A 56,401-nucleotide genomic window follows, 5' to 3' on the forward strand; every position below is an offset into this window, starting at 1 on the left:
CCCCCTCGGGGGTGCCGGCGCTCAGCCGTTCGGTACGGCCCGCTCAGGCCTCGCGCGGCGGGTACAGCACGCCGGTCACCGTCGGGTTCAGCAGCGAGCCGATACCGGCCAGGCCCAGCAGGCCCACGGCCACCCCCAGGACCGTCATCGCCCCGCCCGTCTGCCACATGTAGTAGGCCACCGGCAGGCAGATCGAGTTGGTCAGCACGGCCGGGCTGCGGCCCCAGCTACGGGCCTTCAGCAGGGCCCGGGCGGCCAGCAGCGGCAGCACCCCGAGCAGCACGATCACCAGGCCGCCGAACTCGGTCAGCCCGCGGTTGATCGGCTCGCCGGTGAGCCCGGCGATCATGTCGTAGACCCCCCAGGCGACCAGGGCCGCGCCCTCCAGCGCGGTGATCGCCGCACCGACGAGCAGCGAGGTGGGCCGGGCGGGGGTGGCGGGCAGCGGGCTGGCGGTTTCTGCGGTCACTCAAGCAGGGTAGCCGCAGCCCTGCGCGTACCGACCCGTAGGCTGGACCCATGCGCGCTCTCCTGGTCGTTAATCCGAAGGCGACCACCACCAGTGCCCGCACCAGGGACGTCCTGACGCACGCGCTGCGCAGCGACCTCAAGCTGGAGGTCGCCCACACCCAGTACCGCGGCCACGCCCGGGACCTGGCCCGGCAGGCGGCCGAGGAGGGCGCGGTGGACCTGGTGGTCGCCCTGGGCGGCGACGGGACGGTCAACGAGGTCGTGAACGGCCTGCTGGCGCACGGCCCGGGCGAGCGGCTGCCGCGGCTCGCGGTGGTGCCCGGCGGCAGTACGAACGTCTTCGCCCGCGCCCTGGGCCTGCCCAACCACCCGGTGGAGGCCACCGGCGTCCTGCTGGACGCGCTGGAGCACCGCCGGGAGCGCCCGATCGGCCTGGGCAAGGCGATGACCGAGGGCCTGCCGGACCGCTGGTTCACCTTCACCGCCGGCCTCGGATTCGACGCCGGCGTGGTGGGCCGGGTGGAGGAGCAGCGCAGGGCGGGGCGCAAGTCGACCCACGCGCTGTACGTCGGCCAGGCGCTGCGGCACTACGTCACCGAGCGTGAACACCGCCGGGCCGGCCAGGTGACCCTGGAGATCCCGGGCCGCGCCCCGACCCCGGGGCTGGTGCTGACCATAGTCAGCAACACCTCGCCGTGGACGTTCCTGGGGAACCGTCCGGTGTACCCCTCACCGCTCGCCTCCTTCGACACGGACCTGGATGTCTTCGGCATCACCCGGATGACGGCGTTCGGCACGGCTCGAACGGTCCGTCAGATCCTGCGGTCGCACACGCCTTCGGACGATGACGCCGCACCGGCCGCACCGGGCGGAAAGCACGTCGTCTCCTATCACGACGTCCGACACTTCACCTTGGTTTCACAGGAACCGGCCCCGTTTCAGGTGGACGGGGACCACCTTGGAGACAGGAGTCGCGTCAGTTTCACAGGCGTTCGGCGGGCACTGCGTGTGATTGTGTGACTGGAAGGGGGGTTTGCCCTTCTTCTCGAACGCACAAGCCCCCTTCACTCCATAGAAGTACGGGCTGTGAGCTAGGCGACACCGAAGAATCAAAAATTCCTGACCGAAGGGGGTTGTATCCGGGCCCGAGGTTTGCGAACCTCTACATGGCGATCGGGACGCATCGCAGCGGCAACAAAGTCAGAAACTGACGGACGTGGCCGAGGCGCTTCCCCTGAATCACCCGAACCCCACCCCAGCACAGACCACCCGGGCCCCATGGGCCTTTGGTCCCTTTTGCTGTTGCGGGATTCGTGAAAGCGTTCACATTCACAAGCCATCGATTGCGTCGGCCCGGGCCACAGCCTGCCGACAGGAGGAGTTGGACGACCATGGACTGGCGCCACCGCGCTGTCTGCCGCGAAGAGGACCCGGAGCTGTTCTTCCCCATCGGGAACACGGGCCCTGCTCTGCTGCAGATCGAGGAAGCCAAGGCCGTGTGCCGCCGCTGTCCCGTCATGGAGCAGTGCCTGCAGTGGGCGCTCGAGACGGGTCAGGACGCCGGCGTCTGGGGCGGAATGAGCGAGGACGAGCGTCGCGCGATGAAGCGCCGTGCTGCCCGCAACCGCGCCCGCACCGCCTGATCTACATCAGCACCAGCCGTCGGACCTTCCGGCGGCCGCACCACCCGATCAACACATGATCAAGGGCTTCCCTGCCACTTCTGGCGAAGCCTTCCGTATGACGGACCGCACCTCGGTGAGGTTCCGCGACGCCGAGCGGCCCAGGTACTTGATACTGCTCACTCAGAGCAATATTGTGGGCCTAGGGCGCTCACCGTGCGCAATGCGCTGGTGGACGTCGCACCACCCAGAGCCCCCGTTCCGGCCGACTCCCCCCGACGGCCGGAACGGGTTGAGAGGCCCTGTCGACCCACCCCCCCGGTCGACAGGGCCTCGTTTTTGTCTCCGGGCCGACACCCCAGGGGCGCCCGCACCGCTGCGCGCGCCCCCAACTTCCGTCTAGCGCACCGGAATCTCCAGCACCACCTTCGTGCCGCCCTCCGGTGCCGCCACCATGTCGAAGGTGCCGCCCAGCTCACCCGTGGCCAGCGTCCGGACGATCTGCAGACCGAGATTGCCGGCCTGCTGCGGATCGAACCCCTCGGGCATCCCGCGGCCGTCGTCCTGCACGGTGATCAGCAGGTACTCCTCCGGCTTCGCACCGCCGTTCCAGCTGTCCGACCAGCCCATCCCGGTCGCCGGAGCCCGCCCGCGCAGGGCGCTCACCTCAAGGTTCCCGGCGTCCTTGCCGCCGAAGGCGTGCTCCAGCGCGTTCTGCAGCAGCTCGGTCAGCACCATCGCCAGCGGCGTCGCCACCTCGGCGGCCAGGATGCCGAAACTGCCGCTGCGCCGGGTGGCCACCCGGCCGTCCTGCGACAGCTCCATGACCATCGCCAGCACCCGGTCGGCGATCTCGTCGAAGGCCACCCGCTCGTCCAGGGTCTGCGACAGCGTCTCGTGCACGATCGCGATCGACCCGACCCGGCGGACGGCCTCGTCCAGCGCCGCACGCCCGGCGTCCGAGTCCATCCGGCGGGACTGCAGCCGCAGCAGGGCGGCCACCGTCTGCAGGTTGTTCTTCACCCGGTGGTGGATCTCCCGGATGGTCGCGTCCTTGGTCATCAGCTCCCGGTCGCGCCGCCGCAGCTCGGTGACGTCCCGGGCCAGCACGAGCGAGCCGGTCAGCACGCCCTTGGGCTTGAGCGGGATCGCCCGCAGCGTCACCACGCCCCCCTGCGCCTCCACCTCGGTCTGCCGGGGCGCCCAGCCGCTGGCCAGCTTCACCAGCGCCTCGTGCACCGCGCCGCGCGAGGGCGGCGCCAGCTCGGCGGTGCTCCGGCCGAGGTGACTGCCCACCAGATCGGTGGTCAGGCCGAGCCGGTGGTACGCCGAGAGCGCGTTCGGGCTGGCGTAGGTGACGATGCCGTCCGCGTCCAGCCTGATCAGGCCGTCGCCGACGCGGGGCGCCGCGTCCATGTCGGTCTGCTCGACGCCCGGGTAGGGGAACGAGCCCGCGGCGATCATCTGCGCGAGGTCCGACGCGCTCTGCAGGTACGTGAGTTCGAGCCGGCTGGGCGTACGGACCGTCAGCAGGTTGGTGTTCCGCGCGATCACCCCGAGCACCTTGCCCTCGCGCCGGACGGGGATCGACTCGACCCGTACCGGCACCTCCTCGCGCCACTCCGGATCACCCTCGCGGACGATCCGCCCCTCGTCGAAGGCGGCGTCCAGCAGCGGCCGGCGCCCCCGCGGGACGAGGTGGCCCACCATGTCGTCCTGGTACGAGGTGGGGCCCGTGTTGGGCCGCATCTGGGCCACCGAGACGTACCGGATGCCGTCCCAGGTGGGGATCCAGAGCACCAGGTCGGCAAAGGAGAGGTCGGAGAGCAGCTGCCACTCCGAGACCAGCATGTGGAGCCATTCCACGTCGGCACCGGTCAGGGTGGTGTGGCGGCGGACGAGTTCATTCAGCGAGGGCACAGGGGTGAGCGTAGTCGCAGCGCGGCCCGGGAGCCCTGCCCACAGCACCGCCCAGGTTGTCCAGACCAATTCTCCGGAGACCCTGGACAACCCAGATTGGTCTAGTCCACAATGAAGAAGCACCAAGGAGAGGCCCCCGCGCAAACTGCCCTGACCGCGCGCGGCCGCTCCTCGGTCGGACTCCGCCGAACGAGGACCCCGCACAGTTCTCGGTCACACCCGGTGTCCGACGACAGCTCCGGGCTGCGGTGCCGAACGGGCTGAGGGTCCCGTGTCGGCGCCGTGGCCCGTAGTGCTGTCCACAGCCAGGCAGGCCCCGCCCGCGACGACAGCTCCGGGCTGCGGTGCCATGGACCCCTCCTGCCCGATGCCGGGCAAGTAGGGAGGGCTGAGGGTCCCGTGTCGGCGCCGTGGCCCGTAGTGCTGTCCGGGGCCCGCTCCACGACGTGTCGCACGACGAGACCCCCGTCCACAGGCTGTGGACGGGGGTCTCGTCGTCGCGCGGCGGGGCTCAGTGGGTCTCGGTGACCTTCGCCAGGGCGCGGGGGGCGTCCGGGTCCTGGCCGCGGGCGATGGTGACCTCGTAGGCCAGCAGCTGCAGGGGCAGGATCTCCAGGATCGTCTGGACCTCCTCGGGCACCCCGGCCGGCAGGGCGAAGCCGGCCGAGGCCGCGTCGACCTGGCTCTGCTGGCCGATCACCACGAGGTCGGCGCCCCGGCCGCGCAGGCGGTCCAGGACGGGCTGGAGGGCCTCTCCGCCCTTGCCGTCCGGCACGATGGCGATGACCGGGGAGACGTTGTCCACCATGGCCAGCGGGCCGTGCAGCAGGTCGGCGCCGGAGAACGGCGAGGCCGGGATGTAGGTGGTCTCCATCAGCTTGAGCGCCGCCTCGCGGGCGGTCGGGTAGCCGTAGCCGCGCGAGGTGATGACCAGGCGCTGGGCGAAGCGGTACCGCTCCGCCAGGGCCTTGATCTCGCCCTGCCGGGCCAGGATGCCGGACGCCAGCGCGGGCAGCTCCTTGGCCGCCGCGCCGTCGCCACCCCGCAGGCCCTCGATCAGCAGGTACAGCGCGAGGAGCTCGGCGGTGTAGGTCTTGGTCGCGGGGAGGGCCTTCTCCGGCCCGGCCAGCACGTCGATGTGGAACTCGGAGACCTCGGCCAGCGGCGAGGCGGCGTTGTTGGTGACGGCCAGTGTGATGGCACCGGCCTCGCGGGCCGCCTTGGTGGAGGCCACCAGGTCGGGCGAGCCGCCGGACTGGCTGACGGTGATCACCAGGACGTCCGTGAGGTCGGGCTTGGCGCCGTAGGCGGTGGTGGTGGACATCGAGGTCAGGCCGGCCGGCTTGCCGAGCAGGATCTCGATCAGGTACTTGGCGTACAGCGCCGCGTTGTCCGACGTGCCGCGGGCGGTGAGCAGGACGAAGCGCGGGCTGCGGGCGGCGATCTCGGCCGCGATCTCCCGGATCTTCGGGGCGCCCTCGTCGAGGATGCGCTGCAGGACGGCCGGCTGCTCGGCCATCTCCGCCGCCATGATCCGGCCGGGGACGGCTGAGAGGGTCTGCGTGTCGGACATCTGGTGTGCCTCCGATGAGATGGTTCAACCCCGGCCGGGCGGCTGCCCGGCGGGGACCTCTACGGCGGCGAGTCCGCACACTCGCTGCGATGATTCCAGCTGCAATCCTACGGGGGGCACCCTCGCGCGGCACAGCCGAGAGCACCGTCCGTGGCTCCGGACGGTGCTCTCGTCACTCTCCGTGCCGACGGCCCGGCGGCGGGGCCGGGCCGTCGGTGGTGCGGCGGGTCAGGACGGGTTGTTGATCAACGTGTTGATCAGGGCGTCGGTCTCCTTGGTGGCCTGGTCCACCGTCTTGCCCGCGAAGATCGAGTTCAGCATGGTGACGAGGATGTTCTGCTTCTCGATCGCGCCCCAGCCCGGCGCCAGCGGGGTGAACCAGGCGTCCGGCACGGCGTTGGCCGCGGCCGCGGTGGCGGGCTTGGTCTTCAGCGGGTTCAGCTGGGCCAGGTTGTTCGGCAGGATGTCCTTGTCCGCGAGGAACTGCTCGGACTTGGTGCTGGTGAACATCCGGATCCAGTCCGCGGCCAGGGTCTGCACCGGCGACTTCGCGGTGACCGCCAGGTCGGACCCGCCGATGAACGAGGGCAGCGGCTTGCCGTTCGGGCCGGGCATCGTCGCCACCTTGACCACGTCCTTGAGGGTCGGGTCCCCGGTGACGGGCGCGACGGCGCTGCCGGCCTCCCAGCTGTTCCCGTACAGCACGGCGGTGCGCTTGCGGGCCAGGAAGGTGGACTGGCCGGCCTCGTTGACCGTCAGGTCGGCGTGGTTGTACTTCTTCACCAGGTCGGTGAAGTACTGGATGCCCTGCTGCGACTTGGGTTCGCTCAGCGTGCCGTGCCAGGTGCCGGCGCTGTCGAAGCGGGCGACGCTGCCACCGAAGGCGGCCACGTACGACAGGGCCGCGTACCAGTACGGGCCGGGGAGGTAGACCGGCGAGAAGGTCTTGTCGGCCTTGTTCTTCTCCGCCACCTTGTCGAGCACGGCCCTCAGCTCGTCCTCGGTCTGCGGGAAGTCCGCGCTGCCGGTCGCCTGCTGGAACATCGCCGAGTTGTACATCGCGACCCGGGCGCCCGCGTAGTACGGCACGCAGAACAGCTTGTCCTGGTAGGTGCAGGTGTTGACGAGGCCGCGGATCCAGTCGCCGGAGTTGTCGAAGGTGGTCTTCTCGACCGGCGCCAGCGAGCCGTTGAGGATGTACTTCATGGTCTCGGTGTTGCCGAGCTCGACCACGTCGGGGGCGACGCCGGCCGCGAGCGCGCCGTCCAGCTTCTCGACCTTCTGGGTCCACTCCTGGTACGCGAGCTTCAGCGTGACCTTCGGGTACTTGGCCGCGAAGTCGTCGTTGACCTGCTGGACCAGCTCCGGCCAGCTGGTCTGGGCGTCGTTCATCAGCCAGACCGTGACGGTGCCCGTCATCTCCTTGGGGTCCGCCGCGGCGGTGGCCCCGTCCGTGGCGCTCTTGGCGCCGGCGCCACATCCCGCAACCGAGGCGGCCAGGGCCGCGATCCCGAACATCGCCATGAGCTGACGCTTCACGTCATCCTCCCGAGGGGTACCTGAGGGTCTCCAGCGGGGTGGTGCTGGGGCCAGGATTGGTTCAGACCAGATTTCCGGAGCGTGGCCTAGACCAAAACGAGTGTCAACGCAGACCGGTGTGCAAGTGACAGTCGTTGCAGAGCTGTTGTGAGACATGAGCACACTGTCGTCACATGATCACCCCACGTTGTTTTAAGGCTCCGTTCAGGCTGGCTTGAGGCCCCGCTATGGCTGCACGCAGGCAGGCACGAGAATAAGTCCGGTATCACCCGAATTGACTGCCCGCCGGGGCACTTCGGGGCCGCCGGACGGCCCGATGCGGCGAGAAGTGCACGGTCGAGTCAAGCGTTGATAACGGCTTGCGCAGACCGCTCGAGATCCCTTGACGCTCTCCATTGGTCCATGCCAATCTCCAACCGTTGGTCTACACCAATGGTCTACTCCTCCTCTCCTCGCCCGGCATTGAGCCGGGGGATTCCCGGAGAGGGGACATGGCAGGAAGCCGCAGATCCCAGGACCGTTCGCATCCTGCCTTTTCCGGTGACAATCCCCCAGGCACACAACGACGCTTCAGGGCCCTCCAGCCCAACAGCCGGGTGCCACACCTTGCTCATCCCTTGGAGGATGGTTTGAACCGCAAGATCGCCGCCGTGGCCGCCGTCGCCACCGTGCTCGTCGCCTCGGCCTGCTCCTCGTCCAGCTCGTCCGGCGGTGACAGCAAGCAGCCCACCCTCAGCAAGGACGGCAAGGGCAAGACCGTCACGGTCTGGCTGATGGACGACGCCCAGAAGGGCTGGCCGACCGTCGTCGACGCTGCCAAGAAGCAGTTCGAGGAGGAGACCGGCGCCACCCTGAAGATCGAGTGGCAGACCTGGACCAACTACACCACCAAGCTCGACACCGCGCTGCTCTCGGGCAACGCCCCCGACGCGCTCGAGGTCGGCAACACCCAGGCCGCCAAGTACATCGACGCCGGCTCCTTCGTCGACCTCACCTCGGTCAAGGGCCAGTTCGACAACTCGGACAAGTGGCTGGACTCGGTCGCCGCCTCCGGCCAGAGCGGTGACGGCACCAAGACCTACGCCGTCCCCTACTACGCCGGTGCCCGCGTCCTGATCTACCGCAAGGACCTCTTCGCCGCGGCCGGCGTCACCAACCCGCCGACCACCCTCCCGGAGCTGAAGGACGCGCTGGCCAAGGTCAAGGCCGCCAACGCCGCCAAGGAGGGCTTCTCCGCCCTCTACCTCCCGGGCCAGAACTGGTACACCGCCGCCTCCTTCGGCGCCGGCACCTTCGGTGTGAAGAACATCGTCGCCAGCAAGAGCGGCGACAAGTGGACCGGCACGCTGTCGGACCCGAAGTTCGTCGAGGGCATCAAGACCTGGAACGACCTGCAGAAGGAGTTCTCGGTCGGCGGCACCACCGTCGACGAGGCCACCCAGGACGCGCTGATGGCCAAGGGCAACATCGCCGCCATCGTCGGTGCCGGCTGGGAGCTCGGCTCGGTCATCGACCCGAAGGCCGGCGACCCGACCCTCGCCGACAAGCTCGCCACCATCGCCCTCCCGGGCGCGGCGGCCGGCAAGCCCACCCCCGCCTTCCTCGGTGGCTCCGACCTGGCCGTCCCGGCCAAGTCCGCCAACCCGGGCCTGGGTGCGACCTTCCTGCAGATCTACACCAACACCAAGCAGCAGACCGAGCTCGCGAAGTTCGCGATCCCGAACAACAAGACCCTGGTCGCCGCCTACAAGGCCGCGAAGCCGGAGAACAAGGCCGCCGGCGACGCCGCCGAGGGCGAGACCTGGTTCATCCCGAACTCGCCGATGTGGTCCGGTGCCGACGAGACCGCGCTGAAGACCGCCTTCGGCGCGATCGCCGCCGGTGGCGACCCGGCCACCGAGCTCAAGAAGGTCGAGACCACCATCGTCAAGGACCTGAACGGCTGAGCTAGCTGATCCGGCGGGCCCGCACCAACGGGCCCGCCAGCACTGAGCACATGGGGGTGGGCAGTTCGCGAGCACCGCGGACTGCCCACCCGCACGCGCCAGGTACCGACCAGTGTTCCGCGGGCCCGGGAAGGACCCTGATGAGTGTGACAATCAACGACACAGTGGCGAAGGCCGAGCCCGCCGCTCCCGCCCCGAAGCCGGACCAACGCCGCGGCTTCGTGGCCGGTGGCCACTACATCCCGTACGTCATGATCCTTCCGGCCGTGGCCGCTCTGGTCGGCGTCATGGGCTACCCGCTGTTCAAGCTCTTCGACCTGTCGTTCCAGAACATCAACCGGTACGCCATCCTGGTCAACTCCGACCTGGCCGAGTACGTCGGCTTCGAGGGCTACACCAAGGTCCTCGGCGACAGCGAGTTCTGGGAGGTCGTCCTCCGCAGCTTCCTCTTCACCGGTGAACTCGTCGTCCTGTCGATGGCGCTCGGCATGGCCTTCGCGCTGGTCCTCAACCGGGTCTCCGCCTGGGTGAAGATCGTCGTCGTCACCGTGCTGATGTTCGTCTGGGCGGTGCCCGCGCTGGTCTCCGGCATCGTCTTCCGGTGGATCTTCTCCAGCACCGGCGGCGTCGCCGACTACCTGCTCTACCTGGTCGGCTTCGACGGGATGAAGAACTACGACTGGTTCGCCGACCCGACGGTCGGCCTCTACGTGGTGGGCGCCGCCGTCATCGTCTGGGGCGCGCTGCCCTTCCTGGTGATCGGCCTGAACGCCGCACTGACGCAGGTGCCCAAGGAGCTGGTCGAGGCCTCGAAGCTGGACGGCGCCAACGCCTTCCAGAGCTTCCGGCACGTGGTGATCCCGGTGATCAAGCCCTTCCTGCTGCTCTCCGCCTCCCTCAGCTTCATCTGGGACTTCCAGGTCTTCGCGCAGATCTTCTCCCTGCGCAACACCGCCCCCGAGCCGGGTTACTGGACCATCGGCACCTACCTGTACCAGAAGGGCATCGTCGCCTCGCACTACAGCAACAGCGCAGTGATCTCCGTCGCGATGATCCTCCTCATGCTGGTGGTGCTGATCGCCTACATCCGTCAGGTCATCAAGATCGGAGCCCAGGACTGATGGCTGTCATCGACACCACCGACGTCGCCCGCCCGGCCCAGGCCGCAAGCAGCCTCAAGGTGAAGAAGAACGCCAGGGTCGCCGGCCGCAACCCGGTGATGACCGGCGTCTGGAACGCCGTCGCGCTGGCCTTCGCCGTGGTGATGGGCTTCCCGATCTACTGGGCGGTCATCACCACCTTCAAGACCAACAAGGACCTGATCACCAAGCAGCCGACGTTCTGGCCGAGCAGCTTCTCGTTCGAGAGCTACAAGGTCATCTTCGCCGACAACGAATTCCTGCCGTCCCTGCTGAACACGCTCGGGATCACCATCGGCGCGGTCGTCCTCGGCCTGATCGTCGGCTTCCTGGCCGCCGTCGCCGTCGCCCGGTTCAACTTCCGCGGCCGGAACTTCTTCATCGTCACGATGCTGATCATCCAGATGGTGCCGCTGCTGGCGATCATCATCCCGCTCTACATCGTGATGAAGAACGCCAACATGACGGGCACGCTCCTCGGCGTGATCCTGGCCTACCTGGTCTTCACCATCCCGTACGTCATCTGGACGCTGCGCTCCTTCATCGTGAACATCCCGAAGGAGCTGGACGAGGCCGCGATGGTCGACGGGTGCACCAAGTGGGGCGCGTTCTTCCGGATCATCCTGCCGCTCACCCTGCCGGGCCTGATCACCACCGGCGTCTACACCTGGATCCAGGCGTGGAACGAGTTCATCGTCGCGAACGTGCTGCTCAGCACCGGCGGCCAGAAGACCTCGATGATCTGGCTGACGTTCTACTCCACCACCCCGACCCGCGGCGCCGACTACGGCGCCCAGATGGCCGGCGCACTGATGGTCTCGCTGCCCGTGATCGTCCTGTTCGTGATCTTCCAGAAGAAGGTCTCGGCCGGTCTCACCGCCGGTGCGGTCAAGGGCTGACAGCCCCCTCCGTACCCCCTCTGCACCTCCAGCGCATCACCCAGGGAAGGAACCATGGCGACTCCCGGCATGGAAAGCGTCGAACTACTGACAGACGCCGGAGCGGTGCTCCAGCCCGGCTTCATCGGCCTGACGCCTCCGGACTGGCTGCGCCGCAGACTGGGCTCCGGCGAGCTCGGCGGGGTCGCCCTGTTCGGCCGCAACATCCGTACGCCCCAGCAGGTCGCCGAGCTGACCGGGGAGATGTACGCGCTCAACCCGGAGATGCTGATCGCCACCGACGAGGAGGGCGGCGACGTCACCCGCCTCGAAGTCGTCAGCGGCTCCTCGTACCCCGGCAACCTCGCCCTCGGTGAGGTCGACGACCTCGACCTCACCGAACGGGTGGCCCGCTCCATCGGCCTCGACCTCTCCTCGGTCGGGATCAACCTGAACTACGCGCCCGACGCGGACGTCAACTCCAACCCCGACAACCCGGTCATCGGGGTGCGCTCCTTCGGCAGCGACGGGGAGACGGTCGCCCGGCACACCGCCGCGTACGTCCGGGGCCTGCAGTCGGCCGGCGTCGCCGCCTGCGCCAAGCACTTCCCCGGCCACGGCGACACGGCCGGCGACTCGCACCTCGGACTGCCCCGGATCGACCTCGGGCCCGAGCAGTTCACCGAGCACCTCAAGCCGTTCCGGGCCGCCGTCGCGGCCGGTGTGAAGGCCGTCATGACGGCCCACATCCTGTTCTCCGCGTACGACTCCAAGCTGCCCGCCACGATGTCCCAGGCGATCCTGACCGGCCTGCTCCGCCAGGAGCTCGGCTTCGACGGCCTGATCGTCACCGACGGCATCGAGATGGGCGCCATCTCCGGCACCCACGGTGTGGCGGAGGGCTCGGTCAAGGCCATCGCGGCCGGCGCCGACACCATCTGCGTCGGCGGCGGGCTGGACGACGAGGCCTCGTTCCTCTACCTGCGCGACGCCCTGGTCTGGGCCGTGCGCGAGGGCCGGCTCCCCGCCGCCCGCCTGCACGAGGCCGCCGAGCGCAACCGCGCCGTGGCCCGCTGGTCGGCCGCCGTACGGGCCTCCCAGACCGGCAGCCACGGCGAGGCCGGCATCGGCCTCACCGCCGCCCGGCGCGCCCTGCGCGTGCACGGCGAGCTGCGCCCGGTGACCGGCGCTCCGTACGTGGTCGAGTTCTCCCCCGACGCCAACATCGCGGTCGGCGACGAGACCCCGTGGGGGGTGGCCGGCCCGCTCGCCGAGCTGGTCCCCGGCACCACGGTGGACCGGGTCAGTGCGCCGGCGACCAGGCGGGAGGGCTCCGGCCTGCTCCACGTCGAGGTGGCCGACGAGGCCAGCGACGTCGACACGGCTCCGGTGCTCGGCGCCTCGGCCGGCCGGCCGATGGTCATCGTGGTCCGCGACCTGCACCGCCACCAGTGGATGCGGCGGGCGGCGCTGGCCCTCGTCACCGCCCGCCCGGACGCCGTGGTGGTCGAGATCGGCACCGGGTACGGCGTCGCCGAGACCTTCCGGGCCCGCGGCGTGACCGTCCTGGCGACCCACGGCGGCGCCCGGGTCTGCGGCGTCGCCGCCGCCGAGGCGCTGGCCGGTCTCACCCTGAGCAGCGTGCAGGTCGGCTGACCGACCCGCTGGTCCCCCGGTCGGGGCGGTTGCCGAGAACCGCCCCGACCACCGACATTCCCACCAGACTTCGCACATCGCACTGCCTCCCGTCGGCACCCGTTCCATCGCGGCGGGCGCTCACACCTGCGGGCCCGCGCGTGCAACCATGTGCTGATACACGACGGAGGAGCCGGTGACGGCTGCAGGGCGAGGAGTGAGCGCGGCCATGAGCGGCGACAGGGGAACGGCGGCCCTCCCGGGGGGCACCACGGTGCCGGCACAGAGCGGCACGGCTGCGTCGGGCAGCGCCATCGCCCCGGCGGGCGCCCGGGTGCCGAAGTACTACGGCCTCAAGCGCCACCTGCTCCAGCTCACCGAGACCCAGCCGGCCGGTACGCCCGTCCCGCCCGAGCGGGCGCTAGCGGCCCAGTTCGACACCTCGCGCACGACCGTCCGCCAGGCGCTCCAGGAGCTGGTCGTCGAGGGCCGGCTGGAGCGCATCCAGGGCAAGGGCACCTTCGTGGCCAAGCCCAAGGTCGCCCAGGCGCTCCAGCTGACCTCCTACACCGAGGACATGCGCGCGCAGGGCCTGGAGCCCACCTCCCGGCTGATCGAGGTCGGCTACATCACGGCGGACGACCGGCTCGCCCCGCTGCTGGACATCAAGGCCGGCGGCCGGGTGCTGCGGATCGAGCGCCTGCGGCTCGCCAACGGCGACCCGATGGCGATCGAGGTCGCCCATCTCTCCGCCAAGCGCTTCCCCGCGCTGCGCCGCAACCTGGTCAAGCACAACTCCCTCTACACCGCGCTGCGCGAGGTGTACGGGGTGACCGTGGCGGAGGCCGAGGAGACCATCGAGACCACGCTGGCCAACCCGCGCGAGGCCGGCCTGCTCGGCTCCGACCTCGGCCTGCCGATGCTCCAGCTGTCCCGGCACTCGTTCGACGCCGACGGCGCCCCGGTCGAGTGGGTGCGGTCGATCTACCGCGGCGACCGCTACAAGTTCATCACCCGCCTCCAGCGCCCGGCCCAGTAGCCCGGCCAGGGCCGCAGAACCTTCCGAAATGCCCGGCGCGCACGGTGTGCGCCGGGCATTTTCGTGCGCTGCGCACGCCCTCGAACGTGCCCAAGTTGCACGAGTTCCGTCAATTGCGGTGACACGCGTCACCCAGTGCTCTACATTCCGCTGCTGTAAGTGACTGTCGATCACCACTGGTGCTGCTCGGCGGGTCCAGGGGGCGCCGTCCCCGGGGCTGCGGCGCCGACGAGGTGACACCTCTTCAGCCGGAGCCGCTCATGTCGTCAGATGTCGAAGTAAAAGAGTCCACACCCGAACCGCCGCCCGTCCCGGTGCCCGCGGTCACGCCCGAGCGGGTACTCGCGGGCCTGAGCCTGCTGGTGCCGATCGTCGCGCTGCTCTGGGTCTCCTCGTACGCGAAGGCCGGCCCCGAGGCCGGCGGCGTGCCCTTCTTCTACTGGTACCAGCTGCTCTGGGTACCGGTCTCGGCCGTCTTCACGGTCGCCGCCTACCTGCTGATCACCCGCGACGAGAAGGCCCGCAAGGCCGCGAAGACAGGTGGCGCGCGATGAAGCACGGCGTGAACGTCACAGCCCTGACGGTCTTCATCCTCTTCTTCCTCCTGGTCACCGCGATGGGCTTCCTCGCCTCCCGCTGGCGCCGGGCCGACAACGCCCTGCACCTGGACGAGTGGGGGCTCGGCGGCCGCAGCTTCGGCACCTGGGTGACCTGGTTCCTGCTCGGCGGGGACCTCTACACCGCGTACACCTTCGTCGCCGTGCCCGCCGCGGTGTACGCCACCGGCGCGGCCGGGTTCTTCGCGGTGCCGTACACGATCATCGCGTACCCGCTGGTGTTCCTCTTCCTGCCGCGGCTCTGGTCGGTCTCCCGGGTGCACGGGTACGTCACCCCGGCGGACTTCGTGCGCGGGCGGTACGGCTCCAAGGCGCTGTCGCTGGTGGTCGCGCTGACCGGCATCCTCGCCACCATGCCGTACATCGCGCTCCAGCTGGTCGGCATCCAGGCCGTGCTGGACGTGCTGGGGGTCGGCGGCGGGCCGGGCAGCAACTGGTTCGTCAAGGACCTGCCGCTGTTCCTGGCCTTCGGCGTGCTGGCCGCGTACACGTACTCCTCCGGGCTGCGGGCGCCGGCCCTGATCGCCTTCGTGAAGGACACCCTGGTCTACATCGTGATCATCGTCGCGGTGATCTACATCCCGATGCGGCTCGGCGGCTACGGGCAGATCTTCGACTCGGCCGCGCAGAAGTTCAGCGCGCCCAAGTCGCCCGGTTCGCTGGTCATCCCCGAGAACAAGCAGTGGACGTACGCCACGCTGGCACTCGGCTCGGCGATGGCGCTCTTCATGTACCCGCACTCGGTGACGGGTGTGCTGGCCTCCAAGTCGCGCAAGACGGTGCGGCGCAACATGGCGATCATGCCGGCCTACTCGCTGATGCTCGGCCTGCTGGCGCTGCTCGGCTTCATGGCCATCGCGGCCGGCGTCGGCAGCGGGGTGAAGGGGTTCAACGCACAGCTGTCGGTGCCGCAGCTGTTCGAGAACATGTTCCCGGACTGGTTCACCGGCGTCGCGTTCGCGGCGATCGGTATCGGGGCGCTGGTGCCGGCCGCGATCATGTCGATCGCCGCCGCCAACCTGTTCACCCGCAACGTCTACAAGGAGTTCATCAAGCCGGCCGCCACGCCGGCCGACGAGACCAAGGTCGCCAAGATCGCCTCCCTGCTGGTGAAGGTCGGCGCGCTGGCGTTCGTCCTCACCATGGACAAGCAGTCCGCGATCAACCTCCAGCTGCTCGGCGGCCTGTGGATCCTGCAGACCTTCGTCTCGATCGTCGGCGGGCTGTTCACCCGCTGGTTCCACCGCTGGGCGCTGTTCGCCGGCTGGGCGGTCGGCATGGTCTACGGCACCTGGAAGGCCTGGGGCATCGCCAGCCCCGCCACGAAGCACTTCGGCGGCAACGCGGCCGCGATCCCCGGGATCGGGGAGATCGGCTACATCGGCCTGACGGCCTTCGTGCTGAACCTCGTGGTGGCGGTGGTGCTGACGCTCGTCCTGCGGGCCGCCAAGGCCGCCGAGGGCGTCGACGAGACCAGCCCGTCCGACTACAGCGCCGAGGCCGGCGACGAGGCGACGGCGAGCGCGCCGGTACCGGTGGCGGCGCACTGATACACCCTGCGCGCGCCCTGTGATCGCGCCGTCACCTCCGTGAACACTGGAGGAGGCGGCGCGATCATATTTGTATGAGCGGGCCGTCCGAGGCACTCGACGACAACGGGGAGACGCGGCCATGGCAGAGACCGGCACCACCGTCAACGGACAGCACGCCGAGACGCAGCACCGGAGCACACCGGACGTCCGGCAGCCCTCCCTGCTGATCGCCACCCGGCACGGCGAGTCCACCGCCAACGTCGAGTTCCAGCTCGCCGAGGCCGCCGGTGCGCTCAGCGTCCCGATCAGCTGCCGGGACGCCGACATCCCGCTCTCCATGCACGGCCAGCAGCAGGCGCACGCCCTGGGCCGGTGGTGGGCCGCCCTGCCCACCGCCGACCGCCCGCGCAGCGTCTGGTGCTCCCCGTACGTGCGCACCGCCGAGACGGCCCGGATCGCGCTCGCCCAGGCCGCCGGGCTGGGCGCGGTGCCCATCTCGCTGGCCGTCCGCTACGACGAGCGGCTGCGGGACCGCGAACTCGGCGTCCTGGAGATGCTGACGAGAGCGGCGATCGAGGCGAAGCATCCGGAGGAGGCGGCCCGGCGGCGCAGGATGGGCGAGCTGTACTACCGGCCGCCGGGCGGGGAGTCCTGGTCGGACGTCGCGCTGCGGGTCCGCAGCTGCCTGCGCGACCTGGCCGAGCAGGAGGACGGCCGCCCGGTGCTCCTGGTGGCGCACGACTGCACGGTGCTGATGCTGCGCTACGCGCTGGAGCGGCTCACCGAGCAGCAGCTGCTGGAGCTGGAGCAGGTCCGCAACTGTTCGACCAGCATGTGGCGGGCGGCCGGCGGGCGGCTGCGCCGCGAGCAGTGGAACGGGACGGAGCACCTCGCCGCCGGCCGGTGAGCGGGCCGGGCGGTCAGACCCGCAGGCCCGGCTCCCCCGCCCAGGCGCCGCCCGCGAAGGTGCGCCGGTAGGCCAGTGGCGTGGTGCCCAGCCACCGGCCGAAGTGGTGGCGCAGCGCGGCGCCGTTGCCGAAGCCGCAGCGGGCGGCGATGGCGTCCACCGGCTCGGCCGTGCCCTCCAGCAGGCGCTGCGCGAGCAGCAGCCGCTGGCCGGTGAGCCAGCGGTGCGGGGTGGTGCCGGTCTCCTGCTGGAAGCGGCGGGCGAAGGTGCGCGGGGACATGTGGGCGCGGGCGGCGAGCTGGTCGACCGTCCACTCCTGGTCGAGGTGGTGGCGCATCCAGTCGAGCAGCCCGCCGAGTGAGGCGCCGTCGTCCTCGGGGAGCGGGCGGGCGACGAACTGGGCCTGGCCGCCCTCGCGGTGCGGGGCGACGACCATCCGGCGGGCGATCCCGCGGGCGGTCTCGGCGCCCTGCATGCGGCGGACGAGGTGCAGGCAGGCGTCGATGCCGGCGGCCGTGCCGGCCGAGGTGATCACCGGGTCGGCGTCCGTGTAGAGCACGTCGGGCTCGACGGTGGTGCGGGGAAAGCGCCGGGCGAGTTCGGTGGTGTACCGCCAGTGGGTGGTGGCGCGGCGGCCGTCGAGCAGCCCGGCCTGGCCGAGCAGGAAGGCGCCGCTGCAGATGGAGAGGACCTTGGCGCCGCGGTCGACGGCTGCCCGGAGCGCGTCGACCACGGGCAGCGGGTAGGAGTCGCGCAGGCCGGTCGCGGTGACGATCACCAGGTCGGCCGTGGCCAGCCGCTCGGGGCCGTGCGGTACGTCCACGGTGAAGCCCGCGTGGGTGCGGTGCGGGCCCGGGTGGGCGCCGGCGATCGCGAAGTCGTACACCGGCAGGCCCTCCTCGCTGCGGTCCAGGCCGAAGACCTCGCAGGCCACGCCGAGTTCGAAGGGGTGGACCTCTTCCAGGACGACGGCGACGACGTTCTTGAGCATGCCGTCCAGCATGCCGTGCGGGCCGGGCCGGGCGCCAGGGTCGGGGTGGCAGTATTTCGATGCAATCCTGCGTTCCTGCCACTCGTGGCGCCCCGGACGCGCCGTCAGAGTGGAGTCATGGACTCCTCGGCGCTCACAGGCGCGCTCTCCCTGCTCGGTGCCGTCGGCGGCTTCGGCCTGCTCGGCGTGCTGATCGGCCGCGACGTGGACCGCAACAGCCGGCACGGCCGCGACAACTGGCACCGGCCCACCGGCTACCCGGCCGACCCCGGCACCCCCGACCGGCTGCACGGCGCCCCCGGCCCGGCATCCGAGCCCCTCGCCGGCACCCTCCCGGCCGGCACCCTCCCCGCCGCCGGCGACCTGCCCTCCGGCACACTGGCGCCATGCACATCGTCATCCGCCACGCCCGCGAAGAGGACCTCCCGGGTGCGGGTGAGGTCTGCGTCGAGGCCTTCGTCGGGGGCGGCCACACCGCGCCCGACGGCCCCTACGTCGACCTCCTGCGCGACACCGCCCGCCGGGCCCGGGAGGCCGAACTCCTCGTCGCGGTCGACGGCGGGCCAGGAGGACAGGTCCTCGGCTGTGTGACCTTCGCCGCGGGCGGCACCGTCTGGGCCGACGTCGCCGAGCCGCACGAGGGCGAGATCCGGATGCTCGCCACGGGCGCCCCGGCGCGCGGCCGGGGCGTCGGCGAGGCGCTGGTGCGGGCCGCGCTGGCCCGCAGCGGCGCGCTGGGCCTGACCGCGATGGCGTTCTCCACCCGGCCGGACATGCACGCGGCACACCGCCTCTACGAGCGGATCGGCTTCCGCCGCGCGCCCGGGCGGGACTGGTCACCGGCCCCGGGAATTGACCTGCTGGTCTACAGCAAGGCCCTCTGAAGGCACCGGACGGACACCCGCAGCCACCGGCGCGCGGGGGGTGCCCGAACGGCCCGCACGGGCCCCGGAAAGCCACGTCAAGGGCCCCTCCGGGATGACTCCACACCACTCGCCCACTCGAACAAACGATCGGCGCGACACAACATGTGGTGGTAACAAGGATCAGCGGCACTAGATGTATGCTCACTCCTGCTGTCGAACGCAGGGGAACCCGGTGCGAATCCGGGACTGCCCCGCAGCGGTGAGCGGGCTGTTCCCAAGGCCCCGCGAGTCCGAATACCTGCCGACGGCGTGCCACACGGCCTCCCCGCAGAGGCCCTGCAGCACGGCAACACTTCCGGGCCTCGCGGGCGGGCCGGGGAGACACCGTCGCGCGACGCCACCCGGCACACGCGCCGTGCTCCCCTGCCCCCGTACGGCCCGGTGACCTTGAGTCGTCCGCCGATCGCCGCCAGGAGAGAGCGCCTTGACCACCGCTGCCTCAGCCACGCTGCCCGCCCAGGGTTCCAGCACCTCCGCACCGTCCGACCCGACGGTGTCCGACCCGGGCGGAGCGCTCCTGCGGCTGCTGACCGACCGCAGCGCAGACCTGCCCGAGGTCGACCCCGGCCACGTCGCCGCCGCCGCCCTGCGCGGCCGCCACGCCGGCTCCGACTTCGCGGAGCTGCGCGGGCTGGCCGTCGAGGCCGCCGCGTCGATGATCGCCGAGGACCCGCAGTACTCGAAGCTCGCCGCCCGCCTGCTCGCCCTGGAGATCGCCGACGAGGCCGTCGGCCAGGGCGCGGTGTCCTTCTCCGCCTCGATCACGGTCGGCCACGCCGAGGGCCTGATCGGCGACACCACGGCCGCGTTCGTGGCCAAGCACGCCGACACCCTGGACGCCCTGATCGACCAGAGGGGCGACGACCGCTTCGAGTACTTCGGCCTGCGCACCGTCCAGTCGCGCTACCTGCTGCGCCACCCCATCACCCGCAAGGTGATCGAGACCCCGCAGCACTTCCTGCTCCGCGTCGCGTCCGGCCTGGCGGTCGGCGACGACGAGCAGTCGGTGCGCGAGGTGTCCGAGCTGTACGCGCTGATGAGCGCGCTGTCCTACCTGCCGTCCTCGCCGACGCTGTTCAACTCGGGCACCAAGCACCCGCAGATGTCCAGCTGCTACCTGCTGGACTCGCCGCTGGACAACCTGGACTCGATCTACTCGCGCTACGCGCAGATCGCCCGGCTGTCCAAGCACGCCGGCGGCATCGGCCTGTCCTACAGCCGGATCCGCTCGCGCGGCTCGCTGATCCGCGGCACCAACGGCAAGTCGAACGGCATCGTGCCGTTCCTGCGCACGCTGGACTCCTCGGTCGCGGCGGTCAACCAGGGCGGCCGGCGCAAGGGCGCGGCCTGCGTCTACCTGGAGACCTGGCACGCGGACATCGAGGAGTTCCTGGAGCTGCGCGACAGCACCGGCGAGGAGGCGCGGCGCACCCACAACCTGAACCTCGCCCACTGGATCCCGGACGAGTTCATGCGCCGGGTGAACGCCGACGCCGACTGGTCGCTGTTCTCCCCCGCCGACACCCCCGAGCTGGTCGACCTGTGGGGCGCCGACTTCGACGCCGCCTACCTCGCCGCCGAGGCCGCGGGCAAGGCCGTGCGCACCATCCCCGCGCAGACCCTCTACTCGCGGATGATGCGCACCCTGGCGCAGACCGGCAACGGCTGGATGACCTTCAAGGACGCCTCCAACCGCGCCGCCAACCAGACCGCCGTCCCCGGCCGGACCGTCCACTCCTCCAACCTCTGCACCGAGATCATCGAGGTCACGGACGATTCCGAGACCGCCGTCTGCAACCTCGGCTCGGTCAACCTGGGCGCGCACGTCGCCCCCGGCGCCACCCCCGCCGACCTGCTGAACGCGATGGACTGGGACCGGCTGGACACCACCGTCCGCACCGCCGTCACCTTCCTCGACCGCGTGGTGGACATCAACTTCTACCCGACCCCCGAGGCCGGCGCCTCGAACTCCCGCTGGCGCCCGGTCGGCCTCGGCGTGATGGGCCTTCAGGACGTCTTCTTCCAGCTCCGCCTGGACTTCGACTCCGCCGAGGCCAAGCGGCTGTCCACGCTGATCGCCGAGCGCATCATGCTGGTCGCCTACGAGCGCTCCAACGAGCTGGCCGAGGAGCTGGGCCGGCACGAGGCGTACGCGGAGACCCGCGCCGCCCGCGGCCAGCTGCACATCGACCACTTCGAGACGGCCCCGCAGTGGGCGGAGCGCTGGGACGCGCTGCGCGCCAGGATCGCCGCCACCGGCCTGCGCAACTCGCTGCTGCTGGCGATCGCGCCGACCGCCACCATCGCGTCCATCGCGGGCGTGTACGAGTGCATCGAGCCGCAGGTGTCCAACCTGTTCAAGCGCGAGACCCTCTCCGGCGAGTTCCTCCAGGTCAACCCGTACCTGGTCCGCGAGCTCAAGGAGCTGGGCGTCTGGGACGCCCAGACCCGGGACGCGCTGCGCGAGGCCAACGGCTCCGTGCAGGAGCTGAACTGGCTGCCCGTCGAGGTCCGCTCGCTGTACCGCACCGCGTGGGAGCTGCCGCAGCGCGCGCTGATCGACCTGGCCGCCGCCCGGCAGCCGTACATCGACCAGAGCCAGTCGCTGAACCTCTTCATGGCGGCGCCGACCATCGGCAAGCTCAGCTCGATGTACGCGTACGCCTGGAAGGTCGGCCTGAAGACCACGTACTACCTGCGGTCGCGCCCGGCCACCCGGATCGCTCAGGCCGCCTCCGGCGCCGCCCGCGCGGCCGCCCCGGCCCCGGTGTCCGTGCCGACGCCCACCCTCACTCCGGAGGAGGAGGCAGCGCTCGCCTGCTCCCTGGAGAACCCCGAGTCCTGCGAGGCCTGCCAGTGAGTTCCCCCACCCCGGAGACCGACTTCGACGCGCCCGGCCGCGAGAAGATGCTGCTCGACCCCGGTTTCGAGCTGACGCTGCGTCCGATGCGCTACCCGTCGTTCTACGACCGCTACCGGGACGCGATCAAGAACACCTGGACCGTCGAGGAGGTGGACCTGCACTCCGACGTCGCCGACCTCGCCAAGCTCAGCGAGGGCGAGCGGCACATGATCGGCCGGCTGGTCGCCTTCTTCGCGACCGGTGACTCGATCGTGTCCAACAACGTGGTGCTGAGCCTCTACAAGCACATCAACTCCCCCGAGGCCCGGCTCTACCTGTCCCGGCAGCTGTTCGAGGAGGCCGTGCACGTCCAGTTCTACCTGACGCTGCTCGACACCTACCTGCCCGATCCGGACGACCGCGCGGCGGCCTTCGACGCGGTGGAGAGCATCCCCTCCATCCGCCAGAAGGCGCAGTTCTGCTTCAAGTACATGAACGCGGTCGACCACATCGACTCGCTGCAGACCAAGGACGACCGCCGCGCGTTCCTGCTGAACCTGATCTGCTTCGCGGCCTGCGTCGAGGGCCTGTTCTTCTACGGCGCCTTCGCGTACGTGTACTGGTTCCGCAGCCGCGGCCTGCTGCACGGCCTGGCCACCGGCACCAACTGGGTGTTCCGGGACGAGTCCATGCACATGGACTTCGCCTTCTCGGTGGTCGACACCGTCCGCTCCGAGGAGCCGGACCTCTTCGACGACGAGATGGCCAAGCAGGTCACCGAGATGCTGGAGGAGGCCGTCGAGGCCGAGCTCCAGTTCGCCCAGGACCTCTGCGGCGAGGGCCTGCCCGGCATGAACACCGCGTCGATGCGGGAGTACCTGCAGACCGTCGCCGACCAGCGGCTCGCCCGCCTCGGCATGCCGGTCCGCTACGGCTCCAGCAACCCGTTCGGGTTCATGGAGCTGCAGAACGTCCAGGAGCTGACCAACTTCTTCGAGCGCCGGGTGTCCGCCTACCAGGTGGCCGTCGAGGGCTCGGTCGCCTTCGACGACGACTTCTAGGCCCGCAGGCAGGAGGGCCCGGCACCGCGGATCCGCGGTACCGGGCCCTCCTGCCTGTCACGGCGTCAGTCGTTGGGAACCGTGGCGTACTTCGCGGTGCCCTCGGCCATCTGCTTGAGCGCGTCCTTGCGGTCGCGCTTGGAGAGCCGGTCGATGTACAGCTGGCCGTACAGGTGGTCGGTCTCGTGCTGGAGGCAGCGGGCGAAGAAGCCGGTGCCCTCCACCCGGATCGCGTTGCCGTCCTTGTCCTGGCCGGTCACCGCCGCGAAGTCGGGGCGGGCCAGCTCCGCGTAGGCGGTGGGGACGGACAGGCAGCCCTCGTTGCTGTCGTCCAGCACCCGGCGCGCGGCCGGGAGCTCCTCCAGCACCGGGTTGACGACGTGGCCGATGTAGCGCACGCCCTCGTCGTCCGGGCAGTCGTAGACGAAGACCTTGGCGTCCACGCCGATCTGGTTGGCCGCCAGGCCGACGCCCTCCGCCGCGTACATCGAGACGAACATGTCGTCGATCAGCGTCGAGAGGGCGGCGTCGAAGGAGACGACGTCCTTGCACTCGTGGTGCAGGACGGGATTGCCGACCACGGTGATCGGGCGGGCGGTGCCCTTGGAGAGGTCCGGCTCCTCACCGACCACCTTCAGCGGTGCGGCCTGACCGGCCTGCTCCCCGCCGTGCTCGTGGTCGTGCTCGTGGGTGTGGTCGTGCTGCTCCGCCATCGATTCTTCCGCTTCCCATGGGTCTGCCGAGGTGTCCGCTCAAGGGTACGGCCCCCGGCGGGCCCACGTCCCTTACCCGGGGAAGGAGCGGGCCCGCCTCAGCAGACCTCCTCCAGGTCGCGGTAGGCCCGGCTGCCCGGCGCCGCCGCCACCCAGCGGTCGAGCAGCACCCGGACCAGCCCGGCCGGCGCCGCGATGCCGCACTCCCGCTCGGCCAGCCAGGCCAGCCCGCCGGCCCCCTGGCTGAGGTGGCTCAGGTGCCCGGGGTGGGCGGCGTCGCCGTCGTCGTGCGGGTCGTGGTGGGCGGTGCGGCCGTCGTCGGTGGGCATCCGGCTCTCCGAACAGGCGCGGCAGAGCAGCCGGACGGAGGAGGTCCAGTCCTCGGCCGCGTACCCCGCCTCGGCGACCAGGCGCTCCAGGGCGTCCCGGTCGTCGGTGGTGGCGGCGTGCAGCAGCACCACGTACGTGGGCACCGGGGAGGGCGCCCAGAGCTCGATCTCGTCGAAGACGGGGTAGGCCGCGCCGTCGGCGACCCGCTCGCCGTGCGGGGCGCCGTCGTGCAGCACCACCTCGCCCCAGCGGCGGCCCGAGGACGGCAGCGGGATGGAGAGCACCTCGATCCGGGCCGGGTCGAGCCGGCGGCCCCAGACCACCTCGGACTCGCCCTCCGGGGAGAGCCGCACCGGGGTGGTGCCGAGGTCCAGGCTGACCGGGCTGTTCAGCGGCGCACCGGTGCGCCCGGGCAGCTTCAGCCCGTACGCCTGCCAGGCCCGGTGGGCCAGCGGCCAGTCCTGCAGCGCGGTGGCGGTGATGCCGAGGTTCCACCAGTCGGCGGCGCCGTGCTCGCGGTCCAGCAGGGCGACGGCGCGCAGGCCGGCGGCTCTGGCCTGCTCCCAGTCGCGGCGGAACTTGTGCAGCAGCGCCAGGTTGAACCAGGAGTCGGAGAGCCAGGGCTCCAGGTCCGCGGCCATCACGAGCAGTGCGCCGGCGTCCTCGTAGCGGCCGTCGCCGATCAGCGTGAAGGCCCGGTCGGTCGTCTGCCGCCAGGTGGCGGACGGCCGGTGCCGTGTCCGGTGGAAGATCCTCACGTTCGTCCCTGCCGTTGTCGTCCGCTTGGTCCCGCTCGTAGGTCCTGCTGGTCTGCCCTGCTGCTCTGCTGCCCTGCCTGCCTGCTCTGCCCACTGCCGATCGCCGGGCCACGGGCCGGCCTGCCCCGCACCGCCGGCCCCGCTACGCCAGTCCCGCACCGCGGGCCCCGGACCGCAAGCCCACGGCAGCGGACGACCGGGCCCGAAGTGCTGAACCCGCGCCCCGGATCGGGTGTTCCACGCTACGACCGCATCCAACCACGGTCACCGCCGGCGGCGCTCCCCGCGCCCGGAGGCCGGACGGGGGCCCGGGGCGGGCTCGCGCGCCCGGCTGCCCATCCTGGCCAGCGCCTCGACCACCCGGGGGTCGTACGACCGGCCGCGTTCCAGCCGGAGCGCCTCCAGCGCCTCCAGCCGCCCCGCCGGGCAGGGCACGCCCCGGCCGCGGGCGGCGGTGAGCAGGTCGTCGTGGGCGTTGGCGACCCGGATGATCCGGGCGGCCAGCGGCAGCGAGCGGTCGTAGCCGCCGTCCGGGCCGTGGCAGGGGTCGGCGAGCCGGGCGACCTGCTCGGCGACCTGGCGGGGCACTCCCGTCCGGCTGATCACCTCGCTGCCGAGCCGGGCGATCCGCTGCTGCTCCGCCGCGGGCAGCAGCGCGGTGGCGCCGTCCGGGACCGGCTCGACGAGCGAGAGCTGGCCGATGTCGTGCATCAGCGCGGCGTACTCCAGCAGAGCGAGTTCCCGGGTGCCCAGGCCCAGCTCACGGCCGAGCGCGCAGGCGGTGTCGGCGACCCGCCGCGCGTGGCCGGGCGGGGTGTAGCCGGCCACCTCGGTGGCGCGGGACAGCGTGGCGATGGTCTGGCCGGTGGTGGCCCGGATGGCCGCCGCCCGGCGGAAGGAGAGCTGGGCGAGCAGCAGCGGCGCGCAGAACAGCGGCAGCGCCCACAGGCCGACCTCGCCGGCGGCCAGGCTGACCAGCATCCCGGTGGCCACGATGGCCGAGCCGATGCCGGGCAGCGCGCGCAGCTCGTCCTCCAGCGCGGCGGGGAACCGCAGGCCCGTCCTGGCCCCGTGCAGGGCGGCGGCGAGGGTCGCGTCGCAGAGCGCGGCAAGGGCGGCCACCAGGGTCAGGAACACCCCGTAGGCGGGGCCGGCCAGGGGCAGCCGGTCGAGCAGCCCGCCGTTGTAGAGCGGCTGGAAGACGGCCGCGGCGAAGCCGACGGTGAGCAGCCGGCGGGCGGCGGTGTCCCGCCGGGCGGGATCGGCCCAGGGCCGCCTGCGGTGCCGGCGCAACGGCCCGGGGAGGAGCTGCGGGAGGGCCTGCGGGAGGGCGGCGAGCAGGCTGCCGGCCCCGGCGACGGCGACCACCTGCATCACGCCGTGCGTGGTCGGCAGCCCGCGCAGCGGGCCCAGCAGCGCGTACGCGAGGGCGGCGGCGGCGCCGATCGGGGCCTGCTCGCGGTCCCCGGGAAGGGTGATCCGGACGCATTCGCCGACCGCGATCAGCAGCGCGAAGGCGAGCGCCACCCCGGGCTGCGGGACACCGCGGGCCAGCACCGAGGCGAAGGCCGCGGCCAGCAGCGCCCCGGCGGCGGCGTGCACGACGGCGACCCGCTGCGGCCCGTGCGGCAGCCGGTGCGCGGCGCTCACGCCGGCCCGCCCAGCGGCACGGCGTCCCCCTGGGCGGGGATCCGCGGCGGTGCGCCGCGGGCGGGCTCGGGGACGCCGAGCGGGATGTCCGGCACCTCGCCCGCCCAGCCGCCGGGCGGGGGCAGTGCGGGCTGCCAGCCGTGCTCGCCGACGGCGGCGACCAGCGCCCGGACCATCACCGGGTCGAACTGGCTGCCCGCGCAGCGCTCCAGCTCGGCGACGGCCTCGGTGACCGGCCGGCCGCGCCGGTACGAGCGGGTGGAGGTCATCGAGTCGAAGGCGTCCGCGACCGAGATGATCCGGGCGAACTCCGGGATCCGCTCCCCCGCCAGCCCGCTCGGGTAGCCCCGGCCGTCCATCCGCTCGTGGTGGTGCAGGATGCCGGCGTGCGCCTCGCCGAGGAAGGCGATCCCGCACACGAGGTCGTGGCCGTACACCGGGTGGAACTCGACCGCCCGGCGCTCGTCCTCGGTCAGCGGGCCGTTGCGGCGCAGCAGCTCGGTGGCGACGCCGAGTTTGCCGACGTCGTGCAGGATGCCCGCGAAGCGCAGGGTCCGCAGCCGGCCCGCCTCCATCCCGAGCTGGCGGGCGATCAGCACCGAGGCCCGGCCGACGCGTTCGCTGTGCCCGCGGGTGTACGCGTCCTTGATCTCGACGGCCTGGACGAGGGCTCCGACGGTCGCCTGGTGGGCGTCCCGCTCGCGGTGGCCCTGGGCCAGCACCCAGGCCGAGATGGACAGCGGCAGCAGGGCGAGCAGCGCCGCGAAGGCGCCGTACGGGCCCTGCCAGAGGACGGCGACCATCAGCCCGCCGGCCGCGTGCACCAGGACGGGCAGGCCGAGCGGGGACACCGCGCCGCGGAGCACCGCGGCCGGCGGGCGGCGCTCGGCGAGCGCGAGCATGGCGCCCACCAGGAGGCCGTTGACGAGGCAGAACACCGCGACGGCCGCGAACGCGGGCAGCAGCGCCCCGGGGAAGCGCACGCCGAGCAGCAGTCGCGGGCCGCCCAGCAGGTGGAAGGCGCAGGCGGCGGTGAACGCGGCCAGCGCGAGCTGCGCGCCGTTCCACAGCCTGCGCGCGGTGCCCGGCGGTTCGGCGGGCACCGCGAGCGCGGCCGGGACGGCGACGAGCGCGGCGGCGGCGGGCGGGAGCATCAGCAGCCCGGCGAACAGCACCGGGAAGAAGGTGCCGCCGCACGGCCGGGCGGCGGACTGGAGCGGGGCGGGCGGGCGGCCGTGCAGCCGTTCCCGCAGCCGGCGCAGCAGTCGCAGGCAGGGCGTGGGAAGCCCCCGGGCGAGGGACTCCCAGCAGGCGTGCATCACGGCGAGCAGGGCGGCCCTGGGCCAGTCGGCGGGTGCGCCGAGCCAGCCGGGCAGGCCGGCCCGGGCGGCGGCGGGCAGCAGCGGCAGCGCGCAGCAGTACGCGAGGAGCGCCAGGGTGAGGACGGGCAGCAGGACGAGGTAGCGCACGGCTGCGGCCGGCAGCTCCGGGTCCTCGTTGTCGGTTGCGATCTCGACCTCCCCCGCCGTCCTGGTCCACGCCGCCCTCGACGCGTCGGATGGCGCGGCGGCGGGTGTCCGTCAGGAGGATAGGCCTCCGCCCCGGCGTGGCGGCGCATGATCGCGCAACGGGCCTGCTGGCGCACCATCAACTCACCCGAACGAGTGAAACGCGTGCCAGGGGCGGGCGTTCGCGGGCCTGGCCGCGGACGGACGCGCGGGAACGGCGGAGGGCCCCGGGACGTCGTCCCGGGGCCCTCGTGTGCCCTGTGGTCGTGCGGATGGCACGCCCGGTGTCACTCCACCGAGGTGCGGGCCTCGGCGGCCGCGTACGGGGCGGAGCCGCCGGGCTCCTCGGCCGGGGGGCCGACGGCCTGCGCGGCCGTGACGGTCGTCGTGGTCTCGACGGTCACCACGATCGCCTCGCCGATCCGCTGCCCGGCCCGGATCGAGTCGATCCGGGCGAGCACCTTGCCGCGGAGGTCGGCCGGGGTGTCGTCGCAGCCGCAGGAGCGCTTGATCAGCGCCTTTATGGCCTGCTCCAGCCCGTACTTCTCCAGGCAGGGCGAGCACTCGTCGAAGTGCACGCGCAGCTTGGCGCAGTCGCCCTCGGCCATCTCGTTGTCGAGGAATTCGTAGAGGTGGTCGAGGACCTCGCCACACTCCGTGTCGTGCGGATCGCCGCAGCTCATGAGCCCGAGCCCTTCGCTTCCTGCCCTGCCCCGGTGCCGGCCGGGACGAGCCCGCGGTCACGGGCGTAGTCCTCCAGCATGCCGCGCAGCTGGCGGCGGCCGCGGTGCAGACGGGACATCACCGTACCGATGGGTGTACCCATGATGTCCGCGATCTCCTTGTACGCAAACCCCTCGACGTCCGCGAGATAGACGGCGATCCGGAACTCCTCGGGGATGGCCTGGAGGGCGTCCTTCACGTCGCTGTCGGGCAGGTGGTCGAGCGCCTGGGTCTCGGCGGAGCGCAGGCCGGTCGACATGTGCGACTCGGCGCGCGCCAGCTGCCAGTCCTCGATCTCCTCGGCGGCCGTCCGCTGGGGTTCGCGCTGCTTCTTGCGGTACGAGTTGATGAACGTGTTGGTGAGGATGCGGTACAGCCAGGCCTTGAGGTTGGTGCCCTCACGGAACTGGTGGAACGACGCGTACGCCTTCGCGAACGCCTCCTGGAGCAGGTCCTCGGCGTCGGCCGGGTTGCGGGTCATCCGCAGGGCCGCCGAGTACATCGGGTCCAGGAAGCCCAGGGCGTCACGCTCGAAGCGGTCCCGCCGGGCTTCTTCGCTCTCCTCCGCGGACACCCTGAAGGTGTCCTCGCCGATCGCCTCGGCCAGCTCCTCGCCGGTGAGCGCCTCGCCCGCGGGCAGGCCGCTCTCACCCGGGTCCCTGCCCGGGTCGGCCTCGTGCTCGGTCCCGACGACCGGACCCACCTCCTCGGCGTTACGGGCCCGGCCCACGGCGGGCCGTCCCGAAATGGAGGATATCGGGCTGACGGGCTTCTCGCCCGCGACAAGCCATTCCGACCAGGACGGCACCAGGCCGTTTCCGGCCGCGCGCTCGTCAGGCCGCTCGGGGCACGCGATCGAACCCATCTGCACTGCCTTTCCACCGGGTCTGAAGCTGACGACCTTGTCAACCACGACGCCCCCGCAGGCATTCCCCGGCGGGTGCCGCTACCGGGCGGCGGCGGGCCCGACCAGCGCGAGGACCCAGGCGCCCACCGCGTCCGTGATCATCTCCAGCACCTCGGCCTGCCCCACCGGCGCCCGCTTCGGCACCTCGAAACCGTGGCTTCCGTACGGGATCGCCGCCAGCGTCTGCCCCTCCGGCAGTGCCGGGAACTCGTCGGGGCCGCCGAAGGGGTCGGCCGCGCTCTGCACGACCAGGGCCGGCAGGCCGCAGCCGAGCAGTTCCTCCGCCCGGCTCCTCTCGGGCCGGCCCGGCGGGTGCAGCGGGAAGGCCAGCGCGACGACGCCGACGGCGCCGCTCGCGGCTCCGGTGCGGCAGGCGACCCGGGCGCCGGCGCTGCGGCCGCCGACCACCAGCGGCGGGCCCTGCTCCGCGAGGTGCGCGGCGACCGGCAGCCAGCCCGCGTCCAGGGTCTTCGGCGCCGGGGCCAGCCGCCGGCCGGCCACCCGCCAGGGCTGCTCGACCAGGGCGACGGTGATCCCGAGCGGCGGCAGTGCGGCGGCCAGCGCCCGCAGGTCCCGGGCCTCGATGCCGCCCCCGGCGCCGTGCCCGAGTGCGAGCAGGGCCCTGGCGGTGCCGACGGCCGGGGCGTAGGTGATCCGGGCGTCGCCGGCGGGGGTGGGAACGACAACGGGCTCGGACATGGGGCTGGCTCCGTACCGGAGAAGGTGGTCAGAAGGACGGGACGGCCGGAGGATCCGGGATCAGAAGAGCGTCGTCACGAGTTCGTCGGCGCTCAGCGGGCGGGTCAGTTCCGGTCCGTTGTTGCGGATGCTGCCGACGGCGGCCGCCACCGGTACGGCCTGGAGCGCGCCGGGCCCGGGCGGTACGAGCAGCGGGCGCAGCGCGTCCGGGTCGTCCAGTGCGGGGTCGAGCCAGTCGTCCCAGGCGGCCGGGTCGAGGAAGAGCGGCATCCGCTCGTGGATCGGGGCGAGCAGTTCCTCGGCGGCGGTGGTGACGATGCTGCACGTCACCAGCCAGGCGTCGGGGTGGTCGGCGGGGTGGCGGCGGTCGCGCCAGAACTCGTAGAGGCCGGCCAGGGCGAGCACGCCGCCGTCGGTGCGGCTGACGAAGAACGGCTGCTTCTGCGGCCTGCTGCCACCGCCCGGCCGGGTCTGCCACTCGTAGTAGCCGTCGACCGGGAGGATGCAGCGCCGGGACGCGAAGGCCTGCCGGTAGGACGGCTTCTCGTGGACGGTCTCGGCCCGGGCGTTGATCATCTTGACCGCCGACTCCGGGGACTTCGACCAGGCGGGCACCAGGCCCCAGCGCAGCACCCGCAGCTGCCGCAGCGGCTGCGGCGGGCCGCCCCGGGGAAGCCGCTCCAGCACCGCGAACGCCGAACCGGTCGGCGCGACGTTCCAGCTGGGTGCCAGGGTCTCGGCAGGGTCCCAGTGCTCGACACCGAAGATCTCGACCAGGTCCTCGGGACTGTTGGTGGAGGCGAATCGACCGCACATGCCGTCAGCTTGCCACGACCGGCCCGCTCAGCACTTCTTCATCCCGTCATGAGAACCGACCGCTACCCGGGAGCCGTCCTGCCGTGGGAGGCTGCCACCCCCGCCACCGCGGGGCCAGCGACGAGCACGACCGGAGGCGGGACCCGCAGGTATGGACGGACACAGCATCGCCGACGTGTGGGACCGCGTCCTCGGCACCCAGCCCGCCCCGCCGACCTGGATCGCCCTGGGCAGCGCGGTCGCCGCCCTGCTCGCGGTGCTCCCGCACCCGGTGTGGCGGCTCACCCGCAACGTGGTGACCATCGCCCACGAGGGCGGCCACGGCCTGGTCGCCCTGCTGACCGGCCGGCGGCTCTCCGGCATCCGGCTGCACTCGGACACCTCGGGCCTGACCGTCTCCTCCGGCCGGCCCACCGGCCCCGGCATGATCCTCACCGCAGCGGCCGGGTACACCGCGCCGTCGCTGCTGGGCCTGGGCGGCGCCGCCCTGCTGGCGGCGGGCCACATCACCGCGCTGCTGTGGATCTCGATCCTCCTGCTGGCCTGCCTGCTGATCATGACCCGGAACGCCTTCGGACTGCTCTCGGTGGTCGTCACCGGCGCCGCGTTCTTCGTGGTGTCCTGGTACGGCAGCAGCCAGCTGCAGGCGGCCTTCGCCTACCTGGGCGTCTGGTTCCTGCTGCTCGGCGGGGTCCGCCCGGTGGCCGAGCTCCAGCGCAAGCGCCGGCACGGCGGTGCCCGCGACTCGGACGCCGACCAGCTCGGCAGGTTGACCGGCGTCACCGCGATCATCTGGGTGACCCTCTTCCTGGTGGTGGCACTGGCCTCCCTGGCGCTGGGCGGCAGCTGGCTGGCCGGAGACGCGCTGGCGGGCGGCGTCCCGCCATTCGGGTAGGCGCGAGGGCCGTCCGCGTGCGGCCCCTAAACTGAGCCCCATGACCGACATCCTGTGGCCCGCCCCCGTCGCGACCGCCGCCGTTGACGCGACCGTCACCATCCCCGGCTCCAAGTCGGTCACCAACCGAGCGCTGCTGCTGGCCGCGCTGGCCGGCGAGCCCGGCTGGGTGCGCCGCCCGCTGCGCAGCCGGGACTCCCAGCTGATGGCCGACGGCCTGCGGGCACTCGGCGTCGGCATCGAGGAGACGGTCAACAACGCCACCGGCGGCAGCGGCGGCGGCGAGGCCTGGCGGGTCATCCCGGCGCCGGTGCTGCGCGGCCCGGCCCGGGTGGACGTCGGCAACGCCGGTACGGTGATGCGCTTCCTGCCGCCGCTGGCCGTGCTGGCCGACGGCCCGGTGCACTTCGACGGCGACCCCCGCTCGTACGAGCGCCCCCAGCACGGCGTGATCAACGCCCTGCGCGCGCTGGGCGCCCGGATCGACGACGGCGGCCGCGGCTCCTTCCCGCTCACCGTGCACGGCTCGGGCGCGCTGGACGGCGGGCCGGTCGAGCTGGACGCCTCGTCCTCCTCGCAGTTCGTCTCCGCGCTGCTGCTCTCCGGCGCGCGGTACAACCAGGGGGTGGAGGTGCGGCACGTCGGCGGCCCGGTGCCCTCGCTCCCGCACATCCGGATGACGGTCGAGATGCTGCGCCTCGCGGGCGTCCAGGTCGACGCGCCGGAGGACGGCGGCGAGAAGGACGTCTGGCGGGTCACCCCCGGCGCGCTGCTCGGCCGCGACATGGTGGTCGAGCCGGACCTCTCCAACGCCGCGCCGTTCTTCGCCGCCGCGCTGGTCACCGGCGGCCGGGTGACCGTCCGCGACTGGCCCAGGCACACCAGCCAGCCCGGCGACCAGCTGCGCGAGATCTACACGCAGATGGGCGGCAGCTGCCGGTTCGTGCAGGAGGGCCTGGAGTTCACCGGCACCGGCCGGATCCGCGGCATCGAGGCCGACCTGCACGACGTCGGCGAGCTCACCCCGGTGATCGCCGCGGTCGCCGCGCTGGCCGACTCCGAGTCCCACCTGTACGGCATCGCCCACCTGCGCCTGCACGAGACCGACCGCCTCGCGGCGCTCGCCAAGGAGATCAACGACCTCGGCGGCGACGTCACCGAGACCGAGGACGGCCTGCGGATCCGGCCGCGCCCGCTGCACGGCGGCGTCTTCCACACCTACGAGGACCACCGGCTGGCCACCGCCGCCGCGGTGCTCGGCCTGGCCGTCGCGGGCGTGGAGGTGGAGAACGTCGCCACCACCGCGAAGACCCTCCCGGACTTCCCGCAGATGTGGCACGACCTGCTGGCGGGAGCGCCGGCCGACGCCGGCGCGGGAGCGGCGGCGGGGGCCTGAGCGGAGACTGGGCACATGCGCCGTTACGGCAAGGACGCCGACGAGGACGACATCCGCAACCGGCCGGGCCGCAAGGGCTCCCGGCCCCGGACGCGGATCCGGCCCACCCACGATGACGCCGCCGAGGCGATGATCCTCACCGTCGACCGGGGCAGGCTCACCTGCCTGGTCGACGCGGGCACGAAGAACGAGCGCGAGGTCATCGCCATGAAGGCCCGCGAGCTGGGCCGCAAGGGGGTGGTGGTCGGCGACGTCGTGAACGTCGTCGGCGACCTCTCGGGCGAGCCCGACACGCTGGCCCGGATCGTCCGGGTGGAGGAGCGCACGTCCGTCCTGCGGCGCACCGCGGACGACGACGACCCGTACGAGCGGATCGTGGTCGCCAACGCGCAGCAGCTGGCCATCGTCACGGCGCTGGCCGACCCGGAGCCCCGGCCCCGGCTGATCGACCGCTGCCTGGTCGCGGCGTACGACGCCGGCATGGAGCCGATCCTGGTGCTCACCAAGGCCGACCTGGCGTCGGCGACGCCGCTGCTGGAGGCGTACGCGCCGCTCGGCATCTCCTACGTGGTGACCCGCCGGGACGAGCTGGCCACCGAGGGCGCGGAGGCCGTCCGGGCGCATCTGCGCGGGCGTTCGACCGTGTTCATCGGGCACTCGGGGGTGGGCAAGACCACGCTGGTCAACGCCCTGGTGCCGCTGCACCAGCGGTCCACCGGCGTGGTCAACGCGGTGACCGGCCGCGGCCGGCACACCACCGTCTCGGCGCTGGCCCTGCGGCTGCCGCCGCCGCCGGGGGCGAAGCCCGGCTCGAAGAAGGCGCTCGATCCGGGCTGGGTGATCGACACCCCGGGCTTCCGCTCCTTCGGGCTGTCGCACATCGACCCGTCCCGGGTGATCCTGGCGTTCCCCGACCTGGAGCCGGGGACGGCGGACTGCCCGCGGGCGTGCAGCCACGACGAGAAGGACTGCGCCCTGGACGCCTGGGTCGCGGACGGCCACGCCGAGCAGGCCCGGCTGTACTCGCTGCGGCGGCTGCTCTCCTCCAAGGACCTGCGCGAGGGCGACTGACCGGCGGCGCGCGCGGCGGGCGGACCGGATCGCGGTGCCTCCCGAGGTGTCGGACCGCCCGACTCTGGTGATCATAGGAAAGTCGGCCGGCATCGGCCCGACACGTCGACCGACAGGGAGTCAGCGCGATGGCATGGGCCATGGTGATCCTCGCCGGCCTGCTGGAGACAGGTTTCGCGATCAACCTGAAACTCAGCGAGGGCTTCACCAAACTCTGGCCCACCATCGGCTTCTGCGCGTTCGCGCTCGGCAGCTTCGGCCTGCTCACCCTCTCCCTCAAGACCCTGCCGGTGGGCAGCGCCTACGCGGTCTGGACCGGCATCGGCGCGGCCGGCACCGCGATCTACGGGATGCTCTTCCTGGAGGAGTCCTCCTCCGTGCTGAAGCTGGTCTCGATCAGCCTGGTGATCGCCGGCGTGGTCGGCCTCCAGCTCAGCGGCAGCGGGCACTGACCCGGGGCCGGGAAAAACAGCTCCCGTCCGGCGGGCGGGCCCGGCTGTCGATCCGGCGGGGGCCTCGCTACTGTTTCGACCATGGCCGACTACCACGACGATCTCCGCCTCGCCCACGTCCTCGCCGACTCGGCCGACTCGATCACCCTGGAGCGCTTCCGGGCGCTGGACCTCAAGGTCGAGACCAAGCCCGACCTGACGCCCGTCAGCGACGCCGACAAGGCCACCGAGGAGCACCTTCGCGGTGTGCTCCAGCGGGCCCGCCCGCGTGACGCCGTGTACGGCGAGGAGTTCGGCATGCAGGGCTCCGGCCCGCGCCGCTGGGTGATCGACCCGATCGACGGCACCAAGAACTACATCCGCGGCGTGCCCGTCTGGGCCACCCTGATCGCCCTGCTGGAGACCGGCGCGGACGGCGAGGAGCGGCCGGTCGTCGGCATGGTGTCGGCCCCCGCCCTGAACCGCCGCTGGTGGGCCGCCGAGGGCCTCGGCGCCTACGCGGGGCGCAGCCTGGCCAAGGCCTCCCGGATCCACGTCTCCGGGGTCTCCGGCCTGGCGGACGCCTCGCTGTCCTTCTCCTCGCTCAGCGGCTGGGAGGAGCGCGGACGCCTCGACCCGTTCCTGGACCTCACCCGGGCCTGCTGGCGCACCCGCGCGTACGGGGACTTCTGGTCGTACATGATGCTGGCCGAGGGCGCCGTGGACATCGCCGCCGAGCCCGAGCTGAGCCTGTGGGACATGGCCGCGCCGTGCATCGTCGTCCAGGAGGCCGGCGGCCGCTTCACCGGCCTGGACGGCGTCGCAGGCCCCGGCGGCGCGGACGCGGTGGCCACCAACGGCATCCTGCACGACGAGGTGCTGCGCCGGCTGAGCGTCTGACCCCGCTGGGGCGGGGCGTCTGACGGACGTGTTTCGGCGGCTGGTCCGCCGGGTTGCCGACTGCTCATCAACTGCCGCTGGGCAGTACTGGGTTCACGGCAACCCGGCGGCAATCACCGCGTCCTACGCTCGTCGGGCCAAGGCCGGTTCCGCAGCCGCGCCCCACTCCCCCGTGCGCCCACCACGCCGGGCCGCCCGCCTAGGGGATCCCCGACGTGCGTACCTTCCGCATCCGCACCATCCGCCACCGGCTCGCCCTGCTGCTGGCGCTGCCCACCGGGGCCCTGGTGGTGCTGGCCTCGCTCGGCACCGCCGGGCAGGCCGCCCGGTACTCCGAGGCCGGCCGGAGCAGTGACCGGGTGGCGCTGGCCGTCACCACCGAGAGCCTGGTCCACCAGCTCCAGCTGGAACGCGGCCTGACCGCCGGTCTGCTCGGCGGCGACGAGGGCTTCCGGGCCCAGCTCGGCAGCCGGCGGGCCGGGGCCGACCGGGCCCGCCTGGCGCTGGACCAGCGCCTCGCGGCCGGCCCGCCCGGTGCCGGCGGCGTCCGGTCCGCGCTGTCCGGCCTCGCCCGGCTCGCCGAGCTGCGCGGGCGGGCCGACACCGGCACCGCGAGCCGGGCCGACGCCCTCGCCTTCTTCACCGACGCGATCACCGGCCTCACCTCGGCCGCCTTCGCCGGGCTCGGCGCCTCGGGCGACGACCGCCTGCAGGCCTCGCTGTCCACCCTGCGGGCGCTGACCGACGCCACCGAAGCGGCCGCGCTGGAGCGGGGCACGCTCAACGGGGTGCTGGCCGCCGGCGCGTTCAAGGGCGCCGACTACCCGTCATTCGTCCGGATCACGGCGGTCAGGAACGCCGCACTGGCTCAGGTCCCGCGCACCGCCACGGCCGCCCGGACGAGCGCGCTGGACGCCGCGCTGCGGACGCCGGCCGCGGTCACCGTCGCCGGGATGGAGCAGCAGGCCCTGGCCGGCTACGCCGCCGACCGCCTGCCGGTGGCCCCGGCCGACTGGTGGCGGGCGGCGAGCACCCTCGTCGACGACCTGCAGCAGGTCGGGGCACAGGCCGCGCAGGAGAGCCTGGCCCGGGCGGACGAACTGCGCTCGGCGGCCCTGCGCTCCCTGGCCCTGGACGTCGCGCTCGCCCTGGCCGCGGCCCTCGGCGCGGGGGCCCTCGGCCTGGCCGCCACCCGCTCGGTCACCCGCCCGCTGGCCGCGCTGGCCGCCGAGGCCGGCGGCCTCGCCGACCGGGTGCTGCCGGACGCGGTCGCGCGGATCCAGGGGGCCGGGCCCGACCAGGACCTCGCCGAGGTCGCCGTCCTGCCCGTCCCGGAGCGCCCCGGCCGGGCGGAGGAGCTGGCCGAGGTCGGCACCGCGCTGGACCGGCTCGCGCAGACGGCCGTGCGGCTCGCCGTGGAGCAGTCCGTCCTGCAGCGCAACAGCACTCGCTCGCTGGCCGGCCTGGGCCGTCGCAACCAGACCCTGGTGACCCGTCAGCTCGGTTTCCTCTCCGGCCTGGAGCGCACCGAGCACGACCCGGGCGTGCTGGCCAACCTGTTCGAGCTGGACCACCTGGCGACCCGGATGCGGCGCAACGCCGAGAGCGTCCTCGTCCTGGTCGGCGAGCCCAGCCCGCGCCGCTGGGCCCGGCCGGTCGGCATGGGGGACGTCGTCCGGGCGGCGCTGGGCGAGGTGGAGGACTACCGGCGGGTGGTGCTCCGCCAGGTGGACGAGGCGCTGCTGGACGGCGGGGCGGTCGCCGAGGTGGCGCACCTGCTGGCCGAGCTGATCGAGAACGCGCTCGCCGCCTCCGCGCCGGACACCGACGTCGAGGTCTTCGCGCGGCTCGGCGGCGCCGGGTACCTGGTCGCCGTCGTCGACCACGGAACCGGCCTGTCCGAGGCCGGTCTGGAGCGGGCCAACGCCCGCCTCGCCGGGCAGGAGAGCTTCCTGGTCGGCAGTTCGGGGCTGCTCGGGCACTACGTGGTCGGCCGGCTCGCCGTCCGGCTCGGCGCGCAGGTCCGGCTGACGCCCTCGCCGGTGCGCGGCGTGACGGCGACGGTGCTGCTGCCGGGCGCGCTGCTGGCCTCGCCGGCCCGGCCCGTCCTGGTGGGTGAGGCGCAGTGATGGACGCCGGCGAGTACGAGACCGGCGAGGTGGTCCGTCCGTTCATCGTCACCGCCGGCCGGACCAGCCCGGTCACCGGGGAGCTGCGGCTGGAGACGCTGGTGTCGGCCCCGCCGTCGGCGCTGAGCGCACCGCTCGGCTTCGAACGGCACCGGATCGTCGAGCTCTGCCAGTACCCGCGCTCGGTGGCCGAGTTGGCGGCGCTGCTGCCGACCCCGCTCGGGGTGGCCCGGGTGCTGGTGGCGGACCTGGCGGCGGAGCGCTACGTCCGGATCCACCGGTCCGGGAATCCGGACGAGAACCCGTCGGTGGCCCTGCTGGAGCGGATCCGGGACGGGCTGCTGCGGCTGTGAGGGCCTGCGGCCGGCCGGCCGCGGGCATGGGTGCGGGCCCCGGGCAGTGGGGTGGCAACTGTCCCGGGGCCCGCTGTTCGTGGGGCGGCTGCTACTGCTTGCGCAGCTCGCGGACGGCCGCCTCCAGGCGCTGGCCGTAGTCGGCGTCGGCCTGGCGGAAGTTCTCGATCGCCCGCTCGACGATGTCGTCGCGGTCGGCCGAGACCTTGGCGATGAAGCCGGCCAGGTTGGCGATCAGGCGGGCCTTCTCGTCCTCGCTGATGAGGCGGTAGAGGTTGCCGGCCTGGACGAAGTCGTTGTCCTCGCTGTGCGAGGGCGCCTCGTGGTTGCCGGTGGCGCCGGTGACGGGGGTCGCGGCCCAGAGCGGCCGGCCGGTCTCGACGGGGCCGCCGAAGCTGTTCGGCTCGTAGTTCTTCTGACGGCCGTGGCGGCCGTCGTACAGGTAGCCGTCGCGGCTGTTGGTGCGCGCCTCGGTGGCGTGCGGGCGGTTCACCGGCAGGTGGTCGGCGTTGACGCCGACGCGGTAGCGGTGGGCGTCCGCGTAAGCGAACAGGCGGCCCTGGAGCATCTTGTCCGGGGACGGGCCGATGCCGGGCACGAAGTGCGACGGCGAGAAGATCGACTGCTCGACCTCGGCGAAGACGTTGTCGGGGTTGCGGTTGAGCTCCAGCTTGCCGAACTCGACCAGCGGGTAGTCGGCGTGCGGCCAGACCTTGGTCAGGTCGAACGGGTTGAAGCGGTACGTCGCCGCGTCGGCCGCCGGCATGATCTGGACGCTGACCGTCCAGCTCGGGAAGTCTCCGCGCTCGATCGCCTCGCGCAGGTCGCGCTGGTGCGAGTCGGGGTCGGTGCCCGCGAGGACGGCCGCCTCCTCGCTGGTGAGGTTCTTGATGCCCTGGTCGGTCTTGAAGTGGTACTTCACCCAGAAGTACTCGCCGGCCTCGTTCTGCCACTGGAAGGTGTGCGAGCCGAAGCCGTCGGTGTGGCGCAGCGTCGCGGGGATGCCGCGGTCACCGAAGAGCCAGGTCACCTGGTGGGTCGCCTCGGGCGACAGGCCCCAGAAGTCCCAGACGTTGTCGGCCTCCTGCGAGCCGGTGTACGGGTCGCGCTTCTGGGTGTGGATGAAGTCCGGGAACTTGATGGCGTCCTTGATGAAGAACACCGGGGTGTTGTTCCCGACGAGGTCGTAGTTGCCGTCCTCGGTGTAGAACTTCAGCGCGAAGCCGCGCGGGTCGCGGACGGCGTCGGCCGAGCCGAGGTTGCCGGCCACGGTGGAGAAGCGCAGGAAGGTCTCGGTCTCCTTGCCGACCTCGGCCAGGAACTTCGCCCGGGTGTACGCCGTCACGTCGGCGGTCACCGTGAACGTGCCGTAGGCGCCGGCGCCGCGGGCGTGCACCACGCGCTCCGGGATGCGCTCGCGGTTGAAGTGGGCGAGCTTCTCGAAGAGCTGCTGGTCCTGGATCAGAGCCGGGCCGCCTATGCCGGCGGTCTCCGAGTTCTGGTTGTCGGCCACGGGCGCGCCCGCCTCCGTGGTCAGGGTGGGTCGCAGCTCGTCCTGGGCAGTCATCGGGAAGCCTCCGCGCGTTATCCGGTCGTGACGGGGATCAGCCTAGCTTGGACTTTGTCTAAGTCAACACTGATACGAAGTTCGGACATGTTCCGAAGGATGGAGCCCCTTGCTACCCTTGCCCTCATGAGTGACCTGCTGGAACGACTTCGCGAGCGCGGATGGCGACTGACCGCGCAGCGGCGTGTCGTGGCCGAGGTGCTCGACGGCGACCACGTCCACCTGACGGCCGACGAGGTGCACGCGCGCGCCGTCTCCCGGCTCCCCGAGATCAGCCGGGCGACGGTCTACAACACCCTCGGCGAGATGGTGACCCTCGGCGAGGTGATGGAGGTCGCCACCGACGGGCGGGCCAAGCGGTACGACCCGAACGCCCACCACGCCCACCAGCACCTGATCTGCTCGGGCTGCGGCGCGATCCGCGACGTCCACCCGCTCGGCGACCCGGTCGCCGAACTCCCCGCCGACCAGCGGTTCGGCTTCACCGTGTGGGGCGCCGAGGTCACCTACCGAGGGCTCTGTCCGAACTGCCAGTAGTCCCTCGGCAGTCCTTCAGCACCCCTTCACCCCCGGGGCGGCCGGGCGCTCAGGCGCTCAGCTCGGCGTGCAGCGCACCCAGCAGCCGCCCGGCCCGCTCGGCCACCTCGGCCGGGCCGTAGTCGGCCGCCCGCCGGCACCAGTTCTCCGCCTGCACGGGCTCCCCGCGCCGCAGCGCCAGCAGGGCGAGCCGGAGCGCCGCCCGCCCGTGGCCGGCGTCGGCCGCCCGGGTGTACCAGAGCATCGCCTCGGCCTCGCTGTCCTGCCGGGCCAGCAGCAGGCCGAGGTTGAACGCCGCACTGCGGCTGCCGGCCTCCGCCGCCCGGCGGTACCAGCTCTCCGCGATCTCCAGCGCGCCGCGCTCGGCCGCCCGCACACCCATCCGCACCTGCGCCCGGCGGTGGCCCGCGTCGGCCGCGACGGCGTACCAGTGCTCGGCCTCGGCGTCCGCGTCCCCGCGCCGGTCCAGCAGTGAGGCCAGCCGGAAGGTTCCCTCGGCGCTGCCGCCGCCCGCCGCCTGCCGGTAGCGCTCCAGCGCGCCGGGGAGGTTGCCGCGCTGCTCCTGGGCGACCGCGAGTTGCAGCGCCGCCTCGCCGTGCCCCTCGGCGGCAGCGCGCGCGTACCACTCGTGCGCCTGCTGCTGCTCCCCGCGCCCGGCGTGCAGGACGCCCAGGTTGAAGGCACCGTCCACGCTGCCGGCCTCGGCGGCCTTGGAGAACCACGGCTCGGCGCCCGACTCGTCACCGCGCTGGAGCAGCACGACGGCCAGCGCGTTGCAGGCCTCCCGGTGCCCGGCGTACGCGGCGCGCCGGTACCACTGCTCGGCCTGCTGGTCGCGGCCCACGCCGGCGCAGAGCAGCCCGAGGTTGAACGCGCCGTTCTGGTCGCCGGCGTCCAGCGCCGTGCGGTACCAGTGCTCGGCGGTGGCGGCCTCGCCGCGGCCCGCGTGCAGGGCGCCGAGCGCGTTCGCCGCGTTGCCGTCGCCCGCCTCGGCGGCCTCCTGCCACCATTCGGCGGCCGCCGCGAGGTCGCCGGAGTCGCGCAGCAGGAAGCCGAGGGCGCAGGCCGCCCGCGGCTCGCCGTTCTGCGCGGACTGCCGGTACCAGCGGGCCGCCTCGTCCAGCAGCGCCGGATCGCCCTGGCCGCGGTCCTCCAGCAGCACGCCGAGGCGCAGCGCGGCGCGGGCGTGGCTGCGGGCGGCGGCGGTGCGGTACCAGGTCTCGGCGGTGTCCTTGTCGCCGGCCGCCTCGCGCATCCGGGCGAGGCGGTACGCGGCCTCGCGGTGGCCGGCGTCGGCGGACACCTTGAACCAGCGCTCGGCGCGCACGTCACGCCGGTGCTCCATCAGGTCGCCCAGCGCGTACGCCCCGAGCGGGTGGCCGTGGTCGGCGGCGAAGTGCAGCCAGTACTCGGCGGCCTCCTCCTCGCCCTGGTCGCGCAGTTGCAGGCCGAGCGCGTGCGCGGCGGGCGCGCTGCCGGCCACGGCGGCCTGCCGCCACCACTGGGCGGCCTCGGCCCGGTGGCCCTGCTGGTGCAGCAGTACGCCGAGGTTGTTGGCGGCGGCGCGCAGCCCAGCGGCGGCGGCGCTGCGCAGGTACTGCTCGGCGTCCTCCAGGTCGCCGCGGCGCAGCAGCAGCGCGCCGAGCCGGCTGGCGGCCTCCGGGTCGCCGTCCTCGGCGGCCTGCCGGTGCCGGCCCTCCAGGGCGGCCTGTTCGCGGGCGGCGAGGGCGGTCTCGAAGGTGTCGCCGTCGAAGGAGGGGCCGTCGGAGCCCTCGCGGTCGGGCCCGGCGCCGCCGTCCGGCGTGCCCTGCCGGTCGGCGTAGGGGCCGATACCGGCGGCGAACTGCTGGGCGGAGACGTGGACGAGGCTGTCCGGGCCGTAGCCGGCCGGCTGCCTACGGTCCGTCAGGCCGCTGGTGCGCTGGGCGGGCAGCGCGCCGGGCCGGTCCTCCGCGCTCTCGGCGCTCTCCGCCCAGGCCTCGGTGTCCGGTTCGCTCGTGACGGGTTTGGTCCCTGATCCGTTCTTTCCGATCAGCTTCATGCCGACTCCCGCTCCCCCAGAGTGTCGCGGCATCTGCCGGGGGTGCGCCGGAGCCGACGACCGGTCAACAGTCGCGCTCCGTCCCCCACATGTCCCATCGTCGCATCACCCGCAACCCGCGTACACCTGCCCCGGCCAATTTTGGTTGAGTGGGCCGAAGCCGGCGGGATTGCTTCAGTGCTTTGTCGATTTCCCGACATTCGACCTCGCAAACCCTACCCGGGCCCCGATGACGGGACTTTCCCCCCGCCGGGCGTACGGCCGCCCTCGGCGCCACCGTGGTCGACGTCCTCGGCGACACCCGGTCAGATCTCCCGCCCGACCGATCGGTACGGATCGGCGGGCAACGCTCGATAGTACCGAAGGCGGCGGACAGCGGGGCGGTGGACGGCGGGTGACACGTGCGGGCCCGCCCGGACGGCGGCAGCCGGCCACGGCCGGGAAAAGCAGCAGGCCCGGAGGACGGATCCTCCGGGCCTGCTGTGCTACTGAGTAGCGGGGACAGGATTTGAACCTGCGACCTCTGGGTTATGAGCCCAGCGAGCTACCGAGCTGCTCCACCCCGCGTCGGTAGTTGAACTCTAGCACGATCACGGGGCGGGCCGTGCACCGTGCCGGGCGGGCGGCCCGGCACGGTGCACGTCGTGCTGCTGGTCAGCGCCCTACGGGGTCGCGGAGGGCGAGACCGGGGCGGTCGCGGAAGGCGTGGCCGTGGGCGCGGGCGCCGGGCTCGCACCCGCCTTCTGCTCAGCCGTGACGGCCGCGGTCACCGCGTCCTGCAGCGCCTTCTGGGCCTGGCCGTACTTGACCCAGTCGCCCTCCTTCAGCGCCTGGGCGCTGTCGTTGATGGCCTTCTGCGCGTCCTGCAGCGCCTTCTGCACCACCGGGTCGCTGCTGCCGCCGGACGGCGCGGTCGGGGTGGTGGTGGGCGTGTTCGGATCGGTGGGCGCCGTCGGCGTCGTCCCGGTGGCGACCCCGGCGAAGACCTTCTTCAGGGCCTCCTCCAGGGTGTTCTCGAACGCGACGTTGTCGTTCCCGTACACCGCGAGCACCTTCTGCAGCACCGGGTACTTGGCGCCGCGGCCCTTCACGTACACCGGCTCGACGTTGAGCAGGCCGCCGCCGACCGGGAGGGTCAGCAGGTTGCCGTACTCCAGTTGGGAGTCGCCGCCGCTCTTCAGCAGGGTGAGCTGGTTGGCGACCTCGGGGCGGGAGTTGAACTGGGACTGCACCAGGTTCGGCCCGAGGGTCTTGCTGTCGCCCGGCACCTTGAGGATGCGGATCTTCCCGTACTCGGGCCCCGGGTCGGCGCTGACGGCCATGAAGGCCGCCAGGTTCTCCCGGCCGCTGGGCACGAAGGTGGTGGTCAGCGAGAAGCTCGCCGAGGTCACCGCGGGGTCGGGCATCCGGACGGTCAGGTAGTACGGCGGCTGGACCTGCTTGGTGTCGCTGGTCGGGTCGACCGGGATCTGCCAGATGTCGGTGCCGTTGAAGAACGAGCCGGCGTCCGTCACGTGGTACTGGCCGAGCAGTTCGCGCTGCACCTTGAACATGTCCTGCGGGTAGCGCAGGTGCGGCATCAGGGTGGCCGGGATGTCGGCCCGGGGCTTGACGGTGTCCGGGAAGGCCTTCATCCAGGTCTTCAGCACCGGGTCGGCGTCGTCCCACTGGTAGAGGGTGACCTCGCCGGTGTAGGCGTCGACGGTGGCCTTGACCGAGTTGCGGATGTAGTTGACCTTGTTGGCCGCGGTGAGCAGCTCACCGCGCTGGTTGGTGAGCGAGTCCTTGGTGACGGCGCCCAGCGTGGTCTTCGAGGAGAACGGGTAGCCGTCCGAGGTGGTGTAGCCGTCCAGCACCCAGATCAGCTTGCCGTCCTGCACCACGGGGTACGGGTCGGCGTCGATGGAGAGCCAGGGTGCGACCTTCTCGACCCGCTCCTTGGGGGTGCGGTCGTAGATCACCTTGGCGCCGTCGGTGATGGCGCCCGCGTAGAGGATCTGCGGCTCGGCGAACTTCACGGCGTACGCGGCCCGGGTGAACGGGTTGTTCAGCGAGACGCCGCTGCCGCCGGTGTACTGGTAGAGCTTGTCCCCGGTGTCGGTGGTGTAGTCGATCTCCTGGTTGGAGCCGCCGACGATCGAGTAGGTGCCGGTCTTCTCGCCGTAGTAGATCCGCTGCTGGTAGTCCCCGAGGGACCCGGTGGCCGGCAGGCTGGACTCGGTGAAGACCGGCTGCCCCTTGTCGTTGACCTGGTTTCCCTTGGCCGCGACGGCGCCGTAGCCGTGGGTGAACTTGAAGTGGTCGTTGATCCAGTTCCGCTTGTCGCCCTGGACGCCGCTCAGGTCGAGCTCACGCAGGCCGATCACGGTGTCCTGGGCGGTGGAGCCGCTGCCGTAGCGGTCGACGTCCAGGGTGTTCGGGAAGGCGTAGTACGAGCGCTGCTGCTCGATCGACTGGAAGGTCGGCGAGACCACGTTCGGGTCCAGCAGCCGGATGTCCGCGATGGTCTGCGCGTCCGGCTTGAGGGCGTCGGCGTTGGTGGTGGCCTTCGGCGAGTACTGCTGGGTCTGGCTGTCCGCGATGCCGTACGCCTGCCTGGTGGCGTCGATGTTCTTCTGGATGTACGGCGTCTCCTTGGCCTGCTCGTTCGGCTTGACCTGGAACTGCTGGACGATCGCCGGGTAGACCCCGCCGATCAGCACCGCCGAGAGCGCCATCAGCCCGAAGCCGATCAGCGCCGGCGCCCAGGTGCGGCGCACCGGCGTCAGGAAGAACAGCACCGCGCAGATGATCGCGACGAAGAACAGGATGGTCTTGGCCGGCAGGAACGCGTTGGCGTCCACGTAGCGCAGGCCCGTCCAGCCGTCCACGCCCTTGAAGGTGCCGGTCTTGACCGCCAGCGCGTACCGGTCCAGCCAGTACGCCACGGCCTTCAGCAGGACGAACAGGCCGAGCAGCACGGCCAGGTGCCCCTGCGCGCCGACACTCGCCCGGCGCCCGGGGCCCTGCAGCCGCAGGCCCCCGTACAGGTAGTGCACCAGCACGGAGGCCAGCAGGGCGACGATCACCGCGCTGAAGGCGAAGCCGAGCAGGAACTCGTAGAACGGCAGATCGAAGGCGTAGAAGGAGACGTCCAGATTGAACTGACTGTCCTTCACGCCGAACGAGGTCGCGTTCGTCCACAGCAGCCAGGTCCGCCACTGGCCGGACGCGGCGGCGCCGGCCACCAGGCCGATCAGCAGCGAGACGCCGATCAGCACCCAGCGCTTGAACGGGGCGATGCCCGCCCGGTAGCGGTCCAGGCTCTGCTGCTCCACCGACATCGCCGACAGCGGCGGGCGCAGCCGGTGGGCCAGCCAGATGTTGGTGCCGACGAACGCCGCCATCAGCAGGCCGACGACGGCGAACAGGCCGACCTTCGTCCACAGCTGGGTGGTGAAGACCGAGGAGTAGCTGACGGACTTGAACCAGAGCCAGTCCGTCCAGAAGCCGGCGAACATGACGAACAGCAGGAACAGCACCGCGAGCACGCCCACGGTCAGCAGCAGTACCCGCGTGCGCCGCGAGGGTGGGCCCACTCTGGGCCGGAAGCCCGGTCCTGATCGGTCGGGCATCTGGAACACCACGGTGGCACCTCGGCTGTGTCGTCTCGAATCGTTCGGTCCTCCATGCAACTTAATCAGTCTTTACCTGAGTTCCCAGGCTTTGCAGACGGTTCGGTACCGGTTCCCCCCGGGGACATCCGCGGGCGGCCGCCGCCGGGCGCCCGGCGGCCCCGCGACCCGTGTGAGGATTGGGGTATGTCCGATGCTTCCAACACCCCGTCCGACGTCTCCAGCCTCCCCGCCGCGACCCCGCTGACCCGGGCCGCGCTGGAGATCGACGAGTACGCCTCCACCCTCGGCTGGGACCTCCCGGCCCGGCTGTTCGCCCTGGTGGACAGCGCCCAGCTGCGCCGGTCCGACCCCAAGCTCGCCAAGCAGCTCGGGCTGACCGGCTCCGACGAGCCCGGCCTCACCCCGATCGAGCAGGACGAGCTGCCGTCCGGCATGGAGCTGGACAAGTTCCTCGGCACGATCGCCTGGCCCGACATGATCGCCGGCTGCGCGCTGGTGGTCGAGCGCCTGATGCTGCCGCCGGACGCCGAGCGCAGCCGCCCGAAGAACGCCACCGAGGCGCAGCTCGCCGACTGGGTGGCGAACCACCCGAAGCGCGAGGAGATCCGGATCACCGCCGCCGTGCTGCGCGACGGCAAGCGCGAGACCGCTCTGCGGCTGCGCTCCAAGGACGTCGCGCGCGAGGTGCTGACCGGCCCCGACCTGGTGCCCGGCCTCACCGACGCACTGCTGGCGACCTTCGCCTGAGAACCCGGACGGAGCCCGGCGCCGGGCCGCCGGCCCCGCGCTCCGTCAGCGGGCGCAGGACGGCAGCGCCGAGATCTGCCCGGAGCGGACCTGCTCCAGCGACTTCAGCGCGCCGTCCAGCGTCTCCGCCTTGATCAGGGTCAGCCCGCCCGGGGTCGCCCCGGCGGCCTCGGCGCAGTTGTCGGCGGGCGTGAAGAAGTACTCGGCGCCGGCGTTGCGGGCGGCGATCAGCTTCATCGCGATGCCGCCGATCGGGCCGACCTTCCCGTCGTCGGTGATCGTCCCGGTGCCGGCCACGAACTTGCCGGCGGTGAGGTCCTCGGGCGTCAGCTTGTCGACGATGCCGAGCGAGAACATCAGCCCCGCGCTCGGCCCGCCGACGTCCTGCAGGCCGATGTCGATCTTGAACGGGTAGGTGTGGTCGGTGCCCGGGCGGATCCCGACGACCGCGCGGTCCGAGTCGGCCGCCTTGGCGGTGGTGATCGTCACCTGGACCTCGTCCGCCGGGTCGGGCGTCGTGCTCGCCTTCCCGTGCGGGAGCACGGTGAAGACCACATCCTCACCGGGCTTGTGCTGGGTGACCAGCTTGGCCACCTGGTCCTCCGAGGTGATCGCGGTGCCGTCCACCGCGACGATCTGGTCGCCCGCGTGCAGCTTGCCCTCCGACGGGCTACCCGCCACCACGGAGACCACGATCACCTCGGTGCCGACCGGGAAGCCCAGCTCGTTCAGCGCCGCCGTCTTGGCGCTGTCCTCGGAGGAGGCGAACTCCTCGGCGTTCTGCTGCTGCGCCTCCTGGTCGGTCTGCCCGGGCGGGTACACGTTCTCGTGCGGCACCACCAGGACGTCGTTGCGCAGCCAGCCGACCACGGCGGAGACCAGGCTCGGCTCGTACTTCGCGCCGGTGACCTGGACGGTGGTCATGTTGAGGTGCCCGGTGGTCGGGAACGTCTCGTGCCCGGTGATGGTGATGACCGGCTTGCCCGTCTTGTCCTGCACGCCGAGCGTGTTGTACGTCGGCCCGGGGCTCATCTCCGTGTACGGCACCTTCATCAGCACGGAGGCGCAGAGCAGTGCTATCAGCAGCAGGGTGGCGGCGAGCATCGTCGCAGAGCGGCGTGGCATGGCACGACAGTACGGGACGAAGCTGAGCGGGCGCCCCCCGGGCTACCGGCCCGGACGGTCCGTCGGGGCCCGGCCGGAGCCCGAGGTGGTGCGTTCCATCGCGGCCAGAAAGCGCCGGTGCTCCGCCAGTGAGGCCGGGTCTCCGGCGTCCCTGGGGGTACGGCCGGCCCACAGGGCCCAGATACCGGCCAGCAGCGCGGCAACAGCGGGGATGATCAACCAGGCGAGCGCACCCATATCCGTACTCCCAGCTCGTCGTGTCTATGAGCAGATTAACCACCCGCAGAGACAACGGACGCGGCGCCATCCGGGTTACGGCGGGCCGGGCGGCCCGCACTCACCCGCCCGCGGGGCACGGCCCCGTGCGCGGCCCGGCGCCGGGCGCGCGGCAGCCCCGGCCGGGGCGGTACGTACACAGCGGCCGCCTTCGCCCGAACGGGTGAGAGGGGGCCGCCGCGGGTGACGCTCAGCAGGAGCCGGCGCCGACCCACTCCTCCTCGCCGTCGGAGAACACCTGGTGCTTCCAGATCGGCACCTCGTGCTTGAGGTCGTCGATCAGCCGGCGGGCGGCCGCGAAGGCCTCGCCCCGGTGGGCGCAGGAGACCGCGACGATCACGGCCTTGTCGGTGATCTCCAGCCGGCCGATCCGGTGCACCGCGGCGAGCGCCCGAACGGGGAAGTCCGCGACGATCTTCTCGGCGATCCGCCGCATCTCCTGCTCGGCCGTCGGGTGGCAGCTGTACTCCAGCGCGCTGACGGACTTGCCGCCGTCGTGGTCGCGGACCGTGCCGACGAAGACGGTCGTCCCGCCGGCCGCGTCGTCCCCGACCGCCTCGTAGACCTCGTCGAGGGAGAGCGGGGTCTCACGGATCGCGAGCAGGCGGATGGGGTCGTGGTTCTCGGACATGCCCCCATGATTCCTCATCGTAGGCGGGCTTGGGCAAGAGCCTTCCGCATCACGATTGCGAAATTTCGCATCGTGAGAACCGATGGCTGATCGTGAGAACCGATGACTGCCGGACGCCGTCAGAAACGGCGCCGCTTGCGGGCCCGGCGGACCAGCGCCGCCGTACCGACCAGGGCCACCGTCGCACCGGCCGCGCCCAGACTGGTCGCCGCCTCCTTGCCGCCGAGCCGCCGGCCGGCCACCGCGTGCTTGCCGGCCACCTGCGCCAGCAGCTCGGCCAGCACCTGCTCGTTCGAGTGCACCGGCCGCCAGCCCGCCTCGTGCAGCCGGCTGCCGGAGACCACCCACGGGTACATCGTGTAGGCCAGGTCCCCCGCCGGGGCCGGGGTCAGGCCGAGCCGGTGCAGCCGGGCGGCGGTGCCGAGCGCCAGCGCGGCCGGCAGCTCCATCCGGCGGATGCCCGACAGCTTCTCGACGTCCTCCTGCTCCAGCCAGCCGTCGCAGCCGACCGTCACCTCGCCCTCGACCAGGCCGAGCGCCGCGTACTCCAGCGCTGCCGCCAGGTCGTCCACGTGACAGAACTGCCAGCACGGCCGGGAGCCCGCCACCACCAGCAGCCGCGGCGCCTCGAAGTGCCTGGTCAGCACGGTGTCGATGCCCGGCCCGACCACCACGGCCGGACGCAGCACCGTCACCTGCAGGCCGGGGTGGGCGCGGGGGGCGCGCCGGGCGAGCCGCTCGATCTCCAGCAGGTCGCCGACCAGCGACGCCTCCTCGGTGGCCCGCAGCTCCGAGTCCTCCGCGAGCGGCACCTCGTTGTCGGCCAGGGCCCCGTAGACCATCGCGGAGGTGCAGAGCACCACCCGGCTCACCCCGGCGGCCGCGGAGGCGGTCAGCACCGTCTGCGCGCCCCGCACGTTGTACGCGCTCCGGGCGCGCGGGTCGGTCTCCATGCCCAGGTCCATCGCCAGGTGGACGACCACGTCGACCCCGGCCAGCCGCTCGGCCACCGCCGGGTCCCGGACGTCCAGGACCCGCCACTGCACACCGGGCACCTCGCCGCGGCGGTCGTCGATCGCCAGCACCTTGCGCACCCCCGGGGAGGCGACCAGGCGGGCTGCGACCCGCTCACCGAGCACACCGGCGGCGCCGGTGACGGCCACGATCAGCGGCTTGCCGCCGTAGGCTGGAGGCGGCGACACCGTGGTACGTGGGTCGTCCTCACCTCCGGTCAGCCCAGAGCGAACGTCCGAAGGCGGGGAACTCACCGGCCATCCTCCACGGTTAGCTTATGTGCGTACGTACGAGTGTTACGTACCGACCATCCTGCCCGAGGCGAAGGCCCGGCGGTGCACCCGGCGCGGGCCAGACCGCGCGGGAGCCGCTCACCGGCTGTGAGTTTCGACTCCGCCCACCACCCCGGGCCTGCAGACTTCCCCCGCCACACCACCCGCGTGACGGCCGACCAGATCGAGGAACCCGTGAGCGATCTCCCCTTCGGATTCGGTGTTCCGCCCGAGGAGCCCGAGGACGGCAAGGACGGGCGCGACAAGGACGGCAAGGCCGACAAGAACGCCGGAGGTGCGGGCGGCCCGGCCGACCCCACTCCCCCGCAGCCCTTCGGCTTCGGTGCGGGCAACCCGCTCGGGGCGCTCTTCGGCATGGGCGCGCCGGGCGGCACGCCCAGCGCGGACAACCCCTTCGGCGCGATGCTCGGCGGCCTCAACCCGGCCGACCTCGGCGCGGCGTTCCAGCAGCTCGGGCAGATGCTGTCCTTCGACGGCGGCCCGGTGAACTGGGAGCTGGCCAAGGACATCGCCCGGCAGACCGTGGTCGCCGAGCCGGCCGAGGGCAAGAGCAAGGACCGCTCGGTGAGCGCCGCCGAACGCTCGGCGGTGGCCGAGGCCGTCCGGCTCGCCGACCTCTGGCTGGACACCTCCACCGAGTTCCCCTCCGGCGCCGGCACCGCCGTGGCCTGGAGCCGCGCGGAGTGGATCGAAGCCACCCTGCCGGTCTGGAAGGACCTGGTCGACCCGGTCGCCGAGCGGGTCGGCAACGCGATGGGCGGCGTGCTCCCCGAGGAGATGCAGGCCATGGCCGGCCCGCTGATGGGCGTCATGCGCTCCATGGGCGGCGCCATGTTCGGCACCCAGATCGGCCAGGCGCTCGGCGCGCTGGCCGCCGAGGTGGTCGGCTCCACCGACGTCGGCCTGCCGCTCGCCCCGGCCGGCAAGGCCGCGCTGCTCCCGCAGAACGTCGCCGAGTTCGGCGAGGGCCTGGCCGTGCCCGCCGACGAGGTGCGCCTCTACCTGGCCCTGCGCGAGGCCGCCCACCAGCGGCTGTTCGCCCACGTGCCGTGGCTGCGGGCCCACCTGTTCGGCGCCGTCGAGGCGTACGCGCGCGGCATCAAGGTCGACACCGGCCGGATGGAGGAGCTGGCCGGCCAGCTCGACCCCAGCAACCCCGAGGCGCTCCAGGAAGCCCTGGCGAACGGCCTGCTCCAGCCCGAGGACACACCCGAGCAGAAGGCCGCGCTGGCCCGGCTGGAGACGGCGCTCGCCCTCGTCGAGGGCTGGGTCGACGCGGTGGTGCACAGCGCCGCCGAGCCGCACCTGCCGCAGGCCGGCGCGCTGCGCGAGACCGTCCGCCGCCGCCGGGCCGCCGGCGGCCCCGCCGAGCAGACCTTCGCCACCCTGGTCGGGCTGGAGCTCCGCCCGCGCCGGCTGCGCGACGCCTCCCGCCTGTGGGCGTCGCTGGCCGACGCGCGCGGCGTCGAGGGCCGCGACGCCCTCTGGCAGCACCCGGACATGCTGCCGACCGCCGCCGACCTCGACGACCCGGACGGCTTCGTGCACCGCGACACCGCCGGCGGCGACGAGGGCGGCTTCGACTTCGACGCCCTCGACAAGCTGCTCGGCGAGGCGGCCGCCGACCAGGTACCGGGCACCGGCCCCGCCGAGGCGGCCGACCCGCAGGCGGACGCCACCGAGCGGGACGGCAAGCAGGACGGGAAGCAGGACGGGAAGGACGAGCCCACCGCATGACGGTCACCGAGACGAGCGCGACGGCCCTGCACACCGACGCCGTCCGCGCCCTGGAGGGCTGGCGGCCGGCCGATCCGGACCAGGAGCAGCTGCGGCGCGACTACCTGTCCCACCTGGCCGGCCACGAGGACGGGCTGTTCCGCTCCTGCCTGCCCGCGCACGTCACCGCCAGCGCACTGGTCGTCGACCCCGCCGCCGGGCGGGTGCTGCTGACCCTGCACCCCAAGGTCGGCATCTGGCTCCAGATGGGCGGCCACTGCGAGCCGGGCGACCCGGCGCTCGCGGCGGCCGCGCTGCGGGAGGCGACCGAGGAGTCCGGCATCCCGGACCTCGCCCTGTTCGCCCCCGGCGGCGGCGGGCCCGCTCCGGTGATGCTCGACCGGCACCTCGTGCGCTGCACCGGCAAGGACCGCCCGGAGAACACCCACCTGGACGTCCAGTACGTCGCGGTGGCGCCGCCCGGCGCCGAGGCGCTGATCAGCGAGGAGTCGCTGGACCTGCGCTGGTTCGACTACGACCGGCTGCCCGAGCTGACCGACCACTCCGTCCGCGCGCTGGTCGCCCGGGCCCGGGAGCTGACGGCCTGAGCCCGCGTCGCGTGGAGGACGCCCTCCACGCGACGCGCGCCGCTACAGCAGCCCGGCCACCGGCACCCGCTGCGGAGCGAGCAGCTCGCTCGGCTGCACCAGGACGATGCCGCTGCCGGTGAAGGCCATCTCCCAGCCCTCGGTGGCCGTACCGCGCCGGCGCCAGGCCTCGGTGTTGCTGCTCTGCGCCTGCAGCTGCACCTCCAGCCCCGAGGACCAGCCCACCACCGCGTCGGCGTCCGCGTACACGTAGCGCTCCGGCTCCACCCGCATCACCAGCGGCTGGCCGGAGGTCATCAGGACCAGCCGGCCGGTGCCGGTGAGCTCCAGGCTGTGCCTGCCGACCCCGGCGATCCGCTCGCCGCCCTCGATGCCGACGACCTGCCAGCTGATGGTGGAGTCCAGCGCCAGTACGTACGTACTGGTCACCGTGAGCTTCTCCCGCTGCAGGTCCAGGATGTGCAGGTGCTGGGCGAGGTTGGCGAGGTAGACCGTGCCGGTGCCGGTGCACTTCATCAGGTCGAGCGCGGTGGGCTGCTGCTGGCGTGCGCCGCGGCCGCGGCCGCCCGCGGGCGGCTCCCAGCCGGTGAACTGCACCTTGCCGGTGTGCGCGACCATCGCGCCGCTGCGGGCCAGCACGGCGGCCCGGCCGTCCAGGGCGACCCGCAGCATCTGCGGGTTCTGCAGGGCGAAGCGCTCGTCGCCGGTCAGGACGGTGTGATCGAGAAGGGGGCTCTGCACGGTACTCGCTCCTCAGCCGCGGATCTTGAGTCGGTCGGAGGTGTCCTCGCTGGGCTGGACGACGACGAAGCCCGCGCCCCTGAAACCCAGCTGGAGGGCCTCGCCACTGCCCCGGCCGATCAGCGCGCCGACCTTCACGGACCGCTTGGCCCTGACCTCCAGCCCGGTGGTCCAGGCGACCAGCGCGTCCGGGTCGACGTAGGTCTCCGCCTCCGCGCAGTCCAGCACCACCGGCACGCCCCGGGAGGTGACCGAAACCCAGCCGCTGCCCGCGACGGTGACGTTGAACAGCCCCGTGCCGGCCAGCATCGCCGGGCCCTTCACCTTCTCGACCTTGCAGGTCAGCGCCGCGTCCATGGCCAGCAGGTGCGAGCCGTTGACGGACAGCGACTCGTTGTCGAGCTGGAGGTTCAGCACGTCGGCGCCGAAGTCGGCCAGGTAGAGGGTGCCGTCACCGCTCCACCGCAGCAGCGGGCTGCGCTCGCCCGACGCCCACTCGCCGAGGGCCCGGCGGAAGGTCTGCGACACCGCCTCGTACTGCAGGAAGCCGTCGTACGCGATCATCGCGCCCGGCTTCGCCAGCACGTCCTGGCCCGTCGTCACCGCGACCCGGCACATCGCCGCCCCGTGATTGCTCATCCGGGCCGCCGCCGGGGCCTCCAGGTACCCCTCCAGGTACGTGCCCGAGAGCGTCTGCCTCTGCATGGAACTCGCCTGCCTCTCCCCGACTCCTACGGACACTCAGACCTCGAACGGCTGGACCACGACGAAGTTGCCCGGCCCGCCCCTGAACTGCAGGCTGTACGACTCCGCCGTGTGCCCGGCGTACGCCGAGCGCCTGATCCGCACCGGTGCGGTGGTGATCACCTGGGCGCCCTTGGACCAGGCCACCAGGGCGTTGATGTCGGCGTACGTCTCCGGCGCCGGGGTGACCGGCAGGACGACCGGAACGCCGTTGGTCTTCACCACCACCGTGCCGTGCCCGGTGAACTGGAGGGTGAAGAAGCCGCCGCGCGGCAGGCCCTCGCCCTCGATCCGGCGCACCTCATGCTCCAGGCCGGCGTCGAACGCCAGCACCCGGTCGGCGCTCACACAGATCGAGTCGCCCTCCAGCCGGACGACGTGCAGGTGGCTCGCCTCGTCCGCGAGGAACACCTGCCCCTCGCCGGAGACCCGCATCAGCTTCAGCTGCTGGCCGGTCAGGTTGCCGGTCAGCTTGCGCAGCATGCCGGAGCCCTCGTGCGCGAAGTCCGCCCTGCCCTGGTAGGCGACCATGCTGCCCTGCAGGGCCAGGACGTCCTGGCCCTTCGTCAGGGTGTAGCGCACCAGGTGGTCGTTCTGCTGCACCCAGCCGGTCTGCTCGGGAAGCTCGGCGTACTTGGTGAGCGAGATCTTCACCCCGGGAGCCTGGACCGGAGCCTGGACCGGAACCGGAACCGGGGCCGGCGGCTGGACGGGGATCTGCAGGGTCGGCTCGTGGGCCGCGACGGCGGGCGGGGCAGGAGACCGGGCCGGGGGCCGGGCGGCGGGCTCGTCCTCTTCGAGGACCTCGCCGCCGAAGTTCTCCAGCAGCGCCTGCAGACCGCCGTCGAAACCCTGGCCGACCGCCGCGAACCGCCACTCGCCGCCCCGCCGGTAGACGTCCGCCAGCATCACCGCGCGCTCGGTGCTGAACTCCGCACCGGTGAAGCTGTAGCGGCCGACCTCGGCACCGTCCGCGACGATCCGCACGTACCCCGAGGCCACCTGGGACATCTGGCCGCCGCCGTCGATGGTCGCGGTCAGGCTGAGCTTGTGGATGGCCTCCGGAACCCGCGGCAGCATGATCCGGAAGGACTCCGTGTCGTCCTGCTGGGGCCCCAGCAGCCGCACCGCCTCCTCCGGGCTGGCGGGCTGGTTGAAGAAGACGAAGTACCGGTCGTCACTGAGCCGCTCGTCGGCGTCCAGCCCGAAGCAGCTGATGTCGAAGGTGAGCCCGGGAGCCGTCAGACCGATGCCCAGGTACAGATCGGTGGACGGCGTGAGGTCGCCGATGCGGATGCGCGACGCCTTGGCGAGTTCCCTGGTCATGGCGGTGAGATCGCCCTCCCCTGTGTACCGACCTGCTCTGAGCCGACCTGATTGCGCGACCCTATCCCAGGGGCCCGGGCCGCCAGCAGGCTCCGCCCCCGCAGACCGCCCGCCGCAGGGGTGGCACTACCCGCAGGCGCCGCCCGACGGGGCGCCCTGCTCCGGGCCGGCCCCGGCCGGGCTCTCGCCCCTCGCCCCGGGGATGTGCGGCAGCCGGGCCGCCGACACCACGCCCTCCAGGTAGCCGCGCGCCCGCTCGGTGCGCGGGTAGGCCTCCAGCAGCGCCCAGAACCCCGCGCCGTGGTCGGGCACCAGAAGATGGGCCAGCTCGTGCAGCAGCACGTAGTCGACCACGTACTCGGGCATCCCCTGCAGGCGGTGGGAGAGCCGGATCGTCCCCTCGCTCGGGGTGCAGGAACCCCAGCGGGAGTTCTGGTTCGTCACCCAGCGGACCTGCCCGGGCCTGGCCCGCCCGCCCAGGTACGCGGCGGACAGCTCCCGCGCGCGCACCGCGAGCGCGTCGTCGCCGAGCACCCGGCGGCTCTCCTGCGCGGCCAGCTTCTCCAGCATCTGGGTGACCCAGCGCTGTTCCTCGGCCGGCGACATCCGGGCCGGGATCAGGACGACGGTGCGGTCGCCCTCGCGGTAGGCGGAGACCGTCCGGCTGCGGCGGGCACTGCGGCGGACCTCGACCCGCGAACGGTCGAAGGCCTGCTCCTGGCCGCGCGGGCCCGGATCGGCGGGAAGCGCCTGCGCGGGGGGCGCCTGCGCTGCCGGAGCCGGCCGCCCACGCGTGCTCGGCGTCGCGACTCCCGGCCCGGACGCTGCACGGGCACGCCGACGCGACGCCGGGGGATGGGGTTCCCGTTCGGCCGCCATGCCACCCGACGTTACCTGTTACCCCTGACAGAAGTCCGCAGCCGTGGCCGAAATCTTTCGTGGAGTGATCGCGAACGAAAGGCCTACGGCGGATGACGCCTTCGTGAGGCCGGGTCGGACGGAAAGTTATCCACAGGGTGTGCGAAGAGATCGTCCGATCATGACCCCGGGGCTGTGGACAGCGCGGTACCCGGCCCACGCCCGATCGGGCATCCTGCCGTCAACGCCCCCGCCGGGGCGCCGCCGCGACCGGGCCCTGTCCGCCCGCCGTCCGGCCCGCTGTCCGGATCCGACCTGGAGGGACACCACATGCGCCCGGTGCTCAAGCCCGCCCTCTCCCGCGCCTGGCGGGACTCCGAGACCCTGCAGTTCGGCACCGTCCACCGCGACGCCCGGGTCGTCGAACAGGCCGGCCCGGCCTTCTGCTCCTTCCTCGGGCTCCTCGACGGCGGCCGGGAGCGCCCGGAACTGCTCGACGCCGGCGAACGCCTCGGCCTCGGCCGCGAGACCACCGGCGAGCTCCTCGACTCACTGGAGAAGGCCGGGCTGCTCGACGACGAAGCGGCCACCCGGGAGGCGCTCGCCCGCTACCCGCAGCCGCACCGCGACCTGCTCGGCCCCG

49 protein-coding genes, 1 tRNA gene and 1 riboswitch (1 of these 51 cut by a window edge) are annotated in these 56,401 nt (G+C 72.5%); of the genes, 25 read left to right on the forward strand and 25 right to left on the reverse strand.

The window, feature by feature from the left end; translation table 11 throughout:
• Positions 1–43: 43 nt before the first annotated feature.
• The gene (locus ACFUK0_RS16610) at positions 44–469 is read right to left on the reverse strand and encodes a hypothetical protein (RefSeq protein ID WP_380250648.1); all 426 of its coding nucleotides are present in this window, start codon (positions 467–469) and stop codon (positions 44–46) included.
• A 50-nt stretch (positions 470–519) separates the two neighbouring features.
• Between ACFUK0_RS16610 and ACFUK0_RS16615 the strand changes: the two genes are divergently transcribed.
• Together ACFUK0_RS16615 and ACFUK0_RS16620 are read left to right on the forward strand one after the other, a co-directional pair.
• Positions 520–1,491 (forward strand): diacylglycerol/lipid kinase family protein, encoded by a 972-nt coding sequence (locus ACFUK0_RS16615; protein ID WP_380250650.1) that lies wholly within the window; start codon positions 520–522, stop codon positions 1,489–1,491.
• 371 nt (positions 1,492–1,862) lie between these two features.
• On the forward strand, positions 1,863–2,114 hold the full coding sequence (locus ACFUK0_RS16620) for a WhiB family transcriptional regulator (RefSeq protein ID WP_014138019.1): 252 nt from the start codon (positions 1,863–1,865) through the stop codon (positions 2,112–2,114).
• A gap of 378 nt (positions 2,115–2,492) precedes the next feature.
• On the opposite strand, the gene ACFUK0_RS16625 is transcribed toward ACFUK0_RS16620, so the two are convergent.
• From ACFUK0_RS16625 to ACFUK0_RS16635, 3 genes are all read right to left on the reverse strand, one after another.
• The gene (locus ACFUK0_RS16625) at positions 2,493–4,013 is read right to left on the reverse strand and encodes a sensor histidine kinase (protein ID WP_380250652.1); all 1,521 of its coding nucleotides are present in this window, start codon (positions 4,011–4,013) and stop codon (positions 2,493–2,495) included.
• A 511-nt stretch (positions 4,014–4,524) separates the two neighbouring features.
• Entirely contained in the window at positions 4,525–5,586 is a 1,062-nt protein-coding gene (locus tag ACFUK0_RS16630) for an SIS domain-containing protein (RefSeq protein WP_380250654.1), read from the reverse strand.
• Between the two features lie 228 nt (positions 5,587–5,814).
• On the reverse strand, positions 5,815–7,125 hold the full coding sequence (locus tag ACFUK0_RS16635) for a sugar transporter (RefSeq protein WP_380250656.1): 1,311 nt from the start codon (positions 7,123–7,125) through the stop codon (positions 5,815–5,817).
• A 629-nt stretch (positions 7,126–7,754) separates the two neighbouring features.
• Here ACFUK0_RS16635 and ACFUK0_RS16640 point away from each other — a divergent pair.
• From ACFUK0_RS16640 to ACFUK0_RS16675, 8 genes are all read left to right on the forward strand, one after another.
• Positions 7,755–9,071: an extracellular solute-binding protein gene (locus ACFUK0_RS16640; RefSeq protein WP_380250658.1), complete on the forward strand. Its 1,317-nt coding sequence runs from the start codon at positions 7,755–7,757 to the stop codon at positions 9,069–9,071.
• Between the two features lie 140 nt (positions 9,072–9,211).
• Complete coding sequence (locus ACFUK0_RS16645; RefSeq protein WP_380250660.1) at positions 9,212–10,192, forward strand: carbohydrate ABC transporter permease; 981 nt, start codon at positions 9,212–9,214, stop codon at positions 10,190–10,192.
• The gene (locus ACFUK0_RS16650; RefSeq protein WP_380250662.1) at positions 10,192–11,109 is read left to right on the forward strand and encodes a carbohydrate ABC transporter permease; all 918 of its coding nucleotides are present in this window, start codon (positions 10,192–10,194) and stop codon (positions 11,107–11,109) included. Before ACFUK0_RS16645 ends, ACFUK0_RS16650 begins: the two co-directional genes overlap by 1 nt.
• Positions 11,110–11,163: 54 nt before the next feature.
• Positions 11,164–12,744, forward strand: coding sequence for a glycoside hydrolase family 3 protein (locus ACFUK0_RS16655; protein ID WP_380250664.1), 1,581 nt, complete (start codon positions 11,164–11,166; stop codon positions 12,742–12,744).
• A gap of 208 nt (positions 12,745–12,952) precedes the next feature.
• On the forward strand, positions 12,953–13,762 hold the full coding sequence (locus ACFUK0_RS16660) for a GntR family transcriptional regulator (RefSeq protein ID WP_380250666.1): 810 nt from the start codon (positions 12,953–12,955) through the stop codon (positions 13,760–13,762).
• A gap of 260 nt (positions 13,763–14,022) precedes the next feature.
• Entirely contained in the window at positions 14,023–14,316 is a 294-nt protein-coding gene (locus ACFUK0_RS16665) for a DUF3311 domain-containing protein (RefSeq protein WP_380250668.1), read from the forward strand.
• A complete protein-coding gene (gene mctP / locus ACFUK0_RS16670; RefSeq protein WP_380250670.1) occupies positions 14,313–15,929 on the forward strand; it encodes a monocarboxylate uptake permease MctP in 1,617 nt (538 codons plus the stop codon). The genes ACFUK0_RS16665 and mctP overlap by 4 nt, the downstream gene beginning before the upstream one ends.
• A gap of 121 nt (positions 15,930–16,050) precedes the next feature.
• Entirely contained in the window at positions 16,051–16,818 is a 768-nt protein-coding gene (locus ACFUK0_RS16675) for a histidine phosphatase family protein (protein ID WP_380250672.1), read from the forward strand.
• Positions 16,819–16,831: 13 nt separating this feature from the next.
• On the opposite strand, the gene ACFUK0_RS16680 is transcribed toward ACFUK0_RS16675, so the two are convergent.
• Positions 16,832–17,809: a helix-turn-helix domain-containing protein gene (locus tag ACFUK0_RS16680; protein WP_380250674.1), complete on the reverse strand. Its 978-nt coding sequence runs from the start codon at positions 17,807–17,809 to the stop codon at positions 16,832–16,834.
• 386 nt (positions 17,810–18,195) lie between these two features.
• Between ACFUK0_RS16680 and ACFUK0_RS16685 the strand changes: the two genes are divergently transcribed.
• From ACFUK0_RS16685 to ACFUK0_RS16695, 3 genes are all read left to right on the forward strand, one after another.
• Positions 18,196–18,693 (forward strand): GNAT family N-acetyltransferase, encoded by a 498-nt coding sequence (locus ACFUK0_RS16685; protein ID WP_380250676.1) that lies wholly within the window; start codon positions 18,196–18,198, stop codon positions 18,691–18,693.
• Positions 18,694–18,855: 162 nt separating this feature from the next.
• A riboswitch (cobalamin riboswitch) is annotated at positions 18,856–18,996 on the forward strand.
• Positions 18,997–19,183: 187 nt separating this feature from the next.
• Positions 19,184–21,595, forward strand: a complete 2,412-nt coding sequence (locus ACFUK0_RS16690) for a ribonucleoside-diphosphate reductase subunit alpha (RefSeq protein ID WP_380250738.1) — start codon at positions 19,184–19,186, stop codon at positions 21,593–21,595.
• Between the two features lie 47 nt (positions 21,596–21,642).
• Positions 21,643–22,638, forward strand: a complete 996-nt coding sequence (locus ACFUK0_RS16695) for a ribonucleotide-diphosphate reductase subunit beta (protein WP_380250740.1) — start codon at positions 21,643–21,645, stop codon at positions 22,636–22,638.
• 65 nt (positions 22,639–22,703) lie between these two features.
• On the opposite strand, the gene def is transcribed toward ACFUK0_RS16695, so the two are convergent.
• The 8 genes from def to ACFUK0_RS16735 form a co-directional block, all read right to left on the reverse strand.
• A complete protein-coding gene (gene def, locus ACFUK0_RS16700; protein WP_380250678.1) occupies positions 22,704–23,351 on the reverse strand; it encodes a peptide deformylase in 648 nt (215 codons plus the stop codon).
• A gap of 98 nt (positions 23,352–23,449) precedes the next feature.
• On the reverse strand, positions 23,450–24,439 hold the full coding sequence (locus ACFUK0_RS16705) for a tetratricopeptide repeat protein (RefSeq protein WP_380250680.1): 990 nt from the start codon (positions 24,437–24,439) through the stop codon (positions 23,450–23,452).
• Between the two features lie 264 nt (positions 24,440–24,703).
• Entirely contained in the window at positions 24,704–26,089 is a 1,386-nt protein-coding gene (locus tag ACFUK0_RS16710) for an HD-GYP domain-containing protein (RefSeq protein ID WP_380250682.1), read from the reverse strand.
• A complete protein-coding gene (locus ACFUK0_RS16715; protein ID WP_380250684.1) occupies positions 26,086–27,558 on the reverse strand; it encodes an HD-GYP domain-containing protein in 1,473 nt (490 codons plus the stop codon). Before ACFUK0_RS16715 ends, ACFUK0_RS16710 begins: the two co-directional genes overlap by 4 nt.
• Positions 27,559–27,884: 326 nt before the next feature.
• Positions 27,885–28,280 carry a mycothiol system anti-sigma-R factor gene (gene rsrA, locus ACFUK0_RS16720; RefSeq protein WP_380250686.1) on the reverse strand — a complete coding sequence of 132 codons (396 nt, stop codon included), beginning with the start codon at positions 28,278–28,280 and terminating at the stop codon, positions 27,885–27,887.
• Positions 28,277–29,023: a sigma-70 family RNA polymerase sigma factor gene (locus ACFUK0_RS16725; protein ID WP_380250742.1), complete on the reverse strand. Its 747-nt coding sequence runs from the start codon at positions 29,021–29,023 to the stop codon at positions 28,277–28,279. Before ACFUK0_RS16725 ends, rsrA begins: the two co-directional genes overlap by 4 nt.
• A gap of 243 nt (positions 29,024–29,266) precedes the next feature.
• On the reverse strand, positions 29,267–29,926 hold the full coding sequence (locus ACFUK0_RS16730; protein ID WP_380250688.1) for an alpha/beta family hydrolase: 660 nt from the start codon (positions 29,924–29,926) through the stop codon (positions 29,267–29,269).
• A 60-nt stretch (positions 29,927–29,986) separates the two neighbouring features.
• Positions 29,987–30,742 (reverse strand): SOS response-associated peptidase, encoded by a 756-nt coding sequence (locus tag ACFUK0_RS16735; protein WP_380250690.1) that lies wholly within the window; start codon positions 30,740–30,742, stop codon positions 29,987–29,989.
• 151 nt (positions 30,743–30,893) lie between these two features.
• Between ACFUK0_RS16735 and ACFUK0_RS16740 the strand changes: the two genes are divergently transcribed.
• From ACFUK0_RS16740 to ACFUK0_RS16770, 7 genes are all read left to right on the forward strand, one after another.
• The gene (locus ACFUK0_RS16740) at positions 30,894–31,637 is read left to right on the forward strand and encodes a M50 family metallopeptidase (RefSeq protein WP_380250692.1); all 744 of its coding nucleotides are present in this window, start codon (positions 30,894–30,896) and stop codon (positions 31,635–31,637) included.
• Positions 31,638–31,677: 40 nt separating this feature from the next.
• Positions 31,678–33,033, forward strand: coding sequence for a 3-phosphoshikimate 1-carboxyvinyltransferase (aroA, locus tag ACFUK0_RS16745; RefSeq protein WP_380250694.1), 1,356 nt, complete (start codon positions 31,678–31,680; stop codon positions 33,031–33,033).
• Between the two features lie 15 nt (positions 33,034–33,048).
• Positions 33,049–34,104 (forward strand): ribosome small subunit-dependent GTPase A, encoded by a 1,056-nt coding sequence (rsgA, locus tag ACFUK0_RS16750; RefSeq protein ID WP_380250696.1) that lies wholly within the window; start codon positions 33,049–33,051, stop codon positions 34,102–34,104.
• Between the two features lie 128 nt (positions 34,105–34,232).
• The gene (locus ACFUK0_RS16755; protein WP_380250698.1) at positions 34,233–34,556 is read left to right on the forward strand and encodes a DMT family transporter; all 324 of its coding nucleotides are present in this window, start codon (positions 34,233–34,235) and stop codon (positions 34,554–34,556) included.
• Positions 34,557–34,637: 81 nt separating this feature from the next.
• On the forward strand, positions 34,638–35,435 hold the full coding sequence (gene hisN, locus ACFUK0_RS16760) for a histidinol-phosphatase (protein WP_380250700.1): 798 nt from the start codon (positions 34,638–34,640) through the stop codon (positions 35,433–35,435).
• A 215-nt stretch (positions 35,436–35,650) separates the two neighbouring features.
• Positions 35,651–37,564, forward strand: coding sequence for a nitrate- and nitrite sensing domain-containing protein (locus ACFUK0_RS16765; protein WP_380250702.1), 1,914 nt, complete (start codon positions 35,651–35,653; stop codon positions 37,562–37,564).
• Positions 37,564–37,917, forward strand: coding sequence for a DUF742 domain-containing protein (locus ACFUK0_RS16770; protein WP_380250704.1), 354 nt, complete (start codon positions 37,564–37,566; stop codon positions 37,915–37,917). Before ACFUK0_RS16765 ends, ACFUK0_RS16770 begins: the two co-directional genes overlap by 1 nt.
• Positions 37,918–38,008: 91 nt before the next feature.
• Here ACFUK0_RS16770 and ACFUK0_RS16775 read toward each other — a convergent pair whose 3' ends face one another.
• Positions 38,009–39,484: a catalase gene (locus tag ACFUK0_RS16775; RefSeq protein WP_380250706.1), complete on the reverse strand. Its 1,476-nt coding sequence runs from the start codon at positions 39,482–39,484 to the stop codon at positions 38,009–38,011.
• A 126-nt stretch (positions 39,485–39,610) separates the two neighbouring features.
• Here ACFUK0_RS16775 and ACFUK0_RS16780 point away from each other — a divergent pair, with 126 nt between their 5' ends.
• Positions 39,611–40,021 (forward strand): Fur family transcriptional regulator, encoded by a 411-nt coding sequence (locus ACFUK0_RS16780; RefSeq protein ID WP_380250708.1) that lies wholly within the window; start codon positions 39,611–39,613, stop codon positions 40,019–40,021.
• Between the two features lie 49 nt (positions 40,022–40,070).
• Here ACFUK0_RS16780 and ACFUK0_RS16785 read toward each other — a convergent pair whose 3' ends face one another.
• The 3 genes from ACFUK0_RS16785 to ACFUK0_RS16795 all read right to left on the reverse strand — a co-directional run bounded on the left by ACFUK0_RS16785 (position 40,071) and on the right by ACFUK0_RS16795 (position 45,676).
• Positions 40,071–42,062: a sel1 repeat family protein gene (locus tag ACFUK0_RS16785; RefSeq protein WP_380250710.1), complete on the reverse strand. Its 1,992-nt coding sequence runs from the start codon at positions 42,060–42,062 to the stop codon at positions 40,071–40,073.
• Positions 42,063–42,555: 493 nt separating this feature from the next.
• Positions 42,556–42,629 (reverse strand) — tRNA-Met (locus ACFUK0_RS16790).
• 95 nt (positions 42,630–42,724) lie between these two features.
• A complete protein-coding gene (locus ACFUK0_RS16795; protein WP_380250712.1) occupies positions 42,725–45,676 on the reverse strand; it encodes a UPF0182 family protein in 2,952 nt (983 codons plus the stop codon).
• Positions 45,677–45,862: 186 nt separating this feature from the next.
• Between ACFUK0_RS16795 and ACFUK0_RS16800 the strand changes: the two genes are divergently transcribed.
• Entirely contained in the window at positions 45,863–46,426 is a 564-nt protein-coding gene (locus ACFUK0_RS16800) for a PPA1309 family protein (protein WP_380250714.1), read from the forward strand.
• A 45-nt stretch (positions 46,427–46,471) separates the two neighbouring features.
• Here ACFUK0_RS16800 and ACFUK0_RS16805 read toward each other — a convergent pair whose 3' ends face one another.
• From ACFUK0_RS16805 to ACFUK0_RS16820, 4 genes are all read right to left on the reverse strand, one after another.
• Complete coding sequence (locus tag ACFUK0_RS16805; protein WP_380250716.1) at positions 46,472–47,551, reverse strand: PDZ domain-containing protein; 1,080 nt, start codon at positions 47,549–47,551, stop codon at positions 46,472–46,474.
• Between the two features lie 42 nt (positions 47,552–47,593).
• Entirely contained in the window at positions 47,594–47,788 is a 195-nt protein-coding gene (locus ACFUK0_RS16810) for a hypothetical protein (RefSeq protein ID WP_380250718.1), read from the reverse strand.
• A gap of 229 nt (positions 47,789–48,017) precedes the next feature.
• The gene (locus tag ACFUK0_RS16815) at positions 48,018–48,458 is read right to left on the reverse strand and encodes a molybdenum cofactor biosynthesis protein MoaE (protein WP_380250720.1); all 441 of its coding nucleotides are present in this window, start codon (positions 48,456–48,458) and stop codon (positions 48,018–48,020) included.
• A 119-nt stretch (positions 48,459–48,577) separates the two neighbouring features.
• Positions 48,578–49,726, reverse strand: coding sequence for an NAD-dependent epimerase/dehydratase family protein (locus tag ACFUK0_RS16820; protein WP_380250722.1), 1,149 nt, complete (start codon positions 49,724–49,726; stop codon positions 48,578–48,580).
• Between the two features lie 213 nt (positions 49,727–49,939).
• Between ACFUK0_RS16820 and ACFUK0_RS16825 the strand changes: the two genes are divergently transcribed.
• The gene (locus tag ACFUK0_RS16825; protein ID WP_380250744.1) at positions 49,940–51,502 is read left to right on the forward strand and encodes a zinc-dependent metalloprotease; all 1,563 of its coding nucleotides are present in this window, start codon (positions 49,940–49,942) and stop codon (positions 51,500–51,502) included.
• Positions 51,499–52,089 (forward strand): NUDIX hydrolase, encoded by a 591-nt coding sequence (locus tag ACFUK0_RS16830; protein WP_380250724.1) that lies wholly within the window; start codon positions 51,499–51,501, stop codon positions 52,087–52,089. The genes ACFUK0_RS16825 and ACFUK0_RS16830 overlap by 4 nt, the downstream gene beginning before the upstream one ends.
• A 42-nt stretch (positions 52,090–52,131) precedes the next feature.
• Here ACFUK0_RS16830 and ACFUK0_RS16835 read toward each other — a convergent pair whose 3' ends face one another.
• From ACFUK0_RS16835 to ACFUK0_RS16850, 4 genes are all read right to left on the reverse strand, one after another.
• Positions 52,132–52,830 carry an AIM24 family protein gene (locus ACFUK0_RS16835; protein ID WP_380250726.1) on the reverse strand — a complete coding sequence of 233 codons (699 nt, stop codon included), beginning with the start codon at positions 52,828–52,830 and terminating at the stop codon, positions 52,132–52,134.
• Positions 52,831–52,842: 12 nt separating this feature from the next.
• Entirely contained in the window at positions 52,843–53,535 is a 693-nt protein-coding gene (locus ACFUK0_RS16840) for an AIM24 family protein (protein ID WP_380250728.1), read from the reverse strand.
• A gap of 36 nt (positions 53,536–53,571) precedes the next feature.
• The gene (locus ACFUK0_RS16845) at positions 53,572–54,900 is read right to left on the reverse strand and encodes a TerD family protein (RefSeq protein ID WP_380250730.1); all 1,329 of its coding nucleotides are present in this window, start codon (positions 54,898–54,900) and stop codon (positions 53,572–53,574) included.
• Positions 54,901–55,026: 126 nt separating this feature from the next.
• The gene (locus ACFUK0_RS16850; protein WP_380250732.1) at positions 55,027–55,779 is read right to left on the reverse strand and encodes a M48 family metallopeptidase; all 753 of its coding nucleotides are present in this window, start codon (positions 55,777–55,779) and stop codon (positions 55,027–55,029) included.
• A gap of 309 nt (positions 55,780–56,088) precedes the next feature.
• Between ACFUK0_RS16850 and ACFUK0_RS16855 the strand changes: the two genes are divergently transcribed.
• Positions 56,089–56,401 carry the 5' portion of a ThiF family adenylyltransferase gene (locus tag ACFUK0_RS16855; RefSeq protein WP_380250734.1) on the forward strand. 785 nt of this gene lie beyond the right edge of the window, so only the first 313 of its 1,098 coding nucleotides appear in the window; it begins with the start codon at positions 56,089–56,091; its stop codon lies off the right edge, out of view.

Source organism: Kitasatospora sp. NPDC057223, from assembly GCF_042669755.1.
Classification (GTDB): Bacteria; Actinomycetota; Actinomycetes; order Streptomycetales; family Streptomycetaceae; genus Kitasatospora.

Coding starts and splice junctions, on each gene's coding strand:
- ACFUK0_RS16655 (WP_380250664.1), top strand. CDS start 11,164: ATGGCGACTCCCGGCATGGAAAGCGTCGAACTACTGACAGACGCCGGA.
- mctP (WP_380250670.1), top strand. CDS start 14,313: ATGAAGCACGGCGTGAACGTCACAGCCCTGACGGTCTTCATCCTCTTC.
- ACFUK0_RS16735 (WP_380250690.1), bottom strand. CDS start 30,742: ATGTGCGGTCGATTCGCCTCCACCAACAGTCCCGAGGACCTGGTCGAG.
- ACFUK0_RS16680 (WP_380250674.1), bottom strand. CDS start 17,809: ATGCTCAAGAACGTCGTCGCCGTCGTCCTGGAAGAGGTCCACCCCTTC.
- ACFUK0_RS16845 (WP_380250730.1), bottom strand. CDS start 54,900: ATGACCAGGGAACTCGCCAAGGCGTCGCGCATCCGCATCGGCGACCTC.
- rsrA (WP_380250686.1), bottom strand. CDS start 28,280: ATGAGCTGCGGCGATCCGCACGACACGGAGTGTGGCGAGGTCCTCGAC.
- ACFUK0_RS16780 (WP_380250708.1), top strand. CDS start 39,611: ATGAGTGACCTGCTGGAACGACTTCGCGAGCGCGGATGGCGACTGACC.
- ACFUK0_RS16740 (WP_380250692.1), top strand. CDS start 30,894: ATGGACGGACACAGCATCGCCGACGTGTGGGACCGCGTCCTCGGCACC.
- ACFUK0_RS16645 (WP_380250660.1), top strand. CDS start 9,212: ATGAGTGTGACAATCAACGACACAGTGGCGAAGGCCGAGCCCGCCGCT.
- ACFUK0_RS16815 (WP_380250720.1), bottom strand. CDS start 48,458: ATGTCCGAGAACCACGACCCCATCCGCCTGCTCGCGATCCGTGAGACC.
- rsgA (WP_380250696.1), top strand. CDS start 33,049: ATGCGCCGTTACGGCAAGGACGCCGACGAGGACGACATCCGCAACCGG.
- def (WP_380250678.1), bottom strand. CDS start 23,351: ATGGCGGAGCAGCACGACCACACCCACGAGCACGACCACGAGCACGGC.
- ACFUK0_RS16630 (WP_380250654.1), bottom strand. CDS start 5,586: ATGTCCGACACGCAGACCCTCTCAGCCGTCCCCGGCCGGATCATGGCG.
- ACFUK0_RS16615 (WP_380250650.1), top strand. CDS start 520: ATGCGCGCTCTCCTGGTCGTTAATCCGAAGGCGACCACCACCAGTGCC.
- ACFUK0_RS16800 (WP_380250714.1), top strand. CDS start 45,863: ATGTCCGATGCTTCCAACACCCCGTCCGACGTCTCCAGCCTCCCCGCC.
- ACFUK0_RS16840 (WP_380250728.1), bottom strand. CDS start 53,535: ATGCAGAGGCAGACGCTCTCGGGCACGTACCTGGAGGGGTACCTGGAG.
- ACFUK0_RS16730 (WP_380250688.1), bottom strand. CDS start 29,926: ATGTCCGAGCCCGTTGTCGTTCCCACCCCCGCCGGCGACGCCCGGATC.
- ACFUK0_RS16660 (WP_380250666.1), top strand. CDS start 12,953: ATGAGCGGCGACAGGGGAACGGCGGCCCTCCCGGGGGGCACCACGGTG.
- ACFUK0_RS16755 (WP_380250698.1), top strand. CDS start 34,233: ATGGCATGGGCCATGGTGATCCTCGCCGGCCTGCTGGAGACAGGTTTC.
- ACFUK0_RS16795 (WP_380250712.1), bottom strand. CDS start 45,676: ATGCCCGACCGATCAGGACCGGGCTTCCGGCCCAGAGTGGGCCCACCC.
- aroA (WP_380250694.1), top strand. CDS start 31,678: ATGACCGACATCCTGTGGCCCGCCCCCGTCGCGACCGCCGCCGTTGAC.
- ACFUK0_RS16785 (WP_380250710.1), bottom strand. CDS start 42,062: ATGAAGCTGATCGGAAAGAACGGATCAGGGACCAAACCCGTCACGAGC.
- ACFUK0_RS16810 (WP_380250718.1), bottom strand. CDS start 47,788: ATGGGTGCGCTCGCCTGGTTGATCATCCCCGCTGTTGCCGCGCTGCTG.
- ACFUK0_RS16675 (WP_380250672.1), top strand. CDS start 16,051: ATGGCAGAGACCGGCACCACCGTCAACGGACAGCACGCCGAGACGCAG.
- ACFUK0_RS16665 (WP_380250668.1), top strand. CDS start 14,023: ATGTCGTCAGATGTCGAAGTAAAAGAGTCCACACCCGAACCGCCGCCC.
- ACFUK0_RS16805 (WP_380250716.1), bottom strand. CDS start 47,551: ATGCCACGCCGCTCTGCGACGATGCTCGCCGCCACCCTGCTGCTGATA.
- hisN (WP_380250700.1), top strand. CDS start 34,638: ATGGCCGACTACCACGACGATCTCCGCCTCGCCCACGTCCTCGCCGAC.
- ACFUK0_RS16620 (WP_014138019.1), top strand. CDS start 1,863: ATGGACTGGCGCCACCGCGCTGTCTGCCGCGAAGAGGACCCGGAGCTG.
- ACFUK0_RS16685 (WP_380250676.1), top strand. CDS start 18,196: ATGCACATCGTCATCCGCCACGCCCGCGAAGAGGACCTCCCGGGTGCG.
- ACFUK0_RS16695 (WP_380250740.1), top strand. CDS start 21,643: ATGCTGCTCGACCCCGGTTTCGAGCTGACGCTGCGTCCGATGCGCTAC.
- ACFUK0_RS16770 (WP_380250704.1), top strand. CDS start 37,564: ATGGACGCCGGCGAGTACGAGACCGGCGAGGTGGTCCGTCCGTTCATC.
- ACFUK0_RS16775 (WP_380250706.1), bottom strand. CDS start 39,484: ATGACTGCCCAGGACGAGCTGCGACCCACCCTGACCACGGAGGCGGGC.
- ACFUK0_RS16850 (WP_380250732.1), bottom strand. CDS start 55,779: ATGGCGGCCGAACGGGAACCCCATCCCCCGGCGTCGCGTCGGCGTGCC.
- ACFUK0_RS16830 (WP_380250724.1), top strand. CDS start 51,499: ATGACGGTCACCGAGACGAGCGCGACGGCCCTGCACACCGACGCCGTC.
- ACFUK0_RS16650 (WP_380250662.1), top strand. CDS start 10,192: ATGGCTGTCATCGACACCACCGACGTCGCCCGCCCGGCCCAGGCCGCA.